Here is a 57671-nt window from a genome sequence, read left to right on the forward strand (position 1 = left end):
ATTCCACCGATAATCACTGGTGTCTTTTTATAAGTCTTACGAATCAGATTACAGTAGACAACCGTTGCATGATCCGGCCGCTTTCCCATGACTCCTCCGGGAGAAAAGGCATCCGTTCTTCGTCTCTTTTTAGATACGGAATAATGGTTGACCATGGAGTCCATGTTCCCACCTGATACCAGAAAACCCAGACGTGGTTCCCCAAGTACGGTAATACTCTTGTCATCTTTCCAGTCCGGCTGTGCAATGATCCCCACAGAATAACCGTGATGCTCCAGCACTCTGCTGATCACTGCATGAGCAAAGGATGGATGATCTACATAAGCGTCTCCTGTTACATATACAAAATCTAGCTGCTTTATCTTTCGCTGTGCCATGTCCTTTGTTGACACCGGCAAAAATCCATTTGTCATTCTTTTCCCCTAACTTTTTTTAAATTCTCTGTTTCTTCCTTCCTCAGTTTCCGGAAGGTTCCTTTCGCAAGGCTGTCATCCAGCTTCAGACTTCCCATGGAGATTCTCTTTAAATACAGTACTTCATGCCCGGTCACATGACACATACGCTTAATCTGATGATAGCGTCCTTCTCTGACTGTGATCTCAACTTCACTGTAATTCTCTGCTTCATTTGTACTTAATATACGAAGCCCTGCAGGCAGTGTCTGCTTCTCATCCCCGATGTCCAGCCCTTTTTCAAATAACGGTATGCATTCCGGTTCCATAATGCCAGACACTTTCGCGAAATAGGTCTTAGGCACATGCTTTTTCGGAGACAACAGCTGATGCGCTAGTTCTCCGTCATCTGTGATCAAAAGCAACCCTTCTGTATCCTTATCCAGCCTTCCCACCGGAAAAAGCCGCTCTTTTCTTGGAGAATCAATCAGATCCATTACTGTCTTCTCTGATCCGTCTCTGGTCGCCGTCAGATATCCTGCCGGTTTATGCAGCAGAATATACTCATGTTTTTCGCTGCTTACCAATTTCCCGTCAACCAGAATCTGATCTGTCTGCGGATCCACTTTTGTTTCACCACCTCTGGGGAAGAGCTCATTCACCTGTACTCTCCCCTGCTTCAACATTTTCTTTACTTCACTTCTGGTTCCCATTCCCGCATTTGCCAGGAATTTGTCTAATCGTTCTGCCATACCTTAAATTCTATCCCCTGTGCTTTATATCCTTCTGCAATAATATCCAGATTCTTATGAAAACGGATCAGCTTTTCCAGATTATCTTTCTCATAGACTTCATAGAATTCATCCTGGATCTTCGCCACATCACGCTTATTCGCCACTGCATACAGATTCTGTATGGTCAGAAGGATCTCTGTCACAATGTTCGCACGGATTTGCATAGAATTCTGCGCATCCATAATCTCATTGCGCACTTCTGACATCTCCCGGTCCAATACCACAATAGCATCTGCTGCATTGCACAGCTTCTCCTTGATATGATCCGGTATATTCTGCTTATACTTATACTGAAGGGAATGTTCTATGGTAGACCAGAAATTCATTCCCATGGTACGGATCTGTATCTCTACCTTCAGTGTCTTCGGTCCATTCAGAGTCTGCACTTGATAATCTACAATCATGTGATAACTGCGGTACCCACTGGTCTTCTCGTTGGTAATGTAATCCTTTTCCTCACGAACTGCCATATCTGCGCGAAATCGGATAATCGATACTACTTTTTCAATATCTTCCACAAACTGGCAAATGATCCGGATGCCTGCAATGTCATCCAGTTCCTGCTCCATCTGTTCCAACTCCAGATTCTTCTTTTTCAGTTTATCCAGAATACTGGATACCGACTTCACACGACCAGAGACTTCCTCAATCGGGCAATACAGCCCCCTTGCTTTATGTTCGTATTTTAAATGCTCGAATTTAGTAATCAGTTCTTTTACAGCCAGATCATAAGGATCCAGGAATTCTCTCCATAACTGTATTTTCATAGTTTAACACCTGCTTTCTGTTCTATTGCAGAGTAAATCAAAATAAAGTATACCACAGTCCTTTTTTCAATTCAAATGCAAAGGCGGGTTTTTATGAAGCATTTTCTGACCGGATTTACTATCTGTTTTCTTTTTCTGTATCTGTTGTTATTTCCACAAAACGGGTTGTACGCCTGCACTCATGCATTGGCGTTATGGTCTGGTTCTGTAGTACCGGCACTGTTCCCGGTTATGATTCTGTCCAGGCTACTGATCTCTACAGATATCCTTTACTTCATTCTGAAACCCATAGCATTTCTGTGCAGAAGCTTTTTTGATTTATCTTTTTATGGATCCTATGCTCTGCTTTTGGGCTATGTATGCGGATATCCCATGGGAGTGAAAACGATTGCCGATCTGGAAGATGATCGTCTCATCTCCCAGGAAGAAGGACACTTTCTTGCCAGATTTATTAATAACGTCAGTCCCAGTTTTCTTGTCGACTATGTCTGTACAGAACTTTTACGGAACTCTGTAGCTGCGTCTGCATGCATGGTGATCATATATGGTGCTTCTCTGACCTATGGCGCTGTCACAGCCATTTTTCGTAAAAATACAGGCAGCAGGCTCTCCTATACAGAGAAAGCTATCGCACAACCTGACCGGAGCCGCAAGAAATCCACTCGTTTTTCTTTCCTGCTGCTTCTGGATCATACTTTGGAAGACAGTATTTTACAGATTTTGAAAATTGGCGGATATATGGTTCTTTTTTCTGTGTTATCTTCAGTTGTATATGCAGTTTCCTTCTTACCTGATGAAGCCAGGGCGACACTGTCAGCTGTTCTGGAGATTTCCTGTGGTGCACAGCAGATTGCTCTACTCTCCTGCCCTGCTTTTCTCAGAGGGATCCTCCTGACCGCTTCCATTTCCTTTGGTGGACTCTGCAGTGCTTTTCAGTCTTCCGCTTTTTTGCAGCGAACAGGTACCTCTCTGCCAGAATATATAAAAGCCAAGGCAATGATTTCACTCATTGCCCTGGCATATTATCTGCTATATTCAAATTCTGTACATCTTTAAAAAACGTTTCTCTTATTCTTCCGCTTCAGCCTCTTCGTCTGCCGCAGCATAATCCTGCGGTTCATAATTGCTAGTATTCTGTGTCTGCGGAGACAGTTCCATTCTGTTCTTGGTAACGATATCATAACATGACTGAATGGAGTTAATGAATGTATTATACTTGGAACTCACTGTGTCTGATGCATGGCTCATGATCTGTTCCAGATTTGCCAGCATATCATCAGTATAGCTGATTGCGCTCATACGAATATTATTGGCATCTTCTGTAGCGGAATCCAGAATCTGCTGTGCCTGCTGACGGCTCTGATCCAGCAGCTGCTGAGACTGGTTTCTTGCTTCGTGCATAACCTCACTCTCTTCTACCATCTGCTGTTGTCTCTCTGTTGCATCGGCAATCAGTGCATCGGCCTTTGTCTGTGCATCGGCAAGAATCGCATCCTTATTGCTGATAATCTTCTGGTATCTCTTAATCTCATCTGGAGTCTTCATACGAAGTTCTCTCAAAAGTTCTTCCAACTCTTCCTTGTTCACTACGATCTTGGTAGATGACAGTGGCTGGAACTTACAACTGTCCACGTATTCTTCGATTTCTTCAATAATCTGCTCAATTCTGCTGCTCATCTTATCTCTCCTTACCAATTATTTCTGCATTTTTCTGTTAATCTCTGATACAACTTCTTCCGGAACGAACTTTGATATATCTCCTCCATATAAAGCCACTTCTTTGACTGTTGATGAACTCAGGTAAGCATACTCAAGACTGGTCGTTAAAAATATCGTGTCAATTTCCGGATCCATAATTCTATTCGTCTGCGCCATCTGCAATTCATACTCAAAATCCGTAATTGCGCGAAGTCCCCTTACCAGGAACTGCGCATGACATTCTTTTACAAAATCGATGGATAATCCATCAAAGGATTCTACTCGTATATTGCTGATATCCTTTGTCACTTTCTTAAGTATATTAACACGTTCTTCTACAGAAAACAACGGATTTTTTTTATTATTCTGCAAGACAGCCACAACCAGCTCATCCACCAGTGCTGCCGAACGCTTCATCACATCCAGATGTCCTAACGTAACCGGATCAAAACTTCCCGGATATACTGCTCTCTTCATACTTTTCTATTCCCTCACTGCATCATCTGAGCTCTTTTTTTCGATGAACACATGTGCATTTGTCTTGTATTTTTTGTATTTTTTAATCTTGTAGCCCATTGATTCCACCCAGGAGAATCCAGTCTCCAGCGAAGCCTCTACAATCAGCACGGTATATGCATCCACAAGATCAGAATTCTGCAGTGCCCGAAGTACCTGCTTCTCCCATTCATGGTTATAGGGTGGATCCATGAAAATGAAATCATAGGCCCCACGTCCTGCCAGACGCCCAAGTGCCTGGAAAACATCTGTCTGTAATACTTCAGCATGCTCCTGCAACTGTGTGAACTGCAGGTTCTCTCTGATACAGGTTGCCGCCTTCGGATTAGACTCCACAAATACTGCTTCCCGCGCCCCCCGGCTTAATGCTTCTATACCAATTGCCCCACTGCCACTGAAAAGATCCAAGAATCTGCATCCCGGAATGTCCGTCTGCAGCATGTTAAACAATGTCTCCTTTATACGGTCTGTCGTTGGCCTGGTATCAAGTCCCTCAATTGTCTTTAAGTTCAGATGTTTTGCCGAACCCGCAATTACTCTCATAACTTTTATCCTTCATTTTCACTGATTACATAACCTGCAAGATTGTATGCATGATCCGATATTCTTTCCAGATTCGTAAGAATATCCAGGAATGCCACACCGCTTACCGGCTTGCAGAGCTGTTTTGCCATACGGTCAATATGCTGATCTCTCAGTTCATCTTCCATATCATCTACACGCTCCTCATATTTACCAACCAGAACGGCCTGGTCAATATTACTTGTCTCAATCGCATGCACTGCACAGGTAAAACTGTCTTTTACCAGACTCATCATCTCAGAGAGTTCTCTTTCTGCTTCCTCAGTAAAGACGATTCGTCGTTCCGGCTCCTCCACGTTCACCAGTTCCGCAATGTTTTCCACATGATCGCCCACACGTTCAATATCACTTACCGAATAAAACAGATTCTTGATCAGTTCATGTTGCTTTTCTGTCAGGGACAGATTCTCAATCTCAACCAGATATTCTGTAATCAATTCTTCCATTTTATTAATTGTCTTCTCAGTGGAAAGTACTTTATCAATCAGTGTCTTATCATAACTCATCACTGCCTGACAGGCATCTTTTAAGTTCTCATTGGTGATCTCACCCATGTGCACTACTTCTTTAATTGCATTTTCCACAGCAAAATCCGGAGATTTTAAGATACGGCGATCCAGATGACGAAGTGTTGCCTTTTCGTCGTTCTCTTCTGCTATGCGATCGGCCTCTGTCTCTCTTACAACCAGACCTGACAGTTTTACCAGTCCCATCGCAAACGGGAACTGTATGATAACATCCACGATCTTAGCGCCTGTATGGAATATGGAAATACCAACGCTGTCAATCGGTGCATGTGCAAATCCCGGCATAATACGGAACAGAATGAATCCTGCTGTTCCCAGCACAATTGCACCAATTACATTGAAGATAAGGTGAATTGCAGCTACCCTCTTGGCATTTCTCTGAGCTCCTATACTGGACAGTACTGCCGGCATACAGGATCCGATGTCTGCCCCCAGACAGATGAATACTGCTGCACTGGTGGTTACTGCTCCACTTGTCGCTGCCAAAGTCTGAAGAACACCGACTGATGCAGAGGAACTCTGCATAATCACTGTAACAATCAGCCCAACTGCAATACCAAGAATAGGATTATTTCCCACTGCCATAAATGCGTTTGTGATAATCGGGGAATCCATATAGCTCTTTGCTGCCGATCCCATATAATCCAAACCGATGAACAGAAGTCCAAGACCGATCAATATCTCAGCAATGGTCTTTTTCTTGGATGACTTGGAAAATACGGTAATAAATACGCCAATTCCAAGAATCAGTGGTGCATACAGTGACGGAGATATTGCCTTGAAGCTGTCTCCTAACTGCCCCAGTGATACAATCCACGCTGTGATACAGGTACCGATATTTGCACCCATGATAACACCAACTGCCTGTGGCAGACTCATAATACCGGCGTTTACAAATCCCAGTACCATAACCGTAGTAGCACCACTACTCTGTATGATCGCCGTCAATCCCGCACCGACCAGAACAGCAACCAAACGGTTATTGGTCAGGATCCCAAGCAGCTCCTGCATCTTGCTTCCGGCAGACTTCTGTATTCCTCCTGACATGGCATGCATTCCATAGAGGAACATTCCCAATCCTCCGATAAACATAAATAAATTCGAGACGTCATTGATCGACATATATTCTCCCCCTGCTATTTGTATTCAACTAAAATATGGTCTCTGGTATTATACAATACTTCTCCAGTCCAGATCTCCATTTGCCAGCCCAAGCAACAGGGATTCTGCAGTCGCAATATTCGTCGCAATCGGTATGTTGTACTTATCACAGCATCTTGTAATGCTGTCGATATCTGCCTGTCTTGGATCCTGAAGCAGTGGATTATAAAAGAAAATAACCATATCCATGTCATTTCTCTCAATCATCTCTGTAAACTGCTTATCTCCACCGACTGCTCCCGGAAGAAACTTATGCACCTTCAGATTCGTCACTTCTTCTATCTTTCTTCCTGTGCCGCCTGTTGCATATAAATCGTGTTTACTGAGTATTCTTTTATAAGCAAGGCAAAAGTTTTCCATCAGGCTTTTTTTGCTGTTGTGTGCAATAAATCCTATTTTCATAATTTCATCCCTTTCCCCATACTAACCCATATTACTTTGTCTATTATATCATAATTTTCTGTAATATCAAATATTTTATAAAATTATCTGTATATTTGTAAATTGTTCCGCTTTTTGAAACAACTCCCAGTTTAAGAAAAGTCATATTTCACATACTATCCTTGCAATCAAAAATTGCAGATCACCATTACAAAGGAGGTAACAAATATGAGTAGTCGTTCATCTAATACCACAGCGGTACCAGAAGCAAAAGGAGCATTAGACCGTTTCAAATATGAAGTGGCAAACGAACTGGGAGTTCCGCTTACCAACGGTTATAACGGAAACCTGACATCCAAACAGAACGGTTCTGTCGGCGGTTATATGGTAAAAAAAATGATCGAAGAACAGGAAAGACAGATGAGCAGCAAGTCCCAGAACAGTATGCAGTAATCACTCTTTACAGGATAAAGGCAGGCGCATAAACGTGCGGCTGCCTTTTCCCATATTTACAGACTCAGATTTTTCAGTTCATTTTTCATATAAAAATCCATCCTTTCCTTCAATTCCCTGTGACATGACTGCTCCAGTTCCGGATCTTCTTTTCTTATTCTACTGACTGCTTTTCCTGCTTTTTTCAATATCTCTGCATCTGAATAAATGTCTCCTATTTTGAATTCCATAGCTCCGCTCTGCCGGACACCAAGCAGTTCTCCCGGACCTCTCAGCTTCAGATCCTCACCGGCAATATAGAATCCGTCATTCGAGCGGTTTAGAATGTCCAGGCGCTTCTGATTGCTTCCATTTTCGCTTCCGTTAATCATGATGCAATAAGACTGGTCTCCGCCTCTTCCTACGCGTCCACGGAGCTGATGCAGTTGTGCCAGGCCAAAACGTTCTGCATTTTCAATCATCATGACCGTTGCATTTGGTACATTTACTCCAACCTCCACTACTGTCGTGGATACCAGCACCTGAATCTGATTTTCCAGAAATCTCTCCATGATTTCATTCTTTTCTTTCGGCTTCATTTTTCCATGAAGAAATTCCACACAAATAGACGGTGAAAGTTCCTGTTTCAGTTTCTCTGTATAAGAAATAACATCCTCTGCCTCTATCATCTCACTTTCTTCCACCATTGGACAGATCACATATGCCTGATGACCTGCTTTTACTTCCCGGCTGATAAAATCATACGCTTTTTTCCGGTAGGAAGTATTCACCACACAGTTTTTGATCGGAATACGGTTGGATGGCAGTTCATCTATGGTGGATATTTCCAGATCTCCATACAGAATTACCGCCAGAGTTCGTGGTATCGGAGTTGCACTCATAACCATGGTATGTGGCATTGTCTCCGATTTTTCCCCCAGTGCTTCCCTCTGCCGAACTCCAAAACGATGCTGTTCATCTGTAATCACCAGTCCAAGCCGGTCAAAGCTTACTTTTTCCTGTATCACTGCATGGGTGCCAATCACAATATCTGCTTCATGCGTGGATATTTTTTCATAAGCAATGCGTTTTTCTTTCGCAGTCATAGCCCCTGTCAGCAACACCGCACATATCTTAAGATTCTGTGTCTCTGCCAGTCTGTGAAACGCCTCATAATGCTGGCGGGCAAGCACTTCCGTCGGAACCATCAGTGCACTCTGCACCTCATTCCTTGCCGCAAGGATCATTGCCAGAAATGCAATAATCGTTTTTCCTGATCCTACATCCCCCTGAATCAGCCGGTTCATTACCCTGCCTCCAGTCATATCATCCAGGATTTCTGCCCACACCTGCTTCTGTGCGCCGGTAAGCTCATATCCCAATCTTTCTATGACATCCGTCAGTTCATCTCGTTTCATCTTAAATGCGCTTTGTTTCTCTTCCGTTCTCTCTTTCCAGATCTTAAGTGCCAGAATGAACAGAAAAAATTCATCAAATACCAGCCTTTCCCTCGCCAGTTTCAGGTGATGTTCATCTCTGGGAAAATGAATCTCTTCCATAGAATAATCATATTCTGCAAGGTGATAGCTCTGCCGTACGCTTTCCGGGAGAAAGTCCCTGGAAAGATCGATCTCTTTCATCGCCTGGTGAATCAGTTTGGTCAGCATATGATTCGTAATTCCTTTGGTCAGCATATAAACCGGTTGAAGCACTTTACGCATTTCTTCATACTGTTCCGGCTGATATACCGCCGGCTGATCCAGAATTAGACTGGTTCCCTTTCGGCTGATTTTCCCATAAAACACATAGTAATTTCCCGGTAAAACTGTATTCTTCAGATAAGGCATACGAAACCATCTTGCCAGAACCTCACCGCTGCCATCTGACAGACATGCTGTCGTAATCTGCATTCGCTTCACATACTGTACTGTCAACGGTCTGACTGCCTGAGCACAGACTGCCACTGTCTCGCCTTCTTTCAGCTTTTCTGTCGACGTACAGTCTTCAAACTTCCGATACGTTCTGGGATAATAAGTCAGAAGATCATCTATTGTATAAATCTCCAGCTTTTCCAGCATTTTTTTTGATTTTTCCCCTACACCCTTTAGTTGCTCTACCGATGCAAATCTGTCCATTCTTCTACTCCTCAAAACAGGGTGGCAGATTTATCTGTCACCCTGTTCTTACCTTCTTATTTTCTAATACAGATTTCTACTCTACAGATACCACATAGTAGTAAATAGGCTGTCCACCTGCATATACTTCCACTTCACAATCCGGATATTTTTCCTGAAGTTCGGTGCCCAGTGCATTAGCATCTTCCTCTGAGATATCCTCTCCATAATACACACTGATCAGTTCAGTTTCTTCATCTGTCATCAGATCAATAGTTTCCTTGGTTATCTCTGCAATATCCTCACCTACAGCCAGGATCGAATCATCTCCGATTCCCATGATATTGCCTTCTTTAATCTCTTTGTCATCAATATGTGTATCACGTACCGCATAAGTAATCTGTCCGGTCTTCACCACAGACAGCGCTTCTTTCATGTTCTCTTCATTTTCCTCTGCTGATGCAGTCGGATCAAAACTGATGATTGCAGCAATACCTTGTGGAACAGTCTTAGTTGGAATAACCACAATCTTCTTGTCTTCGGTCAGTGCCTGTGCCTGATTTGCAGCCAGAATAATATTCTTATTATTCGGGAATATGAAAATGGTATCTGCATTGACCTCTGCGATGGCATTAAGCATGTCTTCGGTACTTGGGTTCATAGTCTGACCGCCTTCAATCAGATAGTCCACACCCAAACCTTTGAAGATCTCTCCGATACCGTCACCAATGCTGACAGAAATGAATCCCACCTCTTTATGAGGCATAACCGGCTTCGCCTGTGCTGCCGCCTGCTTCTCGGCGTCTTTGATCAGCTTTTCACGGTGTTCCTCTCTCATATTGTCAATCTTCATACGGGAAAGCTCACCATAAGTAAGTGCTCTGGTGATCGCAACACCAGGATCATTTGTATGCACATGCACCTTTACAATCTCTTCATCTGCAACTACTACAATAGAATCTCCAATACTTTCAAGAAATGCCTTAAACTTCAGTTCTTCTGCCTGCTGCATTGGCTTCTTAGTCATAATAATAAACTCTGTGCAGTAACCAAACTTGATATCTGCCTCTGTTCTGGTATCTGCCTGCGCAGGTTCTCCGGTACTCTCAGGCTTCTCAATGGTGTAGTCTACTTCCTTGCCAAGATAAGCATCGAAAGCACCCTTTAATACCTGAATCAGTCCCTGTCCACCGGAGTCTACTACACCGGCTTCTTTTAATACAGGAAGCATCTCAGGGGTCTTAGCCAGCACTTCTTCTGCATACTTCAGGGAAGTATCCAGCAGCTCTTCCATCTCAACGTTCTCTGTAAGAGCCAGTTCAGTTGCCTTGTCTGCAAATCCCTTGGCTACGGTCAGAATCGTTCCTTCCTTTGGCTTCATAACTGCCTTATATGCAGTCGCCACAGCCTTCTGGAACGCCTCTGTAATGGTAATCACATCAATCTCGCTGGTATCGCGGATCCCCTTGGTAAATCCTCTCAGAAGCTGAGAAAGGATAACACCTGAATTTCCTCTTGCCCCACGTAAAGATCCTGATGAGATTGCCTTTGCCAGCGTCTCCATGTTCACAGTTTCCAATCCTGCCACTTCTTTTGCCGCTGACATAATGGTCAGCGTCATATTGGTACCTGTATCTCCGTCAGGAACCGGAAATACATTCAGTTCATTAATCCATTCTTTATTTGCCTCAAGATTCTTTGCACCTGCCAGAAACATCTTAGCGCACAGTTCGGCATTTATCGTACTTTTACCCACTTTTAGAGGTCCTCCTTAATCAATCTCTCTTACGCCTTCTACATAAATATTCATCTTATCAATCTCCATACCGGTAAATTCCTGTACGCGGTATTTTACGCTTTCCATCAGGTTCTCGCAAACTGCGGAAATACTTACTCCGTATGAAACAATCACATGAAAATCAAGGGAAATCCGGTTATCTTCCCCTACAGTTACATTGATTCCATGTTTTAAGCTGTCGCGCTTAAGCAATCTTACAAGACCGTCTTTCACACTGAATGCTGCCATACCGACTATTCCGAAACATTCCACTGCCACACTGCCCGCATAGGTTGCTATAACATCTAAATCAATCGAAATTGAACCAAGTTCGTTATTCATACGTCCCTTCATATTCTACCTCCAGATATCATTCTACTTGATACTCATTCCATAGTATAACAAGTTTTTCTGAAAAAGGAAATATCTTTTTTCATTTTCCACTTGCAAAATATATTTATTTCTGTTAGAATACGATTGTTGTCAGTTTGTACACTTTAAGTACGAACTAATAAGATATAAGGAGGTGCTGTCATGGCTAAATGTGCAATTTGTGATAAGGGCGCTCATTTCGGAAACAACGTGAGCCACTCCCATAGAAGATCTAATAAAATGTGGAAATCCAACATCAAATCTGTTCGCGTTAAAGTGAACGGAGCTGCTAAGAAGATGTATGTATGTACTTCTTGCTTAAGATCCGGAAAAGTTGAAAGAGCGTAATAAGAACAGATAAGAGTCGCTGAAAAGCGGCTCTTTTTTAACATACAAACAGATTATATCCAATCAACAGCAGTAAAAAAATCAGGAGTACATTCCAGAACGTATTTGCGATAAGTAATGCGATCAGCATTCCGACCGATATCCAGAATAGGGTATATCCTGCAATACGTTTCATATGTGTACTCCCTTTTTTTCTATCTTATGCAGTTTTTCAAAATCTGTGACTATTCTTCTGTATTATCTGTCTGTACCGCTTCGGCTGCCTTGACAGCATCCGCTGCCGCATTACTGCTTCCGGATGTAAAGCGATTGACAAAATCCGGCACCATATCCAGCACCTTGGTCAATCCATCCTGATTCTTGATATTCACCAGTTTTGTGGTTCCATTCTGAATCACCAGTACAGCACTTGGAGTCATTTTGCATCCCATTCCTCCGCCGCCGTTATTCTTTACTTTATTATTATCCTTCCCCTCCAGCGCTCCTGCTGCTACGCCAAAGGATACATCGATCAGCGGAAGAATGATCGTATCTCCTACTGTGATCGCATCCCCCACAACCGTCTTGGAATGAATGTATCCATCCATCCCCTTAAATAACGACTCTACTTTTGACTGAAAATTATTTTCTGATGCCATGTTCCTTCTCCTTTCTGTCTGTCCATCTCTTTTTACTCTGTGATTGAAACTGCTCAGTACCCTTGCGGGGCAATCGATCCTGAACCGTTACCTGTGATTCTTACACAGTCATTTGTCGAAATGACCGCACTGTCTGTCTGATATTCTTATCCGCAAGCAAAGATAATGCTGCCCTGGCAATGTGGCAGATTCTCACATGTCCTGTTATCTGAAAACGCCCTTCCAGCACCGCCCTTTCAAAATCTCCATTGATCTCCAGGCAGTTTCCTGTGAATGCAGATAATACATACAGTATACCCAGTACCTGACCGGTTGTTGCAGGATCATCCATTCCGATTAGAATCTGGCCTTCCGCTTTTCGTGGTAAAATATGGCGAAGCAGATAGCGTATTTCCCTCAGTACATGCATTTTGGCAGCCTGTGTTACTTCCAGATTCCAGAAATCAAGCCATCTGCCAGCCGTAGTCTTCAGCTTCTCTTTTCTGTCCGACAGCTTCTTTCCTGCCTCTGTAATGCGCTGAAAGCTCTGCCGGATACTTTGCAATATGCCCTGTACCTTTCGTGGAACTTTTTCCAGCTTTTCTGTTATGCTTTTCCATATGATCCCTGTCAGCTTTTTCTCATCCGCCTGTCCGGCATCTTCTCCCGACTGCTCAGGCTGCTCATTCATATCCACACTGTTTTCTGACTGATCTGTCTTTTCCAGTAACACCGGTATTGCCGGCACATACTGATCTTCCTGTGGCTGTTCTGATTCTGTCTCCCGCAGACATTCAGCTTTTATCTCCTGCGGCTGTTCTGTCTTCCGTGGCTGTTCTGATGCTCTTTTCTTCCGTCTTTTCCCGGGTTTCTGCTTTTTAGGATTGCGGTTAAGCAGGGATCTTCCAAATAGGAACAGATCTATTCCCGTCTGCCCCCCGTCATACCCGGCCTGTATGCGGATCATCCCCATCAGCCAAGAGAGACTCCCCTCTGCCTGTATCTTACTGCCCTTCTCTGCAGATACACGATATCTGACCGGAATAAGCAGCACAACTGCAAGCACTGACAATATCAATCCGAGAACAACCAGCAGTAATATTCCAATTATCTTTAAAATCAAAAATAATATGTGCAGCATATGCTTCTTTTACTCTCCCCAGAAGTGGAATCCCCACCTGCGTTTTCTTTTCTTTAACGGATAATGTACCACATATGGCTCGTTCTCATCCAGTCTCTGCCTTAAAAATGTATCTATCCGAAATGTCCCTGTTTTTTCGTAAGATTCCAGTATGATAGAAGACGCCAGTTCCACTGCACTGTCATAGGATCGTGTCATGCCTATAATTACCGGACACAGACGATGCATTACCGGCCACAGAAGCTGGTCTGCTGAAAAAATATCCAGAAGATTCTTCTCATTCGATGCGAGTGTAATCAAATACACTCCCGGTGTCCCGGCTGCATGTTCAATCTTGTGTATCAGTTTTTCCTTTTTTTCTTCCAGCCCATCGTCCATATATAATCTGCTGTACCAGTCCATGGATATCTGACCTTTCTCGTATCTGTTCACTACCTTCACAGATATTGGGTTCTGAACAGTTACCCTTTCTCTTCCTTCTATAGTCAGAAAGACCGATGAAGCTCTCATCAGTCTTTCCCTTTGAAATACTTTTTACTTCCGCCCCATAAATTTGCTTTTTTTAAGTTCAGATACTCTTCATATGCTCTCTCCAGCATTGTTCTCTCATTGGCAAATTTTAAAAGGTGATACGCTTCATGGTACTTATAATACCCTGAATCAATAAAATGTTCCTCGCGTTGTGGTTTACTGTAATAACTCTCTGAGCGCATAAGATACCAGTGGACATCTTTTTCCACTACATCTTCCGGTACATTGAAAGAATACTGGCTCTTTCCGATATATTTTACAATCGTCGCCTTGGCTCCAGTCTCCTCCAGTACTTCACGTAATGCCGTCTCTGTATACACTTCTCCTGGTTCTACGGTACCTTTTGGCAAGACCCATCCTTCATACTTGTTCTTATAACTTTTGAACAATAACAGGATCTTACCCCGAAATATTACCACACCGCCACAGCTCGTTGCCTCAATCATTGCAATTCCTCCTGTCCGCGTTGTGTTTCATAACATGGTATTAGTATACAGCCTTTTACAGAAATCCGCAACTTTTTTCTTTTACTGATAATTCTAGTATGTCTTCACATAATTATAATAAGAATTGAACACTTCTCTTGCAATCGGTACGGCAGCAGAACTTCCGGTTCCGCCATCTTCCGCAATAACGCTTACTACAATATCCGGATCCTCTACATTGGAAAATCCGACAAACCAGGAATGTGTGGAAAAATTATCTTCCGATCCGGTATTTCCATTCACTTCATATTCGGCAGACCCGGTCTTTCCCGCAACGGAATATCCCATTCCGCTTAGCGAACTGGCCGTTCCACCATTTACCACACTCTGCATATACTCATTCAGAATCCGGGCTTCATCAGACTCCATCAGTTTCTTATACTGTATGGCCTTTGTATCACTGACCTTAATGCCATCTGAATTCTCAATATGATCTACAAAATATGGTGTCATCAGTACTCCGTCATTGGCAACTGCCGATACAATCAGTGCCATGTGGAACGGAGATACCAGCGTATCCCCCTGTCCGATTGCCGTCTGCATCGTCTCACCAACAGATGAATTTCCATTCAGCGTGAACTGACTACTGCTGTAAGGCAATACAGTAGGCAGCTTGCCATTAAACATCACAGACTCACACATCTGTGCGAACTTGTCATTATCAAGCTGCAGACCAATATTAGCAAACGAAGTATTACAGGAATGCTGAAAAGATCCTTGCAGATCTTCAAATCCATGTACCTCATAGTCGTAACATTTGATCGTAACATCTCCCTGAGACATACTTCCCTGACAGTCATAAGTATAATTCATATAATCATTTGGGAATTCTCTCAGATACTCCAGTGTTGTCAGAATCTTAAATGTAGATCCCGGAGGATACAACCCCTGTGTTGCCCGGTTCAACAGAGGACTCTGAGAATCATCTGCATTCAGAATCTCCCACTGATTTGCCATATCATTCGGATCAAAGTCCGGCTTAGACACCATTGCCAGCACCTTACCCGTAGAAGGTTCCATCACCACAACTGCGCCCTTGTATGCTCCAAGTGCATTATATGCCGCTTCCTGAAGTCGGCTGTCCAATGTAAGCACCAGACTGTCTCCCCGGAGTTTTTCATTATTTTTTTCACTTCCCACCTGATCCTGTATAGAAGAATTTGAAGTCATCAGATCGTTGTTATAGATGGCTTCCAGACCTGATTTTCCATTTACAGTATAACCCACAATATGTGCAAACACATTACTCCACGGATACACCCTGATCTCATTGCCTTCCTCATCTATATTTGTTCCAGCCAGAACTTCTCCGTCTGACGAATAGATTGTTCCACGGATTACATAGGCTTCCTGAGCGTCTCTCTTGGAATTGTTTGGGTTTCGGTTAACACCATCGATCAGCACTACATTAAAATATACCAGATATCCAACCAATGACAGAAACATTGCCGAAAACAGATATGCCATTCTCACATATGCTTTGTTTCTTACTTTTTTCGGCACATGCTTTTCATAGATCTTTTTCTTCTTTTCTTTGACCTCCGGTTCTTCCCGGAACATCTCCTGTTCCGCGTTTTCATGAGAAGAACCATTTACAAAAGACGGAATGTCAATGGATTTTTCTTCATCTGTACATTCTGTTCTGTTCCATTTGCCATTCTCTTTCTTCTCTGAATCTCTCAATTTGCTCCTCCTCATCTTCCCGAAGAATATAAAGCCCCTGTATAATCGCGAACATCATTACCGTACTGAGCATTGAACTTCCACCGTAGCTTACCAGTGGAAGCGTGACACCTGTCATCGGGATAAACTTCATGGCGCCACCGACTGTCAGGAACACCTGTACGGCGTACATAGTTCCAAGCCCCAGGGCTACCAGTCTGTAAAAGCGATTGGACAGGCGCATTGCAATATTGATAAACATAATATAGCAACTCATGCAGACCAGTATCATGCAGATCGAGAACAAGCCTCCCAGTTCCTCTGTTATGGCAGAAAACATAAAATCCATTTCAACTAGAGGAATACTGTCCGGTGTTCCGTTCATAATTCCCGTTCCCAGCCAGCCACCTGCTGCCATAGAAAACAGAGACTGCGCTACTTGATATCCGTTTCCCGAATAATCTGCAAATGGATTCTGCCAGATCTGTACACGCTGCCGGATATGGGAAAACAAATGATAAGCCCCCACTGCCGCTACAGATCCTGCCGCCACACCAGCCATAGCATAAATCATTTTTCTGGTAGATACATACAACATCACCAGATAGGTGACAAAGTAAATCAGCGCACTACCCAGATCGGTGGAATAAACCAGAATCAGCACATGTAGCGCCGCAACTACCGTTGCAATTACAATATCTTTAAATGACTGAGCATTTCCCAGCATGCCGGCAATACAGAATACAAAAATAATCTTGATAAATTCTGATGGCTGGATACTGATACCGCCAATCACAAATCCCAGTTTGGCTCCATATGTCACCTGTGCTGCAACTGCAACCAGGCCCAGACCTCCAATCCCCACTGCCGCATACAGCCATGTCCACTTGGTAAGCACCCGCACCTTCCGGATGATTGCCGGAATCAAAAGTGCAATTACCGTGGAAATTACTACGACCTTAAACTGCTTGACAGCTTCGTCAAACGACAGCCTGGTAATCATAATAAACCCAATCATAATCAACATACACATATGATTGACTACCAGTTTGGACGCTCTCGGATACAGATTCCGAAAAAACACCAGTGTGGCCGCCAGATAAATAAACTGGGCACCATACAGAAACATCAGATTGGTATCTTCCTGTTTCAGATACATAATCATAAATGCAATAAAATGTATCATAAACATCATCAGATTCTGTCTGACAAAAAGGAAATCTTTATCGTCCTCATCTTTTTTGCTGAATACGATATAACTCTGCATGGTATAAATTGCCATAAGTATAATAATCGCATATCTCGAAAACTGGATAATTAAACTAACCACGTTATCTCCCCTTTATTCTACTCCACGTTTCAAATGTCCCCGTGTAAAATCCGATGATGGACTTTCCACATTTTTATGCTCTGCAAATACTTCTGTATATCTGCACAGCACCTCTCTGGTCTGTCTGGCATCTTCTATGGTAAAACTCAGACGGACAGATTCTGGCGCAATCTGTGAAATGGATCTGCTTTGATCTGCCAGTTCTGTCACCGTACTGTTATAGAGAATATTATAACAGAAACTACAGTCATTTTTTATCGGAAAATATTTGCCCTTGCGATCCTTCAGATGCAGTATCTTACGCTTTTTCCGGCATCCGGTTGTGTTCTTCTGAAAACACTGTGCCGTTACCATCAGCGGTGCATATCCATAAACAATCATTTCTCTTCTGGCTGATGACAGCGGTCTCATTTCCTGGTCCGTCAGTTCGACCGGAAGTGTCATCCAGTCAATCTTTTCCTTTTGCCAGAAGCTGACTGCTTCCCTGTTCCAGATGTACATATTGTGATCCAGTGCTATCTTACCACAATATGATATTTGCTGTAAATATTGGATCTCTTCCAGATTCTTAACCAGTATCCCGTCAAACTGCTCCAGAATGTGTCTGCATTTCTCCATATGCAGAAAATAATTGCGTTTTTCTTCCCGGAAGATCCATGGCATCACGTACCAACTCTCTTTTCCTGACTCCCGGCATCTTTTCACATCTTCTGACGCCTGTCCAAGAAAAGCTTCTTCTGACGGATACAAAAGACTGCTCAGGCAGACTCTTCTGATCTTATTGCATACAAGAATCTCTTCAAGCTGTTCTCTTCGCTCCGCCTGAGCCGTGATGAACAAAGCATCTGTCTGCTTCTGTGTCTCAGGTTTTTCCCTTGTCTGTAGTATCCTGTTCTGACACTTGCGTTCTTTCTGAAGAATGGCTTCTGTCAGTTCTTCTATCGCTTTTCTTCTCAATTCATTCAGTTCCTGCACCGGAAGAAAAATCCCCTCATCCATACGGATCTGAAGTTTTTCCCATTTGAATTCTGTCTGTCCAAGTTTACTGATCTGTTTTCTTACATCTTTTTCTTCCAGTGGCCTTTTCTGTGCACTCTGCACCTCTCCTCCACTTACCGAAACATAAATGTCCCTGTACCGGATCTGAAGCTGTGCGGCACATTTCTTCTGCAATAGTAATTCCCCGTCAATCCCGACTTTATAAGGATTATCCAGATAAGTCTTACGGATCTCGGAAATCAGCTTTTCATTTCTGGTACGGTATAACAGCATTCCATTCTTTTCTCTGCCGTTCCCGGTCTTCATCGAAAATACGGCACCCTTTGCCACATTCTGGGACAGTGTGTACTCTCTTTTTTCTTTTGCGCTTCTCAGTTCCAGAACATCTCTGATATTCAGATCCTCCAGTGCCTTCCACTTTGTCTCCCTGCCGGCAGATATCATCTTTGCCGCTTCTGTTCCCCAGTGATTCGGGCGCTGCATAGACATCATATCTTTTCCATTATGCTGCTGATAATATCCTTGCGAAAATCCCCCTCTGTTATACAGATCCATCAGAAGGCTTCTGTCTTCCGGCCGAACCATGAAGTTTTCTTTTCCATCATTCAGATACTGATCAATGTATTTTCGATACACAGAAGTGATCCCCGCTGTATATTCCGGTTTCTTCATGCGTCCTTCCATCTTAAAGGAATAAATTCCGCTCTCTACCAACTCCGGAATCAGATCCAGAGTACACATATCCTTAGGACTCATCAGATACGGATCCCTTGATAACAAACTGTCTTCTTCATAAAGCTGGTATGGTAGTCTGCACGGTTGGGCACACCTGCCCCGGTTTCCGCTTCTTCCGCCAATCATACTGCTTAAGAGGCATTGCCCTGAATAACAGAAACAAAGTGCTCCATGTACAAAACTTTCAATCTCTACCGGAACCTGTTCATGGATCTTCCGTATCTCCTCCATGGAAAGTTCCCTTGCAGTCACTACTCTGGACGCTCCCCGTTCCTGTAACCACGCTGCACCTCTGACACCTGTTACTGTCATCTGTGTGCTGGCATGGAGATCCATATCCGGAAATGCTTCCCTGACCATCTGGAAAACGCCAAAATCCTGCACGATAACAGCATCCAGCCCTTCTCTGTAAAAAGGCAGTAGATAATCATACAATTCTTCTGTTTCCTTTTGCTTCAACAAGGTATTGACCGTCAAATACAGCTTTCTGCCACGAATATGGGCGTAGTCGATTGCTTTCTTCATCTGCTCTGTGTCCAGATTGTCTGCAAATGCCCTGGCTCCAAACTTCGCGCCGCCTATATATACAGCATCTGCCCCTGCACTGTAAGCTGCCACCATGCTTTCATAGGAGCCTGCGGGTGCCAGTAATTCAACCTTCATTCATGTAATCCTTTCCACTGTTGCAGGAATGCAGTTCCTGCATGATTGACTCCCACCACTGATACTGATTTGTTGCTCGCCACCTACAGAGGTGAGAGTCATTTCACATCTGATATAAAAAAGAAGGCTGCCATAATCCCTTCTCAGAGGATTCTGCAGCCTGTGTTTATTTTTTCTTCAAATCATCCAGCTGGCGCTGCATATCAATCAGACTATGCTTCAGATCAAATATCTCCTTATCTCTGGAAGCGATCCCATCCTCCAACACCTCAGCCTGCTTCTTTGCCTTGAAATAATCATCTGCGATATTAAGCTGAACCAGGATGCTCTTCATGTCATTGGACTGACGCTTGTAACTCTCCAGCTTCTGAATCTCAGTCAGCTTATTGTTCAGATAATAGCCAACCTTCTGAATATATTCTTCACTTTCATAACCACTGATCACAAAAATCTGGCCATTGATAACCACTTCTGTGCGGTTCTTCGCTGACATAGCACTTCCTCCTCATTTGTATAGCATCAGTATAACGGACTTCTACTGGAATTGCAACCCCAGATGATGATAAGCTTTCTCTGTTGCCATTCTTCCTCTCGGCGTCCGGATCAGGAATCCCTTCTTTAACAGATAAGGTTCATATACGTCCTCGATGGTGCCAGAATCTTCCCCGATGGTTGCCGCAAGGGTGTCCAGTCCCACTGGCCCTCCCTGGAATTTCTCTATCATAGTAGTCAGAAGATTCCGGTCCGTTACATCCAGTCCATAGGTATCCACCTCCAGCAGATCCAGGGCGAATCTGGCCGTCTCCTTTGTAATTCTCCCGTCATATTTCACCTGGGCAAAGTCCCGGACTCTTTTCAGAAGGCGGTTCGCCAGTCTCGGCGTTCCTCTGGACCTCTTTGCCAGTTCCAGCGCTCCCTGCGGGTCAATTTCCACATCCAGAATCTTCGCCGAATTGCAGATAATCGTTGTCAGTTCTTCTTCTGTATAGAATTCCAGATGATGAATCACGCCAAAACGGTCACGAAGAGGTGCTGTCAGAAGTCCTGCTCTTGTAGTTGCTCCCACCAGTGTGAACCTGGGCAGATCCAGTCTGATTGAACGAGCCGCCGCGCCTTTTCCAATCATAATGTCAATAGCAAAGTCTTCCATTGCCGGATATAGCACTTCCTCTACCTGCCTGTTTAGGCGATGAATCTCATCTACAAAAAGTACATCACCTTCCTGGAGATTATTCAGGATAGCCGCCATCTCTCCCGGCTTCTCAATCGCCGGTCCAGATGTTACCTTCATATTCACGCCCATCTCATTGGCAATAATTCCTGCCAGTGTTGTTTTTCCAAGACCAGGAGGTCCGTAAAACAGTACATGATCCAGAGAATCTCCCCTCTGCTTTGCCGCTTCAATATAGATCTTCAGATTCTTCTTTGCCTTTTCCTGACCAATGTAGTCTCTGAGCATCTTCGGACGCAGACTCGTCTCAATGTGGGAATCCTCCGGCAAAACCTCTGTTTGAATCACTCTTCTATCCATTCTATTCTCCTAAAATTAAAAAGACATATTCCTGAGTGCCGCCTTCAGAAGATCTTCTGTCGTCATATTCTCTGTCTGCTGTACACTGCGTACTGCCTTCAGCGACTCTCCTGCCGGATATCCCAGGGCTACCAGTGCCTGTACCGCCTCATCCTGTATCTGTCTGTCACCGGCAGTCACTACTGCATCGTTCTCTGTTTCTGCCAGAGAACTGTCAAATGTCTCCTGCAGATCAAATTTATCCTTCAGTTCCAGAATAATCTTCTGTGCAGACTTTGCTCCTATTCCAGGTGCCCTGGAAATAGCTTTGGCATCTCCTGCCAGTACTGCAAAACGGATATCATTCGCTGACAGTACCGACAATATTCCAAGTGCAGCCTTCGGTCCGATTCCGTTCACGCCGAGAAGCAGCTGAAATACATGCAGATCATCTTTTTTCAGGAAGCCATATAACTGCATAGCATCTTCTCTCACCTGAAGATAGGTGTACAGCTTTACTGTCTCTCTGTTTCCCGACAATATACCCGCATCCCGTCCGGTAATAAAGACCCCATAGCCCACTCCATTCACGTCTACGATCGCTTTCGTCTCTTCCAGTTCTTCAATTTTTCCTTTTAAAAAAGCAATCATTTTCTTTTGCTCCTGTTTTTGATATCAAGTCATCTTACCACGACTTTTTACAAATATCAACCATATGTTCGATTATTGTGTATAACAGATCTTCTCGTACTGATAGCTTCCATCTTCCCCTTCCAGGCGGTACCCCTCACCGTTTCCTGTCTGGAAATCATAATAAGACCTTTTCGGTATACCAACTTTTTCCAGAATACTCATGATCGTTCCTCCATGGACAACCAGTGCAGCCGTCTGCCCCTGATATCCATTCACTTTCCAGAACTGCTCCAGTTTTTCAAATGCCTTCACGCTTCTTGTCTGAAATTTCTCTCTGGATTCTCCTCCCGGGAAAGGAAGCATGCCATTGCTGTCAATCCATTTCTGGTAATTTGCATTCCCTGCCAGTTCCAGATAATTTTGATTCTCAAATTCTCCGAAATCACACTCCCGCAGGTTCTCAATAACGTTTTGTTCCATCCCCGGAAAAAGTATCTGCGCCGTCTCAAGACAGCGCAGCATAGGGCTGACATATAGCAGAACGGGTTCTGTATACAAACCCCGTTCTCTGATCTTTTCCAACCGCTCTCTCCCCTCCTGGCAGAGCGGCTCATCTGTTCTGCCAATATATCGTTTCTTCCGATTCCCTGCTGTCATCCCATGCCGTATCAGATAAATCACCATATCTGTTCTCCTTTGATACAGACCGGATTGCCAGCCAGCACACGAATCACATGATCTGATTCCTGTGCAGCCAGACAACAGATCCGTCCTGTCTTTTCTCTCCAGTCCCGTTCAAATCGCTCCAGCGGTACTATACCATATCCAATCTCATTCGATATCAGGATGACTCCCGGATTTTCCGTCTTAAGATGTTCAAAAAAATCTTCCGGACTTTCCTGTTGCTCCATTATTCTGCGGATCAGCATATGAAATTCACTGACTGCCCTGCATGAAAAAACATCTTCAATTTTACAGTTTTCCCCATCCAGAATATCCGTATTCCTCAGTCCGAACAGTTTCTGTGCTGTATTTTTTTTACCCTGATATGCTCCGCCTATAATTAATTCCATTTTCTTACCCTATCAAATGTATTGCTGTCACAGTCACTACTGCCATTACCAGTTCACATACCTGAAGGAAAAATCCTGCCAGGTCTCCGGTGATTCCACCAAACTTGCCATAAGACATCACACGATACCATGTAAATACCATCAGTGCTGAAATAAAACAAATCGTACCAATAACCGGTTCTGTCACGATCATCACTGCTGCACATGCCACAATATAGACAATCATGGTTATTGCTACTGTCTTTTTCTGCGCTGAATCAGAGAATGTTGCCGCAAGTCCGCTTTTTCTGGCTTTCTGAAAGGCTACAATTGCCAGTCCACTTAAGGATCTGGACAGTACATATCCGACTGCCAGGAGACGTACTGCACGCATATCAACTGCATGAAACACTCCATAATCCAGTATAAAATAGCAGCATCCCATCAATATGGCAAATGCCCCCGCATGGGAGTCTTTCAGGATCTCCAGCTTCTCTTCCATCGTCTTATAAGAACTCAGAGCATCACAGGTGTCCAGAAATCCGTCAAAATGAATTCCTCCCGTAATGATCACCGGAATCAGAATCAGTACCGCCGTATGGAAATCTTCATTCCCTGTCAGCAGCATGCCGTATTTTTCCCAAAGTACCATTGCAATACCAAGCACCACTCCAATAACTGGGAAAAAACAGAACACATAGCGCATCCTCTCCTTCGTCCAGTCTATATGAGGCATGGGAATCTTGGAATACATTGCAAATGCAATGATCATATTATATATCAGATTCATAACTCATCCTTTCTGCATGACTGGAATCGTATAAACAACTTCCACTACCTGATCTGCCAGTTCGCTCAGATGCTGATTCACCATTCCGAGACAGCGAATATACTCTCCGGTCCATTCATCGTACTGCAGTCCATCAGAAAACACTTCATTGGTAACTACAACAAGGTGTCTGCACTGTGCTTTCAGTCTTTGAATTCCCTGCACGATCTTTTCCACTGTCTGCTCCATATGTACCATGCCATCTTTGACAAACAGTTCATTTGCTACCAGATTCGACATACATTCAAGCAAGACTGCTCCCGTCTTTTCCAACTGTATTTCCTGCAGATCATATGGGCATTCCACCGTAACAAACTTCTTATCTGCCCTCATTGCCCGATGCCGGTCAACGCGTTTCTGACTCTCAGCATCTCGGTTTTCCATGGTTGCTATATAATAGCGCGGCATCTCTCCAAACTGCAGAATCTGTTTTTCTGCATAAGCAGATTTTCCACTGCCGCTGCCACCAGTCACTACTATCATCATAATGTTACCTACTTCAGCTCCACATACGCTTCAATGTCAATGTCCTCAAATGTGCTCATCTGTTCATAGATTTCAACTGCAAGATCCAGAATCGGGAACAGAGTCACCGCTCCGGTTCCTTCGCCCAGACACATATCGCAGTAAAGCGCCGCTTCTTTTCCCAAAGCTGCCAGGATCTTTTCTGCCGCCGGTTCTTTGGATACATGTGAAGCCATGATATAATCTGCACATTCCGGGCAAATTCGGGTAGCAGTCAGCGCAGCTGTGGTAGAAATGAATCCATCCATGACAATCGGAATATGGTAAATGGCTCCGCCAATAAAGACACCTGCCAGACCTGCAATATCAAACCCTCCCAGTGCAGCCAGTGCATCAACTGCATCCGTAAACGACGGACTGTAATCCTCTATGGCCTTTCGCACCACTGCAATCTTCTTTTCCAGTGCCTTACTGGTAAGGCCTGCTCCACGTCCTGTCATTTTCTCCACATCTTCATTCAGAAAATAGGATGCCAGTGCACTGCTGGTAGTGGTATTGCCGATTCCCATTTCTCCGGTAGCTATAATCTTATAGCTCTTTCCGGCCAGTTCTGCGACCTTCTGAATACCTACTTCCATGGCACGTTCTGCCTCTTCTCTTGTCATGGCTGGTTCTTTTGCCATATTCCTGGTTCCATAGGCAATCTTATGATTCTCCAACTTCGTATCTACCGCAATACCGATATCAATCGGGAAAATCTCAGCGCCGGTCTGCCTGCAGAGAATTGCCGCTGTTGCTTTATCGGAAAGGAAATTCTCGGATACAATTGCCGTTACATTCTGCTCAGACTGGGTAACTCCCTCTGCCACCACACCGTTATCTGCACACATGACAATCAATGCCTTTTTATCAAACTTCACATTGACATCCCCGATGATGCCTGCAGTCTGCACCAGATAATCCTCCATCTTTCCAAGGCTGTGTAATGGTTTTGCAATACTGTCCCATCTCTTCTGACACAGTGCTTCTGCTTTTTTGTCTACTGATGTAATTTTGTATTCTTTATTGTTAATTTTCATATTTTTATCCCCCTGGTCATCTTTTTCATTATAAAAAACTCACAGGCATGTGTCAAGCGTTATCAAAGAGCTGTAAAACGTGCAAAAAAGACCTCTGCTGCCGACTGTAATGTGACGATAACAAAGGTCTTTTTATCTTTTACTTTTTCAGAACACTGATTGCCAGCTTATATTCCTGTGTATAGCGGCTTGCATATAACGGGAAAGATTTTTTGCGGTAATTATAAAGCTTTTTCAAAAATGCTGCATCTGACATGGCACTCTTCGGCTTGATTGCTTTTACTGCATTTACAGCACTGGTCATGCCATGCTGAATGGAATAACTAAACACAGCACCTTTTACTACGTCTGATCTTGATGCAATATCAATTCCTGAAAGCTGAAGTTTTCTCTCTGCATTGTCATAATAATTGATTCTCGCATAAGTATCCTGCAATGCGGAAAAGGTTCTCTTGTTGCGCTTATATACCTGATGCCATGCTTTGTAGAACTTACTGTTACTCCTAAGCTGTGAGCTGCTGAGTTTCAAGAATGGCTTGAATTCCTTGCATACCAGCGGATTTTCTCTGTATGCATAGGTTATAAATGGCTTCAGAGAATAGCGGTAGTCAAACTGATATGCTCCGCAGGCGCATCCATGGTCTCCTCCAGTCTGATTATAAGCAGAAGAACCTGATTCAAATCTCAGGAAAAAAAGCATCTCAGCAGACGGGCTGCTGTCCTCAGGTACAACCGTACACACGCCCTGTGCATCAACCGTGTAGGTTCTGTCATTGTACTCCACTCTTGTATTGGTCTGCAGTTCTCCTGTATCCGGATCAAAGTAGTAGAGCTTTCCTCCGATGGAAAATACTCCGGTTGCCATCTGACCTCTTCTTGGCGAAGACTTAATGAAGTAATACTTCTTTGAATTTATCGTAAGCCAGCCGACTCTCATATAGTCATCAAAATAATACTTATGTTTTTTGATGGTCTTCCATCCGGTCTGCTGCACGCCATTCTTATCAAAATAGACTGTCTTATTATAATAACGTGAGTTTTTACCCTTAAATGTATACAGACCTGTTAATGCAGCTTTTGTTTTACTAAAGAAATAATACCTCTTGCCTTTTATCGTTTTCCAGCCTCTGACATTGGCACCTGCCTTATTAAAATAGTACCATTTATTTTTGATCTGGATGAGACCTGTTGCAAGACTTCCATCCGGCTTGGCATAATACGACTTTTTATTTACTTTGAACCACTTGCCTTTTACTACCTTACCGTTGGTGTCATAATACCGGATCACTCCATTCGCTGATGTCTTAAACCCGGTATAAGCCTTAGCCTGAACCGAAAGACACATCAATAGCAGCAATAAAAATGTTACTGCCAGAATCCCCCTTTTTTTGTTTTTCATCTTTCTTCCTCCCTGCGTAAATAGTAGTTTTCTCCTTTTTAAGAAAAAACTTTGTTACAATTCTATTAAAATTCTGTGATAATTATAAATCCTTTTTTTATAATTGTCAATGTATGTGACATATTATATATCGCAATTTTCTCTGTTTTCTGGTATTTTTATACAAAATCCACATGCTATATGATCAGGCAGATCATTCCGTTTTTATTTTCATCCAGTACTCTGCCTATCACTTTCTGTATCTTCTGACGGCTCTCTTCTCCAAACTGGTTTAGCTTCACTGTCATTTCCTCCTGCAAAAGCTGTTCTACCGTCTTTCCAAATATATTAATTTCCCATATTCCTTCTGATTCCTGCGTTCCACTGTGGATATATGCAATCAGATCCTCCGCCTGGTTCTCGCTTCCTACTATCGGCGCAATCTCCGTATCAATCTCTGCTTTAATCAGGTGAATCGTCGGACTTGCAGCTTTCATTTTTACGCCATAACGGTTTCCACTGTGAGTCATTACCGGCTCTTCCCAGCGTACATCCTCTCTTCCCGGAAGAATTACTCCATAGCCGGTTTCTCTGACGGACTTCATAGCTTCCCCAACTGCTTCATATTCCCTTTTCCGTCCGCAAAGTTCCCTGATCAGTGAGATCAGCTGATATTCCCCATCAATCGTAATTCCAGATAATTCTGATAACATGGCATAATAGTACTCTTCTTTTACCGCAATCTGAACTCTCAGAATTCCTTCTTCCTGTGTATCTTCTATAAACACATTTTTTACGAAGGGCAGGGCTTTCATTTTTTCTACAAAATTGTTCTGCCACTCTTCTTTCTCTCCATCTTTTAACTGCTCTTTCAAAATATGAATAAACTGCTGTTTCATATCATGATCCTGCGGTAATGTTTCCAGCCACTTCGGAATAAAACACGCAATCTTGCGCATGAAATAACCCCCTTTCGATACTATTCCAGTATATTCGAAAGGGGGGAAATCTATGATTTCTTTTTCCTGTGCTTTTTCAGTGGTTCTTTTTTCAGATAGACATTTCTGGTATACCAGAAACAGGCATCTTCTCCCTGCTCATCCAGGATCTGAAGGAGATGTTCGATCTCTTTCATAGTCTGAGGATGCATCATATAATGATCCTTCCCTTTCAGGAAATAATTCAGCGGATCATGACGGGTATATTTGTCCTTATTGTATACCTTAGATGCTGCTATACGGTCAGCCAGCATCTCTGCCACATACCTTCTCGGCATTCGCATGCCGCCCATGGCATGATCCTTATCATCAATCTGATAATCAATCCAGTACTCAAAATGGTGTTTATTTCTTCCCTTATGATGAAGCCATGCAGCAGAATATCCCTTCTCCTCCCGCTCGGCATTGTTGGGACTTCGGTCACCCTGATAATATTTTGCTCCCACCAGAAACTCTGAAGGCATGTATTTGGACATATCATGCAACAATCCCTGCCGATAAAGTCCCAGTTTAAAACAATGTTCCATCACCAGTTTTTTATGTTCTGTAATCGTTCTAAAATGTCCTGCCGGATCCCACATCTCTGTTATCACTCCTCTTCGCCTGTTAATACTACAATTGTTCTTCCCGGCACAACTACCGTTTTTTCTTTCTGTCCTATCTGCTCTTTCTTATCCTGAATACTGTCTTTTAAATTCGTATCAATCTGCTTATACCAGTTCATCTTTTCCGGAAGTTTTGGCAGTGCCAGTTCCTGCGCCTGAGGATGCAGATTATACATCACATACAGAAAATGTTTTTCCTGAACATAACTTCCGCAGTACAACATTCCCAGACTCCTTTGTGCATATCCAAAATCTGCATACCAAGCCTTATTTCCGTGATAGGACAAATCCGGATACCCACACGCCTTCTGATCCATAAAACTGTATTCTTCTTTCCGGTGCAGCAGCATCTCTGATTTGCGGATAGCAATCAAGGCTTTTACATAATGAACAAACTTCAGATTGCGCTTATACCCATCCCAGTCTACCCAGGATACCGGATTGTCCAGACAATAAGGATTATTATTCCCTTTCTGCGTATTTCCAAACTCATCACCAGCCAGAAGCATCGGTGTTCCCTGTGAAAACAGGAGCAGAAGCATCGCATTCTTCTTCATCCGAGTACGCAGTGTCATAATATCCCGTTTTCTCGTTTCTCCCTCTATTCCACAATTCCAGCTGTAGTTATAGTTACATCCATCCAGATTCATTTCACCATTTTCTTCGTTATGTTTCTGATCATATGATACCAGATCCTGAAGAGTGAATCCGTCATGCCCGGTAATATAATTTATAACTGCACAGGTGGATGGATTCCTTCTGGTTCGAAACGCCATCTGTTCCAGTGTGCCTTCGTCCCCTTTCAGAATCCTTCTCATATCATTCAAAAATCCATCATTCATCTCTGCCAGATTCCGTCCATTCTGTACAGACAGATCTCCGTAATAATAAGATATCAGTTTTACCTCAGAAAACAGTGGATCCATGCTCAAATGATGTGCCAGATCTGTGTCGCCCATAATTCGAAAACCATCCACCTGATACTCTTCCATCCAGTATCTTAATACCTCAATCTGCTCCCGCAGAGGTACTTCCTGGGGAAAATACATTTCCATAATAATCTCCATCTGCTGTTTATGAAATGCCTTCACCATATTTTTAAGTTCCAGAACCGGATCATCTGTTGCTGCAAACCTTCTCTTTGGAGCAAAATAGAAGCCTTTTTTGTATCCCCAATAATTTTTCTGTTGTGGTCTTCTCTTTGCCGGCTTTCCTGTCTGCATTTTTTCCGGTTCTTTCTCTTCTTCCAGAAATTCATAAACCGGCATCAGAATTATCTGATTGACTCCCAGTTTTTTCAGATATGGGATCTTCTCCTGCAATCCAAGAAACGTTCCCCGATGCGCAACACCTGATTTTTCATTCATTGTGTAATTCCTCACATGAAGATGGTACATGATTCCCTCCTCATATGGAATATGAGGACGTCTGCTCTTTTTCCATGAATATGGCGCAAAATTCATTTCACACAAAATATTTCCAGTGCAATCCTGCCATATTCCTCTGGCATATTCATCTGGAACTATTTTATCATCTATCTTGTAATTGTAGCGATACTGCGTCCAATCCAGATTCAGCACTTTCACCGAACGAACGCTTCCCTGCTGTTGTGGAAATGGAATTTCCGTTACAGAATCTTGCTTCGCTTTCTCATACAGAAGCAGGGAAACCTGCTGTTCCGAACCTGCCGCTACACTGAAGCGAATTCCATCCGTTTCTCTTCTTACTCCCGGTTCATAAAAACCTTCTGTTTTTTCATCTGTTTTTAAACTGTTACTCATGCTGTATTTCTTATTCCCTTTCTGTAAGAATCTGCTCTGTGTGGAATATTTTTATTTTATCTATATCAGTATATCATATACCATTTCAAAATCCCATAAAACTTTTCGAATTGTCTGAAAATCTGTTGCATTCTTTTGTTGCATTTATATCCCTTTTCTGATAAAGTGGATCTAAAGTGCGGATGTATTAATCCGCCAAATAAGAAGAAATGAGGTATGAACATGAGTGATCAGAATTTTGATGCAGGATGCAATGGCAACTGCTCTTCATGCGGCAGCGACTGCGAACCAGGACAGGCAACCGTTACTCTTACTTTAGATAACGATGAGGTTCTGGAATGTGCCATCCTTACCATTTTCCCGGTTGGCGGCAACCAGTATATTGCTCTGCTTCCACTGAATGAAGACGGTGAAAATGAAGACGGTGAAGTCTTCCTGTATCGTTATAAAGACGAAAACGGCAATCCTTCTCTGGAAAATATCGAAGATGATGATGAATACGATCTTGCTGCAGAAGGCTTTGATAACTGGCTGGATACACAGGAATTCAATACCATGGATCTGGATGATATCGTGGAATAATTACGGGAGTTCATTGCACAAAGCAATTCGTTTAATTATATATCAATCATCAAGTCCCATTAAAAACGGAGAATCCTTCAGGGGTTTTCCGTTTTTTTCCTTTATGGAACAGATACAGAGCTTTTCTGATGCACGCGTCATTCCTACATAAAACATCCGGCGTTCCTCTTCCACATCTGACTGCAGCACAGCTTTCTTATAAGGTATAATTCCTTCATTTACATCCAGAATGAACACATATGGATATTCCAGTCCTTTGGCACTGTGTAACGTAGAAAATGTTACCTGATTATCTGCTTTTTGTTCTTTTTGATTCTGTTCTTTCAGCATCTTCCCATATTCTTCAATATGTGCAAACCACTCTTGAACTGTTTTGAAACCTTTGGCACTCTCCTGTAACTGATCCAGAAATTCCAGCAGATCTTCTGCCTGAATCTTTCGGTAATCTGCATATTCCTGAAGATAACCTTCATATCCGATCCCATGACGGATATAATTGATTGCTGTATATGGATCCATACGTCTAAGCACTGCCAGATCTGATTCCAATTGGTCTATCTTCTTTATCATCCAGTATTTGTCTTCATAATATCGACGTACTTTTTCAAAATCTACTGTGCATTCATCCAGACATTCCCGTCCAATATACCGCTTCGGGCGATTCGCAATCTGTAAAATCACAGAACGGTCACGATCTCCCTCTGCCGCTTTCATATACGCAATGATATTTCTGGCAATCCAGTGCTCATAAATATTGGGTATGACATCACGCATATAAAACGGCACATTATATTCCATAAAACGCTGGGAAATTACCCGTGCGTCCATATTATTGCGATAAAGAACCGCCACTTGATCGTACCGTCCTCCATGACTGACATATTCTCTGATCTTTTTCATAATAAAGAGACTTTCCTGATTCTGATTCGGAAATTTCAGGAATTCAATTGGTTCCCCTTCTCCTTTCACCTCCCGGATCTCTTTATCGTAACGTGTCACATTCCTTCCAATGACTTTTGCCGCTGCTTTTACGACATTGCCAGGACACCGGAAATTATAATCCAGTATAATCTTGTGTACATCCGGATAAACTTTGGGAAATTGAAGCATAATCTCCGGCTTAGCTCCACGGAATCGGTAAATAGACTGATCATCATCCCCCACGATGAACAGATTGTCTTCCGGCTTCGCAAGGAGCCGTATGATCTCATACTGCAATTTATTAATATCCTGGAACTCATCTATCAGGATATACCGGTACCGCTTCTGCCATCCGGCACAGATATCCGCCCTCTGAGTCAGAAGTTCCCATGTGCATACCAGAAGGTCATCGTAATCCAGAAGGTTTTTCTCTGTCATTTTCTTCTGATATTCCTGATAAATACGACGAAAGACCTCATCCGAAACCGATGAAGAATAATAATGTTCCAGTGGAATCTGTTCAGATTTTACAGTACTGATCTCCTGTGTCAGGCTTTTCAGCAAATCAGCTTCATCTTCCACATCCAGATCTATTTTAGAGATAATCTCTTTTAAAAATCCATAGCAGACCTCTTCCCCCGCAATATTAGCTCCTGTCAGACCATAGGCATACTTCAGTATCTCAAAAAACACGGAATGAAAGGTGCCAAAACGTACCATTGTTCGCTGCTCTTTTCGCATCGCGAGAAACCGTTTTTTCATCTCTTCCGCTGCTGCCCTGGTAAATGTCACCACAAGAATATTTCCCGGATGGATACCATAGTGTTCAATCAGGTAATTGGTCCGGTGTGTGATGACGGTTGTTTTACCAGAACCAGGGCCTGCCAAAACCATGGCAGGCCCCTGAAAATGTGTAATTGCTTCTTTTTGTGCTTGTGTAAAAGCCATAATTATGCATTCTCCAGTTTTACAATCGCATCCTGTAAACGCTTCAGACTCTCTTCTTTGCCCAGTACTTCCATAATCTCTGTTGCACCGGCAGGAGTCATCTGCTTTCCGGAAACAGCAGTACGGATCGGCCACATTACATAACCATTCTTGTACTCATGTTCCTTTGCGAAACCTACCAGCAGTTCATAGAGAGCATCGTTGCTGTAATCTTCCTGTGCTTCCAGAACTGGTACAATCTCCTTTAATACTGCCAGAGAAGTCTCTGCATTGGTCTTCATCTTCTTGTGTGTATACATAGCCACATCATATTCAGGAACTTCCTCAAAGAAGTCGATCAAAGGCATAATATCCGGAAAGATCTCGATACGTGTTTTTACCATAGCTGCGATCTTCTTAAAGTCCAGATCTCTTGTGACTGCTTTCTTCATATATGGAAGAGCCATCTCATAGAACCTGTCATCATCCATAGCCTTCATATATTCACCATTCATCCATTTCAGCTTGTTGATATCAAATACAGCCGGTGACTTGCTCATATGATGATAGTCAAATACTTCCACCAGTTCTTCCAGAGAATAGATCTCTCTGTTTTCAGGCGGACACCATCCAAGAAGTGCCACGTAATTAATAATCGCTTCAGACAAAAATCCCTGCTCCAGAAGATCTTCATAAGAAGAATGACCACTTCTCTTACTCAGCTTCTTGTGGTTCTCGTCAGTGATCAGCGGACAGTGTACATATACCGGCACTTTCCATCCAAATGCATTATAGAGTCTGTTATACTTAGGTGAAGAAGAGAGATATTCATTTCCTCTTACCACATGGCTGATCTCCATAAGATGGTCATCTACAACATTGGCAAAGTTGTAGGTTGGAAATCCATCAGACTTGATCAGAATCATATCATCCAGTTCTGCATTCGGTACTTCGATCGTTCCATAAATATCATCCTCAAACTTGGTCGTACCTTCCTGCGGAACATTCTGCCGGATGACATATGGTACACCTGCTGCCAGTTTAGCTTCTACCTCTTCTTTGCTTAAGTGCAGACAGTGCTTGTCATATACGGATATCTCTTTTCCTGCAACTACCTGCTTCAGAGATTCCAGTCTCGCTTTATCACAGAAGCAGTAGTATGCCTCTCCTTTTTCAATCAACAGCTTTGCATACTTCAGGTAGATTCCCTGCGCCTGACGCTCGCTCTGTACATATGGTCCATACCCCTTGTCGATATCCGGGCCTTCATCATGCTTCAGTCCTGCATCCTCCAGAGTACGGTAAATGATCTCCAGCGCGCCTTCTACAAATCTTTCCTGGTCTGTATCTTCAATACGCAGAAGGAAATCTCCTCCCTCGTGCTTTGCAATCAGATATGCATATAATGCTGTTCTTAAGTTACCGACATGCATTCTCCCTGTCGGGCTTGGTGCAAATCTTGTTCTTACTTTACTCATCTTGCTCTCCTCGATTCATTTCAAACATTCATGGTATCCGTTATCTCTTCGTAGGTACCATTCGCTCTTTTTATTCTATACGAATTCCGTCAAATAGTCTAGGACAAATTATTTCAAATTTACCCTTGCAATTATAATCCTTTTTGAGTATAATAACATACGTGTCAGAGTTCATCTGATATAAGCTTCTGTAGCTCAGCTGGTAGAGCGCCGCATTCGTAATGCGTAGGTCGCCGGTTCGAATCCGGCCAGGAGCTTTTTTATTGCCTTTTTCTTTTCATATCTTACTATATTCAACATAATTGGGAGACTCCACTTGGAGTCTCCCAATTACTTATTTATACAGAATAATAGGAAATCCTGCATCAATATAATCATAGATAGTTGCTGCTACCTGTGGCGGCAGATTGACGCATCCGTGACTGCCGTCTGTCTGATAAATGCTGCCGCCGAATGCACTTCTCCAGCTGGCATCATGCAGTCCCTGCCCATATACAAATGGCATCCAGTACTGTACATCTACCTCATATCCGTAAATATCACTGCTTAAGGTCGCCGGATGTTCCGTATAAGCAATCGGATAAGATCCTTCATAAGTGGACCAGTCTTCCTGTTCTCCGGTCTTCTTGTTAATACCAACCGGCTGACCGGTTACTACATCAGAATCCAGAATCTGCTGACCTTCATAGTAGAGCCACAGATGTTGACCTGTCAGATCCACTTCCACATATCCGTTTACCAGGTCATCATCTCCATCTCGTCCATTCCCCGCCGTGGTATACACCGGTTCTCGGCTTACCGGCTGTCCACCTTCCAGATCTTTCACCAGTTGTTCATATTCTCCGTCCTCGTCAATCCAGTAACCATATTCATTGTTCTCAATCACCACCTGATTGCCATTCGAAGTGGTAAAATTCCGCGGTACATACTGAGTATTGTACTTTGCACTAAGTCCTGAAATATAGTCTCTCATGGCACTTTCATCCAATGTAATATTCTCATTATCTACTTTCACCCAGGATTGAATCGTTGCTGAATCCAGTACATCGGTCACCGATCCAAACTCATAGGTTACTTCTGCATTCTCATAACTTTCCAATTTACCGTTAAGTTCAGAAAGATGTGCCTTCAAGTCTGTCTGGTCCTCTGTTACTGCCGCTGTTTTGTATACATTTTCATCTACAGTTACCACTATTTTGGACTTCAGAAGATCTTCGCCGAAACTGGTATTCAGCTGTTCCTGTGTCTGATTTTGCAGCTTTACATCATCTATTTCCGTTCCCAGAACAGATGGTACTATCTCATACCGCCTGGTATCTTCATTATATGTTATGTAAGCATCCGTAGATGAGACACGTGCCTGATCCGTGATAAGATTCTCTCCGGCAAACGCTTTCTTCATCTGTCCATCATTCCACTGTACCTGATATGGAACAGTATAGTTCTTTTCTTCCTCAAATAAGATTTTACACGGTTCTCGATTGTCCTTCAGACGCTGCAATTCATTCTTCAGTGCCTCCTGATCCAACGAATAACCAGCATCTTTTAAGGAAACGCTGTATCCCTTTTTCCCATTTTCATCAAATTCTACTGTGGTATCTTGGAATTTTTCTTCCAGTTTTGTTGCTGCATCTTCTACTGTCAGCCAGGATACATTCACTCCATATACCGAAATCTTACATCCCATGGTCTTGTCATCCATAATCCGGTCATAAGTACAATAACCGCCGACACCTGCTGCAGCCGCCAATATCACTGCGCCAATCCCAATGGCTATTCTCTTTCCTGCTTTTCCGGCCCTTTTTTTCTCCGGCACATATTCTCTTCTGTCTCTGTTTCTTCTTCCTCTTGATCTTTCAGCCATAATGTTCTTTGTTGTCCCCCTTGTAACTTGCGCACAAAGCAGTAATATTTCTGCCTCAATCCAGATACTGCATTTTTCTTTAACCAGATTTAACTCTGCTGTTCCCCAAGAAAGAGCACTCTGCACACAGTTAGTTTATCATCTTCTACTGTAAAATGTATATCTACATCTGCAAATGCAATTTTATAAATCTGGTCTGCATGATTGTGATATGGTGGTCTGGGATCCTGCCGCAGCATCTCAATGGCACCATCCCGCTTAGATTCATCCAGCATTTGCAGCCATTTCTCCGGAAAGTCCACTTCCAATACATGATCCTTTACTTTTGCTCCAAACCCGCTTCTGGCATTCGGATAAGCGTCTGCATAAGCCAGATAAGGCTTGATATCATAAATCGGTGATCCATCCATCATATCAATTCCAGATACCGTCAACACCGGTCCCTCGGGTGTATCCAGCCGTATATCTTCAATTCTGACACAAGTCAATCCCACCGGATTCGGTCTGAATGGCGACCTTGTGGCAAATACACCCTTATGAATCTTTCCACCCAGACGAGGTGGTTTTACTGTCGGTACCCATTTGGTTCTTTTCACCTCTGAAAAGCCCCACAACAGCCATAGGTGAGAGTACTCTTCTATTCCTTTAAATGCTGCTGCTTTACGGTACTCCGGCTCCATAATAATCTTGCCTGTCAGGGATTCTGCAAAATTCCCCTGCCTTGGCAGCCCAAACTTAGTAGGAAAATCTGTTCGAATTCTCCCGATAATCTGTAATTCCTGTTTCATTTTTACCTACTTCATAAATCGGTCAATTGCCTTATTTAACTCTTCAATTGCTTCCATATCCCCAGTCTCCACTGCATCCACCAGACAATGCTGGATATGATCCTGCAGAATTACCTTTCCGGTATTGTTAATGGCCGATTTGACTGCGGATAGCTGAATCAGCACTTCACTGCAGTCTCTTCCGCTCTCAATCATCTTCTTGATGGATTCCAGATGACCAATTGCCCTGGAAAGGCGATTCAGCACTGCTTTGATCTGCTGCGGATCATGGGTATGTGTATGAGAATGATGGCTATGTTCGATAACTGTCCCATCTTCCAGGATATGCTCGTGCGCTCCCTGTTCCTTTATGTGTTCTTCTGACATGCCCGTTACCTTTCTGTTTTTCCGAATAATTACTATGATTCTTTTATAGAATGAATAAACAAGCCACTTCTCAGCTTTGGCTCAAACCAGGTAGATTTAGGCGGCATCAGTCTGCCTGCATCTGCCACAGCAAAAAGTTCTTCCATGGATGTGGGGAACATGGCAAATGCAACTCCACCGCACTGATCTGCCTGCCGCTCTAATTCCTCCAGTCCACGAATTCCTCCCACAAAAGAAATCCGTTTGTCAGTCTTGGGATCCTGTATTCCAAGAACCGGATCCAGTATATACTGCTGCAGGCCGGATACATCCAGTCCCAAAACCGGATCCTTGGAACAGTATGCTTCACGAATGCGCAGTTCATACCAGTTACCTTCCAGATACATGCCCAGCATACCTTTTTGCGATGGATGTATCTGCTGTCCTTCCGGCATCTTTCTGATCTGATAGACTTCTTTTATTTTTTCCAGAAATACTTCTTTTGTAAAGCCATTCAGATCAGATACCACCCTGTTATAGTCCATGATACAGAGTTCATTTTCTGCAAACAGGACAGACAGAAAATGATCTGATTCACTGCTCGCTCTGTATTCTCCATGCTCGGCCCGTTCCTTTCGACGTTTTAAAGATACTTTCACTGCAGATGCAGCACGATGATGTCCATCAGCGATATAGATCCGGGAAATCTTCTGAAATGCCTTCTGTATTTTGTCGATCTCAGTCTTATCATTGATTGTCCACCCTCGATGACGAATGCCATCCGGGGAAGTAAAGTCAAAAATCGTCTCTGACTCTTTTGCCTTTTTCAGAGTCTCTCCAACAACCGGGTCATAGCGGTATGCCAGAAATATAGGACCTGTCTGAGCATCGCAGACATCTACATGACGAATGCGGTCAAGTTCTTTCTCTTCTCTGGTATTTTCATGCTTCTTGATCACTCCGTTCAGGTAATCATCCACATCTGCGCATGCTACCAGTCCGGTCTGCACCCTTCCATTCATAGTAAGCTCATAGACATAATACGCTTCCTGTGTATCCTGGATTAATTCTTTTTGTTCTACCAGTTCCCACAAAGTATCATGCGCTCTCTGGTATACAATGTCAGAATACATATCTGTGGATTCTTCAAACTGTGTTTCTGCTCTGTCTATTCTAAGAAAACTTCGAGGCTCCCGCTGCACTTCTAATCTTGCTTCTTTTTCATCATAAACATCATAAGGCAATGCCGCAAAATGCTCTGTCAGAGAGTATTTCGGTCTGACTGCCCGAAATGCATAAATATTTGCCATTTCTTTTTCCTCTGTTTGCTGTAACTTTCTGTATCTGTTTTCATCTTTTGCAGATACAGCTTTTCCATTTATCATAGCACAGAAGTGTACGAAAAAAAAGAGTTCCGGGAATTTTCCCAAAACTCTTTTCCTGTTCTACAGAATACGGATTTTCAAAACACCCTGTATATTTTTTAGTTTATCGACTACTTCATCCGTTACCTGTGTGTCCAGATCAAATAATGAATATGCGTACTCACCTTTACTCTGATTTGCCATATTCGCAATATTCATATCTGCCTCACCAAGCACCGATGCAAACTGACCGATCATGTTTTTAATATTCTTATGATTAATCGCTATACGGCATACTCCTTTGCATTTTCCCATATCACAGGTCGGATAGTTTACAGAATGATTAATGTTACCATTCTCCAGATAATCCATCACTTCTTTCACTGCCATCACTGCACAGTTATCTTCGGATTCACTGGTAGAAGCACCAAGATGCGGTGTCACAATACAATTTTTCACACTGGCGGTAGTCGGATTTGGGAAATCACTCATATATCGTCTGATCTTACCTGACTGCACTGCCTTTACCACTGCTTCTTCATCTACCAGAAGATCTCTCGCATAATTCAGAAGAATGACTCCATCCTTCATCTGAGTAATGGCATCTTCATTAATCATCTTTTTTGTGCTGTCCAGAAGCGGCACATGAATGGTGATATAATCGCATTCACGGTAAATGTCATTCACGTCTGTAATATGCGTAATCTGTCTGGATAGGTTCCATGCTGAATCTACTGATATATATGGATCATAACCATATACTTCCATACCAAGGTGTACAGCGGTGTTCGCCACCAAAATACCAATTGCTCCAAGGCCAATAATACCAAGCTTCTTACCCTTGATCTCACTTCCTGCAAAATTTTTCTTTTCCTTTTCTGCCAGCTTTGCAATACCTTCATTACCACTTTCTGATCTTACCCAGTTAATGCCATCTACCAGATCTCTGGATGACATCAGAAGCCCTGCTATCACTGCCTCTTTTACTCCGTTGGCATTGGCTCCCGGTGTATTGAATACCACAATTCCCTGTTCTGCACAGCGCTCCAGTGGAATGTTGTTTACTCCGGCACCTGCTCTGGCAATAGCCGCCAGCTTATCGGAAAATTCCATATCGTGAAGTGCGGCACTGCGTACCAGTAATGCATCCGCTTCTTCTTTCTGTTCTGTCTTTACATATTTGTCTGTAAACTTCTGCAATCCAACTTCTGAAATTGCATTCATGCAGCTATACTGATACATCTTACTTATTCTCCTCTTCAAACTTCTTCATAAATGCCACCAGAGCTTCCACCCCTTCGATTGGCATTGCATTATAAATACTGGCCCTCATACCGCCTACGGTACGATGTCCTTTCAGGTTCTCAAAACCTGCTGCCTGTGATTCTTTTACAAATTTGGCATCCAGTTCTTTGTTGCCTGTTACAAATGGTACATTCATCAGAGAACGGTCTTTTTTCTCTACTGTTCCACGAAACATCTCACTTTGATCAAGGAAATCATACAAAATTGCGGCTTTTTTCTCATTGCGTTCTTTCATAGCTTCCAGACCGCCCATCTTTTTGAGCCATTTAAATACCTTACCGCATACATAAATGCAGAAGCAATTCGGAGTATTGTACATGGATCCGGCATCTGCATGCGTCTTGTAGGTCAGCATGGTAGGTGTTCCAGGAAGTACATCCTCTGTAATCAGGTCTTCTCTGATAATTGCGATAACCATACCAGCCGGTCCAATATTTTTCTGGACTCCGCCATATACGATTCCGTATTTTGTCACATCAATTGGTTCTGACAGAAAGCAGGAGGATACATCAGATACCAGAAGCTTGCCTTTTGTATTCGGAAGCTCTTTATACTTTGTTCCATAAATCGTGTTATTCTCGCAGATATATACATAATCGGCATCTTCACTGATTGGCAGATCAGAACAATCCGGAATATAGGAAAATGTCTTATCCTCTGAAGATGCGATCTTATTTGCCTTTCCGTATTTCTGTGCTTCCTGCCATGCTTTTTTTGCCCACTGTCCTGTTACAATATAATCTGCCACTCTGTTTTTCATCAGGTTCATCGGAATCATCGCAAACTGCTGAGATGCTCCGCCCTGAAGAAACAGTACCTTATAGTTGTCAGGAATATGCATCAGATCACGTAAATCTTTCTCAGTTTCCTGAATAATATCGTCGAACATCTTAGATCGATGGCTCATCTCCATAACTGACATACCGCAGCCTCTGTAATCCATCATTTCTTCTGCTACTTCTTTCAGTACTTCTTCCGGTAATACTGCCGGACCGGCTGAGAAATTGTAAACTCTGCTCATAATTTTTCCTCCTCATGTTTCTGACAGAAACTTTTTATGCTACTCACTTTACTCTTTCGTTAAGAATTTGTCAACCTTTATTTGCCAGGAAGCGCGCATCATGTAACACATGATACGCGCTTCAGTAGTCTTTCTATTTCTTCAGATCATCCTGATCAAAAACTTCTTCTATGGCAGCCCCTGCCGGTACCATTGGAAATACCTTGTCGTCTCTGTCTATCTGACAGTCAATCACAACCGGTCTGCCCAGCGCAATTGCCTTTTCCAACGTTTCTTTTAAATCGCTCTTCTTTGTCACACGCATGCCAACAGCCCCCAGTGCCTCTGCCAGTTTTACAAAGTCCACTGAATCATTTAAAATTGTAGCTGAATAACGTTCTCCGTAAAACAAAGTCTGCCATTGTCTTACCATTCCCAGAACATGGTTATTAATGACTACTTCGATTACCGGAATGTTATATCTTGCTGCTGTTGCAACTTCATTCATATTCATGCGGAAACAGCCATCTCCTGCGATGTTGATAACCGTCTTTTCCGGTCTTCCCACCTTGGCACCGATTGCTGCGCCCAGTCCATATCCCATGGTTCCAAGCCCGCCGGATGTCAGTAACTGATGTGGTTCCTTATACTTATAGTACTGAGCTGCCCACATCTGATGCTGTCCTACATCGGTTACTACAATTGCATCACCCTTGGTTACTTTGTAGATCTCTTCCATCACAGCAGGGCCATTCAATGCTTCCTGATCGTATTTCAGTGGATATTCCTCTTTCAGTTCCCGAATGCGTTCCATCCACTGTTTATGGGTATTCTTTTCAACCATAGAATTGAGTTTCTTCAGGACCTCTCTTGCATCGCCCTCTACACTGCAGTCTACCACGATATTTTTATTAATCTCAGCAGGATCAATATCGATATGAAGAACCTTTGCATTCTTGGCAAACTTGGACGCATTGCCAACAACACGGTCACTGAAACGGGCACCTACTGCAATCAGAAGATCACATTCTGTAATTCCAAGATTGGTTGCTTTTGTTCCATGCATACCCGCCATACCGGTATACTTTTCATCCGTTCCATCAAAAGCGCCCTTTCCCATCAGTGTATCACCGACTGGTGCCTCAATCTTTTCTACCAGCTCTTTTAATTCTTTCTGCGCATCAGAAATCACTGCCCCGCCGCCTACAAGTACAAACGGTTTCTTTGATTCATTGATCAGTTTTGCTGCCTTTTCCAGATCTTCTGTTCTGACATAATCTGTTTTTCTCTCGATTTTTTCCGGAACTACTGCTTCATATTCTGTTACAGCTGCGGTCACATCCTTCGGAATATCCACCAGAACCGGACCCGGACGTCCTTCTTTTGCAATACGGAATGCATTACGGATAGTATCAGCCAGCACTTCTACGTTCTTTACGATATAATTATGCTTAGTGATCGGCATAGTCACACCACTGATGTCAATTTCCTGAAAACTGTCTTTTCCAAGAAGCGGAACCCCTACATTGGCTGTGATAGCTACTATAGGAACCGAATCCATGTAAGCGGTTGCAATACCTGTTACCAGATTCGTTGCCCCAGGACCGGATGTTGCAAGACATACGCCCACTTTACCGGTGGCACGTGCATATCCATCTGCTGCATGAGATGCTCCCTGCTCATGAGAAGTTAAGATGTGCGTGATCTCCTTGCTGTGTTTGTAAAGTTCATCATAAATATTTAAGATTGCTCCTCCCGGATAACCGAAGATAGTATCTACTCCCTGTTCCTTCAGACATTCTACGACGATCTGTGATCCATTTAACTTCATAAGTATCCCTCCTGACTAAAACTCAAGAATTGCTCCGCGGTTACCAGATGTTACCATCTTTGCATAACGTGCCAGATATCCTGTTGTCACCTTTGGTTCCCTTGGCTGCCATTTTGCTTTTCGTGCAGCCAGTTCTTCATCTGATATTACAAAATCCAGTTTATTTTCCGGAATATTAATCTTAATAATATCCCCTTCTTCTACCAGGGCAATCGGTCCTCCCACTGCCGCTTCCGGTGATACATGACCTATCGATGCTCCCCTGGATGCACCACTGAAACGTCCATCTGTGATTAATGCTACAGAAGATCCCAGTCCCATGCCGGCAATAGCTGACGTAGGATTCAGCATTTCACGCATACCAGGACCTCCTTTTGGTCCTTCATAACGGATAACAACGACATCTCCCGGTATGATCTTTCCTCCCTTAATTGCCTCAATGGCATCTTCTTCACAGTCAAAAACTCTTGCCGGTCCTTCATGAACCAGCATCTCAGGAACCACTGCAGAGCGCTTTACAACACCGGAATCCGGTGCCAGATTTCCCTTCAGTACAGCAATTCCTCCCGTCTGACTGTATGGATTGTCAATTGGACGGATCACTTCCGGATTCAGATTCTCGCATCCGGCAATGTTCTCTGCTACAGTCTTGCCGGTAACAGTCATCAAATCGGTATAAAGGAGACTCTTTTTATTCAATTCGTTCATAACAGCATAGACACCGCCAGCCGCATTCAGATCTTCAATATAAGTCGGGCCTGCCGGTGCCAGATGACACAGGTTCGGTGTTTTCGCACTGATTTCATTAGCAATGTCCATGTTCAGCTCTACGCCTGCTTCATGAGCAATTGCCGGAAGGTGCAGCATACTGTTAGTAGAACATCCAAGCGCCATATCTACTGTCAGAGCATTCATAAATGCCTTTTCTGTCATAATATCTCTTGGCCGGATGTTTTTCTTTACCAGTTCCACAATCTGCATACCGGCGTGCTTTGCAAGCTTAATTCTCTCAGAATATACGGATGGAATCGTTCCATTACCTTTCAGCCCCATTCCCAGAACTTCTGTCAGGCAGTTCATACTGTTTGCTGTATACATACCAGAACAGGAACCGCTGGTCGGGCAGGTATTGCATTCAAATTCATAAACATCTTTTTCTGTCATGGTTCCTGCTGCATAGGAGCCTACTGCTTCAAACATGCTGGAAAGGCTTCTTTTCTGTCCTTTTACATGGCCTGCCAGCATCGGACCACCGCTGACAAAAATAGTTGGGATATTCAGTCTGGCTGCCGCCATCAGAAGTCCCGGTACATTCTTGTCACAGTTTGGGATGCAGACCAGTGCATCAAACTGATGTGCCATTGCCATACATTCTGTGGAATCTGCAATCAGATCTCTGGTTACCAGAGAATATTTCATACCAACATGGCCCATGGCAATACCGTCGCAGACTGCGATAGCCGGGAATTCTCTCGGCACTCCTCCTGCCAGGGCTACGCCCATCTTTACTGCTTCTGTAATCTTATCCAGGTTCATATGTCCCGGCACAATCTCATTATAGGAATTAACAATACCGATTAATGGCTTGTCCATTTCTTCCTGTGTCAGTCCCAGTGCGTTAAACAGGGATCTGTGTGGGGCCTGCTGCATCCCCTTTTTTACTGCGTCACTTCTCATGATCATTCCGCCTTTCTGTTTCATTCATTGATTCTCCAGGACTGTTTCCTATATCACATATTCATCAGCCCCGTTGACTCTGTACACTCTCTATATTTTCTATACTCTCTCTGCAATCAGTCTGCCCATTTCTTTGCAGCCGACCTTCGTACATCCCTCCGACATAATGTCTCCGGTCCGGTATCCGTCTTTTAATACCTGGGATACAGCATTCTCAATGGCATCTGCCGCCTCATCCAGATTCAATGAAAAACGAAGCATCATAGCTGCTGATAAAATGGTTGCAATTGGATTGGCAATATCTTTTCCTGCAATATCCGGTGCAGAACCATGGCTTGGTTCATACAAACCGAAACTGGTCTCATTCAGACTGGCTGATGACAACATACCGATAGATCCGGTCACCATGCTGGCTTCGTCGGATAAAATATCTCCAAACATGTTTTCCGTCAGAATTACATCAAACTGCTTTGGATCCCGCACCAGCTGCATAGCGCAGTTATCTACCAGCATATGTTCCAGTGTCACTTCCGGATAGTCTTTTGCCACTTCTTCCACTACGCTTCTCCATAATCTGGAGGAATCCAGCACGTTTGCCTTATCTACGCTGGTAACTTTCTTCCTTCTCTTCATGGCAATGTCAAATCCACGTTTTGCAATTCTGCGAATCTCATTTTCATCGTAAGTCAGGGTATCAATTGCTTTCTTTACCCCGTTCTCTTCTACGGTCTTTCTTTCTCCAAAATACAGACCGCCGGTCAGTTCTCTCATAATCATCATATCGAATCCGTCGCCGATGATCTCATCACGAAGTGGGCAGGCGTCTTTTAATTCTTTATAAAGATATGCCGGTCTTAAATTAGCGAAAAGGTTCAGCGATTTGCGAAGCTTTAACAGCCCTGCTTCCGGTCTCCTGGATGGTTCCAATTTGTACCACGGAGATGTCTTCGCATCTCCTCCAATAGAGCCCATCAGTACGGCATCATTCTTCTTCGCAGTCTCGATGGTCTCATCTGTAAGCGGTATTCCATGCACATCAATGGATGCGCCACCCATTAACAGCTTAGTATAGTTCAGCGTGAACCCAAACTTCTTTCCCGCAGTATCCAGAACCTGAACTGCCTGTTCCACAATCTCCGGTCCGATTCCGTCTCCCGGAATCAATGCAACATTGTAACTCATAAATATACACTCCTCCTAATGAACATACCCACTCTTATAAATATGTTCTATTATAAAACAAAGGACACAGCACTGATGCTCTGTCCTCCGCGTTTTTACTGCTTATTATTATTCAGCATCTGCTTTCTCTACTTCTGAGATAGCAGCTTTTTTCATTGGGATTCTGCAATTCTTGTTGCTGCCAAACTCAACTATTACGTCTTCCTCTGTAATGTCAATGACAACACCGTAAAAACCGCTTGTTGTTACTACGCTGTCTCCGACTTCCAGTTCTGAAAGCATCGCATTGAGGCGTTTCTGTTCCTTCTTCTGTGGTCTGATTGCGAAAAAGTACATTGCACCGCCAATGACGACTACGTAAACCAGCAGGAGTAACATTCCTCCGCCGGAAGATGCTTCTGTTAATAAATTCATGTGATTTTCCTCCGTTTTATTTTGCTAAAATTTGTATCTGTTCAGTACTTTCACAGATACTAAAATTCTCCGTACTGTTAATAATACACAAAAATGACATTATCATCAAGTAGTTTCTTCAAATCCGGCAAGTTTTTTTGCTTTGTACTCCTTAAACTGGCCTTTTTCAATAGCATCACGAATCTCTTCCATCATATGATTGTAGAAATAGAGATTGTGCAATACACAGAGACGCATACCAAGCATTTCTTTTGCTTTTAACAGATGACGGATATAAGCTCGGCTATAATGTCTGCAGGCCGGGCACTGACATCCTTCTTCGATCGGCTGATCATCCAGCTCGTATTTGGCATTAAACAGATTCAGTTTGCCATGGTTCGTATATACATGACCGTGACGACCATTTCTGCTTGGATATACACAATCAAAGAAATCAATACCTCTCTCCACGCCTTCCAGAATATTGGCCGGTGTACCGACTCCCATCAAGTAGGTTGGCTTGTTCTGTGGCAGGTACGGTACTACTTCATCCAGAATATGATACATCTCTTCATGACTTTCTCCCACTGCCAGTCCGCCTACTGCATAACCATCCAGATCCAGTTCGGCGATCTGCTGTGCATGTTCGATACGAATATCTTCATAAATAGCACCCTGATTGATGCCAAACAGCATCTGATGCTGGTTAATGGTATCTGGCAGGTTATTCAGACGAGCCATCTCTGTCTTACACCGCTTCAGCCATCTGGTGGTGCGTTCTACTGATTTTCTTACATAATCACGTTCAGCTACACTGGACGGGCATTCATCAAATGCCATAGCAATCGTAGATGCCAGATTGGACTGGATCTGCATACTCTCTTCCGGTCCCATAAAAATTTTTCTTCCATCTACATGGGAGTTAAAATATACCCCCTCTTCTTTGATCTTACGCAGTCCTGCCAGAGAAAAAACCTGAAATCCACCCGAATCTGTCAGAATCGGCTTATCCCAGTTCATGAATTTGTGCAATCCGCCAAGCTGCTTTACTACTTTATCTCCCGGTCTGACATGCAGATGGTAGGTATTAGATAACTCTACCTGAGTGCCGATCTCCTGCAAGTCTGTAGTGGCTACCGCACCCTTGATAGCTGCTGCCGTACCTACATTCATAAATACCGGAGTCTGAATCGTGCCGTGTACTGTCTCAAGCCGGGCACGCTTTGCTTTTCCTTCTGTTGCTAAAATCTGGTACATAGATCCTCCTGTTTTGCGACTTATAATCGTAATATCATGTTACTGTTCACAGCCACCGTTTCGCAAGGTGTTTTCTGTGAGCGATGGTCACAAAAAGCCTGAGACATACAGCACAAAATCCTGTTTTTACATGATTTCTATGCATTGCGAAGCGTGTTGCCGGTCACGGAGTGAACAGTAACTATCGTACCACGTTTATAAAAATTTTACAATATCTACAACTTGATCTTCCAGATAATTTGTCGTATACTGTCTCAGATAAACGTTTCTAAAATACATTTAATAGGTAACTTGTTTTATGGAGGTTTATTTTTAATGAACAATGTAACAACACATAGATTAGGTATTGACATCGGTTCTACTACCGTTAAGATTGCGATCCTGGATGAACAGGATCATCTTCTTTTTGCAGACTATGAACGTCATTATGCCAATATTCAGGAAACACTGGCAAGTCTCCTGCAGAAGGCGGAGGCACAGCTTGGTACCCTTCAGGTTGCTCCGGTAATCACCGGTTCCGGCGGTCTGGCCCTTGCCAAGAATATGGAAGTTCCTTTTGTACAGGAAGTTATTGCTGTATCCTCTTCCATATCCCATTACATACCTCAGACAGATGTGGCTATTGAGCTGGGCGGTGAGGATGCCAAGATCATCTATTTTGACAACGGCAATATTGAACAGCGTATGAACGGTATCTGCGCAGGTGGTACCGGTTCTTTTATCGATCAGATGGCCTCTCTCCTGCAGACAGACGCCACCGGTCTGAATGAGTATGCGAAGAATTATCAGTCCTTATATTCCATTGCAGCCAGATGTGGTGTATTTGCCAAAAGTGATATTCAGCCGCTGATCAACGAAGGAGCTACCAAAGAGGATCTGTCTGCTTCCATTTTCCAGGCAGTGGTGAATCAGACCATCAGTGGTCTTGCCTGTGGTAAACCAATCCGTGGACATGTGGCATTCCTCGGCGGTCCACTCCACTTTTTATCCGAGTTAAAGGCATCCTTTATCCGTACTCTGAAGCTGGATGACGAGCATGCCATTACCCCGCAGAACTCTCATCTGTTCGCAGCCATTGGTTCTGCCCTGAACAGTCATCTGAAAGCTGTCACTACTACAGATGCTCTGATTACCAAACTTTCTAAAAAGATTAAGCTAGAGTTCGAAGTAGCCCGTCTGGAGCCATTGTTTGCTTCTCAGAAAGATTATGATGCTTTCCATGAACGTCAAAGTCAGTACAATGTCATGACAGATGATCTGAGTACTTATGAAGGCAACTGTTTCCTGGGTATTGATGCCGGTTCTACTACCACCAAAGCAGCACTGGTAGGAGAAGACGGTTCTCTTCTGTATTCTTTTTACAGTAACAATAACGGAAGTCCGTTAAAGACAACCATCCGTGCAATTCAGGAGATCTATTCTCTTATGCCGTCGAAGGCAAAGATCGTTCGTTCCTGTTCTACCGGATATGGAGAAGCACTGATTAAGGCTGCCCTGATGCTGGATGAGGGCGAGGTAGAAACAGTCTCCCATTATACTGCCGCCGCATTCTTTGATCCTGAAGTAGACTGTATCCTGGACATCGGTGGTCAGGATATGAAGTGTATCAAGATCAAGAATCAGACCGTAGACAGTGTGCAGTTAAACGAAGCTTGTTCCTCCGGATGTGGTTCTTTCATTGAAACCTTTGCAAAATCCCTGAATTACAGTGTCAGTGACTTTGCAAAAGAAGCATTGTTCGCTCAACACCCGATTGATCTGGGTACCCGCTGTACCGTATTTATGAATTCCAAGGTAAAGCAGGCACAAAAAGAAGGGGCTTCCGTTGCAGATATCTCTGCCGGTCTGGCTTATTCTGTTATTAAAAATGCCTTATATAAAGTAATCAAAGTATCTGATGCTTCTTCTCTCGGAAAACACATCGTGGTACAGGGTGGTACATTCTATAACGATGCTGTTCTTCGCAGCTTTGAGCGTATTGCAGGATGCGAAGCCATCCGTCCGGATATTGCCGGTATCATGGGTGCTTTCGGCGCAGCTCTTATTGCAAGAAACCGTTACCATGGTGAGAAAACTACTATGCTGACAATCGATCAGATCAATGCCCTGACTTTTACCACCAAGATGGCCAAATGTAAGGGTTGTACGAACCAATGTCGTCTGACCATCAACCGTTTCTCCGGAGGACGCCAGTTTGTCAGTGGCAACCGCTGCGAACGTGGTCTTGGAAAAGAAAAGAAAAATACGGACATTCCAAACTTATTTGAATTTAAAAATCAGCTGCTCTTCTCCTATGAGCCGCTGTCTGAGGAACAGGCTTTCCGCGGCACTGTCGGTATTCCGAGAGTCCTAAATATGTACGAAAATTATCCTTTCTGGTTCAAGTTTTTCACTAAACTTGGTTACCGTGTGGTACTCTCCCCGGCATCTACCAGAAAGATTTATGAACTGGGTATTGAATCCATTCCAAGTGAGTCCGAATGCTATCCGGCCAAACTGGCACATGGCCATATAGAATGGCTGATCCAACAGGGAGTGCATTTTATTTTCTATCCGGCCATTCCATATGAACGAAATGAGTTCCCGGATTCCAATAACCATTATAACTGTCCGATCGTTACCTCTTATTCTGAAAATATCAAGAATAATGTGGAAGAACTGCGCAGTGAACATATTGATTTTCGCAATCCGTTCATGGCTTTCACCAGTGTGGACACCGTAACTTCTCAGCTGATTAAAGCATTTCCTGAGATCCCGGCTTCCGAGATCAAAGAGGCTGCACAGCTTGGATGGGAGGAACTGACAAAGACACGTGAGACTATGTATCGAAAAGGTGAAGAAACCATTGCCTGGCTGAAGGCACACGGTAAGCATGGCATTGTTCTCGCCGGTCGTCCTTATCATATTGACAATGAGATTAACCATGGTATTCCGGAACTAATCACCTCCTATGGTATTGCCGTTCTGACTGAAGACTCTGTTTCTCATCTGCATCAGCCGGAACGACCTCTGATTGTCAGTGACCAGTGGATGTATCACAGCCGTCTGTATGCCGCTGCAAACTATGTAAAAACAGTGGATTTCCTGGACCTGATTCAGTTGAACTCTTTTGGATGTGGTCTGGATGCCGTCACTACTGATCAGGTAAATGATATTCTGTCCGGTTCCGGCAAGATCTATACCTGCCTGAAGATCGATGAGGTCAACAACCTGGGAGCTGCCCGTATCCGTGTACGTTCTCTGATTGCTGCAATCCGTGCTAAAAAGGAACAGAATGAACAGCGTAAGATTATTCCATCCAGCATTGAAAAAGCGGTCTTTACACCAGAGATGCGTAAGGAATATACTATCCTTTGTCCGCAGATGTCTCCGATCCATTTTGATCTGCTGGTTCCTGCATTTAAGACCTGTGGATATAACATTGAAGTGCTTCATAACGATGGACGTGAAGCCGTTGATATGGGACTGAAATATGTCAACAACGATGCCTGCTATCCATCTTTGATGGTGGTCGGTCAGATTATGGATGCGGTATTGTCCGGCAAATATGATCTGTCCAAAACTGCTATTCTTATGACTCAGACAGGTGGTGGATGCCGTGCTACCAACTACATTGGCTTTATCCGCCGCGCGCTGGAAAAAGCAGGACATCCTGACATTCCGGTAATTTCCCTGAATGTCAGCGGACTGGAAAAACAGCCTGGTTTTCAGATCACGCTTTCTCTGCTGACGAAAGGTATGTATGGTGTGGTATTTGGTGATATCTTCATGCGCTGTCTGTACCGCATGCGTCCGTACGAGGCAGTGCCTGGTTCTGCCAATGCCATGCATGAGAAATGGAAGAAGAAATGTATTGAATTTCTGTGTCTGAAAAATCCGACTTATTTCGGATTTACTAAACTCTGCCGCGAGATCATTGCAGATTTTGACAATCTGCCAATTCTGGATATCCAGAAGCCGCGCGTCGGTATCGTTGGTGAGATTCTGGTTAAGTTCATGCCGGCTGCCAACAACTATCTGGTAGAACTTCTGGAATCCGAAGGTGCAGAAGCTGTGGTACCGGATCTGCTGGATTTCCTGTTCTACTGCTTCTACAACTCCAACTTTAAGGCAAAAGAACTTGGTATGAGCAAGCGTACTGCTTTCCTGTGTAATTCAGGAATCAAGTTCCTGGAATTTATCCGTGGTACCTCCAGAAAAGAGTTTGCAAAGAGCAAGCACTTCTCTACTCCGGCAGATATCAGGGAACTGGCTGAATATGCCAAACCGATTGTTTCTCTTGGCAACCAGACCGGTGAAGGATGGTTCCTGACCGGAGAAATGATGGAACTAATTCATGAAGGTGTGAATAATATCGTCTGCACACAGCCATTTGGCTGCCTTCCAAACCATGTGGTAGGAAAAGGTGTTATTAAAGAAATCCGCCGGCAGTATCCACTGGCTAATATCGTAGCTATCGACTACGACCCGGGTGCCAGTGAAGTTAACCAGTTGAACCGTATCAAGCTGATGCTGAGTACGGCACAAAGAAATCTGAAGAAATAAAGAATCTCAAGGCAGTGATTCCATGTAGATATGGAGTTGCTGCCTTACGTGCCATGCCAGATGCCAGATAAAAACAAGGACGAGAGTTTCATGGCATTTCTAATCCACAAACCTCTCGTCCTTACTTTATTATTTCTTTTATTCCTGCACTGCTTCTGTAGTGTTTTCTGTCTGTGTCTCTTCAGCTGATGTGTCCAGAATCCCCCGCAGCTCTTCAATCATTTCTTCGTCTTTCAGTCGAAATTTCACTTCCACACGGCGGGATGCTTCTGCATCTTCGTTGCCGTTGGCATCTAAGATCAGGTTACTGCTGGAATGACCATTTACAGTCAGATTCTGCCGAAGAAGTGTCTGGTTATCTTCTGACAGGAAGTTCTGGGATAATTCCAGAAGATACTCTGCCACTGCCAGCGAACGTCTCTGGGACAGTTCCAGATTGTATTCATATCCTCCTGAACTGTCTGTATAACCATCTATGATGATCTCTGCCAGATAAGAGTAATACTGTGGATCCAGTAACACATTGCAGTAGATTGGCAATACCTGTGCCAGTACCTCTTTTCCGGCATCGGACAATTCTGTCTCGTCATAATCAAACAGAACACTGGAATCCATAACCAAAGCGCCATTATTGGCATCAATCTCTACCGTCATACTGTTGCTGGCAAATTCTTTTTTCAATGCTTCAATTACGTCTGCTTTCACGCCAATAATATTGTCGATCCGCTTCTGCTGCGTTGCCAGTTGTGTGGTCTTCTCATCCAGAGCACTTTGCTGATCCGCCAGAGTCACACTCTGGGCTGCCAGCTTCTTTTGCTGATCCGCAAGCTGAGCTGCCAGATCATCCAACTGCTGCTTCTGGGCTGCCAGGAGTTCATCCTGGCTGGCCAACTGATCCTGCTGATCAGATAACTGGTTTTGCTGATCTTCTACCACTCCCTGCTGCTCCATGATCTGTTTCGTATACTCATCCTGCAGCACCAGTTTTTCCTGCTGCTCTTTGATGCTCTTCTCATAATTGATCTGAGACTGAAACAGAGTCACGCACATAATCAGTACAAACAGCAGAAGAATTCCTGCCATCATATCGGAATAAGAACGCCAGACATTATGACCTGTATTCTCTTTTTCTCTTCTCCTACGCATCTCTTCCTCCTGTCAGCATTAATTAAAGAAGATTCCCTTTCCCTTTTTTCCGCTGCGGCTGCTTTCCTTCATATACTGAACCATGGTCTCAAGAAGTTCTTCCTGTCTGTTTCCCTGTTCTTCCAGCGTCTTCTGAATCTGCAAGAGCATATCTCGATTACTGTTATTCACTGCCATATTGCGGATATTCGTCCGGTGCGTCTCGTCTGGAGATGTAACGATATTGTACAGCAGGTTCTGTACCTGTTCCATTGTCTGTGCCGTCAGTTTCTGATACTGAACAAACTCCTGCATACGATCATTATAACTCTGTACAACCTTTTCATTCGCTTCATACAGATTACTATTATGCTGGCTCGCTGCTGCAAATCCTTCTACACTGACACTTGCCGCACTGACATACTTCTGCATTGCCTGGTTACATGCCACCCAGAATTTTGCTGAACTCTGTTCTGCATCCTGAAGGTAGGTCATAATCTGGCGGTAATTGTGATCCAGAACTTCTCCATACTTCTGGTTATTATCGATGGTCTGCTGCGCAGAAGTAAGGTATTCTTTCTGCATAGCGCCCATTTCTCTCACCAGACTCTGCATCTGATCCCGTTCTTCCGAAAAAGCATTGTGAAGATCTGTCTCTGTTGCCTTATATAGTTCTTTGGTGGCTTCCGTCATCTCTTTCTGAGCCTGCGTCATGCTTTCCAGTGCCTGATTAAAATCATCAAACTGTAACTGAAAATTCTCGCGCATGTTAGACAGGAAATCATTCAGAAGACCTTTCATCATCTCTTCCTGTCCCTTTGACATAGTCTCTGTCAGAATATCCATGGACTGGTTCATCTTTCGGAAAGAAGGGGTGATAACTTTTTCAAAACTGTTCGCCAGATGTTCCGAAAACTGATCTGTCATCTTCTGAATTGCCTTGGTCTGCTCTTCCTGATAATTCACCATAATATTCCGGGTCTCTGCTTCAGCAGAAGGAATTACCAGATTATGAAAATAATCCATGAATTCTGACATACTGTCTGTCAGTGATGCGTAGGCTGATTTTAATGCATAGCTGAATACCAGTGACAGAGACAGTCCGTAGATAGACGTCAGGAAAGCGACCTTAATACCGTCTACCAGAGAAGATACTGAACTTGTCATTGCCTCATAATTGGAAGGTTCAAAACCCTTCAACCCCACCACAAGACCAATGAATGTTCCGAGAATCCCCAGACTAGTCAGAATATCCGGTATAATATCCAGCATCTTTTTGCTGATCAGACTTTCCATTACATCTTCATTGATATAGTCTTCAATGTCTGCCAGCCCGCTCTGGCTTTTCTTTACAAACGTGCGGAATTCCTTATAACGGTGATCCAACGGTGACATTCCAAAAAGTTCTTCAGGAAGTGTTCCCTCTTCTCCTGTTGCCACATCAAGCGTCTCAAATGTACGCTCTATCTCATCTGTTGCCCTCTGAAATGCCCGTTCGTATCTTCCCATTTTCCCGAAACCGGAAAACATACCGAACAGGTAAATAAGAATCATAATACCCAGAAAAATGAAATTGTAAATCATTGTCCCGGATACTCCACCACTTACAAACCAGGTGAAGCCGATACTGATTCCAACTACCAGAACAAACAGGATCTTATCTGTTACTTTATGTCCCATTCTCTCTCCTCCTCCTAGATGTTTTCAATCTGCCAGTCAATTTCCTTTATACCATGTTCCTTCAGGAACTTATTGGTACGGCTGAATGGTCTGCTCCCAAAAAATCCCCGATATGCGGATAACGGACTGGGATGGGGTGACTCTATGATCAGATGATTCGGGTTTGTAAGCATAGACTTCTTCATCTGTGCCGGCCTTCCCCATAAAATAAATACCATTGGCCGATCCTGTTCATTCAAAATTCTGATTGCCGCATCCGTGAATTCTTCCCAGCCTATTCCCCTGTGAGAATTCGCCTGATGTGCACGAACAGTCAGAACAGTATTTAACAGAAGCACTCCCTGCTTTGCCCATTTTGTCAGATATCCATTATTTGGTATCTCACATCCGCAGTCATCCTGCAATTCTTTATAGATATTTACCAGTGACGGTGGTATCTCCACATCCGGTTTCACAGAAAAACACAGACCATGCGCCTGTCCTTCTCCGTGATATGGATCCTGCCCCAGAATCACCACTTTCACCTCATGCAGCGGAGTCAGTGCAAACGCATTGAATATATCATCTGCAGGTGGAAAAATCTGATGTGTCCTGTACTCTTCGTTCACTGTCTGATATAACTTTCGATAATATAGCTTGGAGAATTCTGGCTTCAGCGGCTCCAGCCAATCATTTGTAATTGCTGCCATTTCCTTTTCCTCACAATCTCACTGAAAGACCTTTTTCTCTCAGATATTCCTTCACTTCTCTGATCTCCAGTTCTTTATAATGGAACAGTGATGCTGCAAGTGCCGCATCTGCTTTTCCATCTGTCAGCGCTTCATAAAAATGCTCCATGGTTCCGGCTCCACCTGACGCAATCACCGGAACCGAAACAGCTTCTGCAATAGCTCTGGTTAATTCAATATCATATCCCGCTTTGGTTCCATCACAGTCCATGCTGGTAAGAAGGATCTCTCCTGCACCCATCCTGCAGACCTTTTCTGCCCATTCCACAGCATCGATACCCACATCAATCCTGCCGCCATTTTTATAAATATTCCATCCGCTGCCGTCCGCACGCTTCTTGGCATCGATGGCAACTACTACACACTGACTTCCGAACTTGTCAGCTGCTTCGCTGATCAACTCTGGACGATTAATGGCAGAAGAATTGATGGATATCTTATCTGCGCCTTCCCGCAATAATACCTTAAAGTCTTCTACAGTCCGGATTCCTCCACCCACAGTAAATGGAATGAAGACATTTTCTGCCACTCTGCGCACCATATCCACTACAGTATCTCGTGCATCCGAAGATGCCGTAATATCCAGAAATACTACTTCATCTGCGCCGGCCTTATCATAGGCTGCAGCAATCTCCACCGGATCTCCTGCATCCCGCAGATTTACAAAATTAACCCCTTTTACCACCCGTCCATTATGTACATCCAGACATGGAATGATCCTTTTTGTAAACATCTTATTTTTCCTCCATCTCTGCAAAATTCTTCAAAATCTGTAAACCTGTTTCACTACTCTTTTCCGGGTGGAACTGACAGGCAAACAGATTATTTTTCTCTACTGATGCATGGATATGTACGCCATACTCTGTAGAAGCCTTAACAATCTCAGGGGCTTTTGCCTCAAGGTAATAAGAATGTACAAAATACACATAACTGTTCTCCGGAATATTACGAAACAGTCTTCCGTTATGTTCCAGATGCAGGGAATTCCATCCGATATGTGGCACTTTCAGTCCCTCTCCTTCCGGAATTCTTCTGATCTTTCCTTCTAAAACTCCAAGTCCTTTCACTCCAGGACTCTCTTCACTCTCTTCAAACAGAAGCTGCAGTCCCAGACAAATTCCAAGAAGTGGCTTCCCGCTATCTGCAATCTCACGAATTAACGTATCCAGATGATACTCCTGTAACTTCTTCATGGCATCACCAAAAGCACCTACTCCCGGAAGAATTACCTTATCCGCCTTACGGATCTGCTCCGGATCGCGAGTCACGATCGTCTCTTTTCCAAGATACTGTAATGCCTTTTCCACGCTGCGAAGGTTTCCTGCATCATAGTCGATAATTCCAATCATAATTATTTTTCTCCTCTAAACAGGTGTTTTTTCGGTAAAATCAACGATTATTCGTATCATTTAACGCCTGTTTCATTACTTTTTATTGCATCTAATTACATTTTATTTAGCAAACTAATTAGTATATTTTTAGTACGTTATTTTTCGTACTAATTAGCAGATAGCGCTGGCTACCGCATTGATTTCTGCCAACTGCTGGGCACTAAGCATTGCCACGCTCATCATAACGCACTGGTTCGATATCGCCTTTCAGATAACGCTTTTCCACAACATCTTTAAAACATTTATATACTCCGTCAGTCATTGGAATATTTCTAACACTATTTTGTGTTTTGGTTTTCACAACCACATGGGTATGATCGATGCATTGTAACTGCTTTTCAACCCTTATAGAGTGATTTTCGAAATCAATATTATCCAGTGTCAGCCCACACAATTCCGATGCTCTCATGCCTGTCCAGAATAAGATGTAGATCATATTATAACAGTGTGCACTGTGAGCATCTTTTGAACAAAAGTCAAGAAATCTGTTCATATCCTCAACCGAAATAGCCTCCATAACTTTGCTGTCACTTCTGTCCGTTGTAATTCTGCGGAATGGATTTTTTACAATATAATCATAATCGACAGCATATTCAAAAGATCTCTTAATTAAACTGATCTGGCTTTGTATGGAAGATCCCCGATATTTTTTCTTCATATCGGCAAGCCATTCTTCGCAATGCTCCGGTTTGATCTTTCCAATCTCCATATAACCCAGTCGGTACTGCTTCAGGCAGTTAATGGTAACATTGTATCCTACTTTCGTTGCATGGGCGAGTTCTTTTCTGTTGTAAAGACTGTTCAGATAACGGTCGATAACCTCAAGTAACGTTAGTTTTGATCCATCAATATCGAGATTATTTACTAGTTTGGCGTTTACCTCTGCTTCCTTTTCCCGCAGGCTTTGTCCTGCCCGTTTTCCTTTTGGAACCTG

The 57671-nt window shown here is 43.4% G+C and carries 55 protein-coding genes and 1 tRNA gene (2 of these 56 cut by a window edge); 6 read left to right on the forward strand and 50 right to left on the reverse strand.

All coding sequences use genetic code 11. The features are described 5' to 3' along the window. The 3 genes in view from H8716_RS11950 to H8716_RS11960 are tightly spaced (each overlapping or abutting the next) and all read right to left on the reverse strand, a layout consistent with a single transcriptional unit that may run on beyond the window. A protein-coding gene (locus H8716_RS11950) for a YgiQ family radical SAM protein (RefSeq protein WP_249309075.1) crosses the window boundary here: on the reverse strand, window positions 1-413 show its beginning. It extends 1558 nt beyond the left edge of the window; 413 of the gene's 1971 nt are visible here — the first part of the coding sequence; the start codon lies at window positions 411-413; its stop codon lies beyond the left edge, outside the window. Beyond that, window positions 410-1144 (reverse strand): pseudouridine synthase, encoded by a 735-nt coding sequence (locus H8716_RS11955; RefSeq protein WP_249309076.1) that lies wholly within the window; start codon window positions 1142-1144, stop codon window positions 410-412. The genes H8716_RS11950 and H8716_RS11955 overlap by 4 nt, the downstream gene beginning before the upstream one ends. Further along, window positions 1129-1953 carry a GTP pyrophosphokinase gene (locus H8716_RS11960; protein WP_249309077.1) on the reverse strand — a complete coding sequence of 275 codons (825 nt, stop codon included), beginning with the start codon at window positions 1951-1953 and terminating at the stop codon, window positions 1129-1131. Before H8716_RS11960 ends, H8716_RS11955 begins: the two co-directional genes overlap by 16 nt. Window positions 1954-2046: 93 nt before the next feature. Here H8716_RS11960 and H8716_RS11965 point away from each other — a divergent pair, with 93 nt between their 5' ends. After that, window positions 2047-3009: a hypothetical protein gene (locus H8716_RS11965; RefSeq protein ID WP_249309078.1), complete on the forward strand. Its 963-nt coding sequence runs from the start codon at window positions 2047-2049 to the stop codon at window positions 3007-3009. 12 nt (window positions 3010-3021) lie between these two features. Here the strand turns inward: H8716_RS11965 and H8716_RS11970 are convergent, their stop codons facing one another. Genes H8716_RS11970 through H8716_RS11990 form a run of 5 tightly spaced genes read right to left on the reverse strand, consistent with a single transcriptional unit; the run spans window position 3022 to window position 6839 of the window. After that, window positions 3022-3630: an ATPase gene (locus tag H8716_RS11970; RefSeq protein WP_249309079.1), complete on the reverse strand. Its 609-nt coding sequence runs from the start codon at window positions 3628-3630 to the stop codon at window positions 3022-3024. An 18-nt stretch (window positions 3631-3648) separates the two neighbouring features. Further along, entirely contained in the window at window positions 3649-4128 is a 480-nt protein-coding gene (gene coaD / locus H8716_RS11975) for a pantetheine-phosphate adenylyltransferase (RefSeq protein ID WP_249309080.1), read from the reverse strand. 6 nt (window positions 4129-4134) lie between these two features. Beyond that, window positions 4135-4710 carry a 16S rRNA (guanine(966)-N(2))-methyltransferase RsmD gene (gene rsmD, locus H8716_RS11980; protein WP_249309081.1) on the reverse strand — a complete coding sequence of 192 codons (576 nt, stop codon included), beginning with the start codon at window positions 4708-4710 and terminating at the stop codon, window positions 4135-4137. A 5-nt stretch (window positions 4711-4715) separates the two neighbouring features. After that, complete coding sequence (locus H8716_RS11985; protein ID WP_249309083.1) at window positions 4716-6398, reverse strand: Na/Pi cotransporter family protein; 1683 nt, start codon at window positions 6396-6398, stop codon at window positions 4716-4718. Window positions 6399-6446: 48 nt separating this feature from the next. After that, window positions 6447-6839, reverse strand: coding sequence for a methylglyoxal synthase (locus H8716_RS11990; protein WP_249309085.1), 393 nt, complete (start codon window positions 6837-6839; stop codon window positions 6447-6449). A gap of 207 nt (window positions 6840-7046) precedes the next feature. Here H8716_RS11990 and H8716_RS11995 point away from each other — a divergent pair, with 207 nt between their 5' ends. Continuing rightward, window positions 7047-7271 carry an alpha/beta-type small acid-soluble spore protein gene (locus H8716_RS11995; protein WP_249309086.1) on the forward strand — a complete coding sequence of 75 codons (225 nt, stop codon included), beginning with the start codon at window positions 7047-7049 and terminating at the stop codon, window positions 7269-7271. A 56-nt stretch (window positions 7272-7327) separates the two neighbouring features. Here the strand turns inward: H8716_RS11995 and recG are convergent, their stop codons facing one another. The 3 genes from recG to H8716_RS12010 all read right to left on the reverse strand — a co-directional run bounded on the left by recG (window position 7328) and on the right by H8716_RS12010 (window position 11495). Next, window positions 7328-9385, reverse strand: a complete 2058-nt coding sequence (gene recG / locus H8716_RS12000; RefSeq protein WP_249309088.1) for an ATP-dependent DNA helicase RecG — start codon at window positions 9383-9385, stop codon at window positions 7328-7330. 76 nt (window positions 9386-9461) lie between these two features. Then, the gene (locus H8716_RS12005; RefSeq protein ID WP_249309090.1) at window positions 9462-11120 is read right to left on the reverse strand and encodes a DAK2 domain-containing protein; all 1659 of its coding nucleotides are present in this window, start codon (window positions 11118-11120) and stop codon (window positions 9462-9464) included. A gap of 15 nt (window positions 11121-11135) precedes the next feature. Next, entirely contained in the window at window positions 11136-11495 is a 360-nt protein-coding gene (locus tag H8716_RS12010) for an Asp23/Gls24 family envelope stress response protein (protein ID WP_249309092.1), read from the reverse strand. 180 nt (window positions 11496-11675) lie between these two features. Between H8716_RS12010 and rpmB the strand changes: the two genes are divergently transcribed. Next, the gene (rpmB, locus tag H8716_RS12015) at window positions 11676-11861 is read left to right on the forward strand and encodes a 50S ribosomal protein L28 (RefSeq protein ID WP_117449582.1); all 186 of its coding nucleotides are present in this window, start codon (window positions 11676-11678) and stop codon (window positions 11859-11861) included. A 37-nt stretch (window positions 11862-11898) separates the two neighbouring features. Here the strand turns inward: rpmB and H8716_RS12020 are convergent, their stop codons facing one another. The 20 genes from H8716_RS12020 to H8716_RS12115 all read right to left on the reverse strand — a co-directional run bounded on the left by H8716_RS12020 (window position 11899) and on the right by H8716_RS12115 (window position 30354). Continuing rightward, complete coding sequence (locus H8716_RS12020) at window positions 11899-12036, reverse strand: hypothetical protein (RefSeq protein WP_249309094.1); 138 nt, start codon at window positions 12034-12036, stop codon at window positions 11899-11901. A gap of 49 nt (window positions 12037-12085) precedes the next feature. Further along, window positions 12086-12499, reverse strand: a complete 414-nt coding sequence (locus H8716_RS12025; protein WP_249309096.1) for a GerW family sporulation protein — start codon at window positions 12497-12499, stop codon at window positions 12086-12088. Window positions 12500-12599: 100 nt separating this feature from the next. After that, window positions 12600-13619 (reverse strand): DUF2953 domain-containing protein, encoded by a 1020-nt coding sequence (locus tag H8716_RS12030; RefSeq protein WP_249309098.1) that lies wholly within the window; start codon window positions 13617-13619, stop codon window positions 12600-12602. 9 nt (window positions 13620-13628) lie between these two features. After that, window positions 13629-14129 carry a hypothetical protein gene (locus H8716_RS12035; RefSeq protein WP_249309100.1) on the reverse strand — a complete coding sequence of 167 codons (501 nt, stop codon included), beginning with the start codon at window positions 14127-14129 and terminating at the stop codon, window positions 13629-13631. Beyond that, window positions 14129-14596: an NUDIX hydrolase gene (locus tag H8716_RS12040; RefSeq protein ID WP_249309101.1), complete on the reverse strand. Its 468-nt coding sequence runs from the start codon at window positions 14594-14596 to the stop codon at window positions 14129-14131. The genes H8716_RS12035 and H8716_RS12040 overlap by 1 nt, the downstream gene beginning before the upstream one ends. A gap of 93 nt (window positions 14597-14689) precedes the next feature. Continuing rightward, window positions 14690-16102: a peptidoglycan D,D-transpeptidase FtsI family protein gene (locus tag H8716_RS12045; protein ID WP_249309167.1), complete on the reverse strand. Its 1413-nt coding sequence runs from the start codon at window positions 16100-16102 to the stop codon at window positions 14690-14692. Between the two features lie 157 nt (window positions 16103-16259). Next, window positions 16260-17627 (reverse strand): FtsW/RodA/SpoVE family cell cycle protein, encoded by a 1368-nt coding sequence (locus H8716_RS12050; RefSeq protein WP_249309102.1) that lies wholly within the window; start codon window positions 17625-17627, stop codon window positions 16260-16262. A 12-nt stretch (window positions 17628-17639) separates the two neighbouring features. After that, entirely contained in the window at window positions 17640-20024 is a 2385-nt protein-coding gene (locus H8716_RS12055) for a U32 family peptidase (RefSeq protein WP_249309104.1), read from the reverse strand. A 166-nt stretch (window positions 20025-20190) separates the two neighbouring features. Beyond that, a complete protein-coding gene (locus tag H8716_RS12060) occupies window positions 20191-20517 on the reverse strand; it encodes a cell division protein ZapA (protein WP_249309106.1) in 327 nt (108 codons plus the stop codon). A gap of 42 nt (window positions 20518-20559) precedes the next feature. Then, entirely contained in the window at window positions 20560-21555 is a 996-nt protein-coding gene (gene ruvB, locus H8716_RS12065; RefSeq protein WP_249309108.1) for a Holliday junction branch migration DNA helicase RuvB, read from the reverse strand. A gap of 15 nt (window positions 21556-21570) precedes the next feature. After that, entirely contained in the window at window positions 21571-22185 is a 615-nt protein-coding gene (gene ruvA, locus H8716_RS12070) for a Holliday junction branch migration protein RuvA (RefSeq protein WP_249309109.1), read from the reverse strand. A 72-nt stretch (window positions 22186-22257) separates the two neighbouring features. Then, the gene (locus H8716_RS12075) at window positions 22258-22851 is read right to left on the reverse strand and encodes a histidine phosphatase family protein (RefSeq protein WP_249309110.1); all 594 of its coding nucleotides are present in this window, start codon (window positions 22849-22851) and stop codon (window positions 22258-22260) included. Beyond that, entirely contained in the window at window positions 22845-23240 is a 396-nt protein-coding gene (locus H8716_RS12080; protein ID WP_249309111.1) for a bifunctional adenosylcobinamide kinase/adenosylcobinamide-phosphate guanylyltransferase, read from the reverse strand. The genes H8716_RS12075 and H8716_RS12080 overlap by 7 nt, the downstream gene beginning before the upstream one ends. A gap of 4 nt (window positions 23241-23244) precedes the next feature. Further along, window positions 23245-24009: an adenosylcobinamide-GDP ribazoletransferase gene (locus H8716_RS12085; protein WP_249309112.1), complete on the reverse strand. Its 765-nt coding sequence runs from the start codon at window positions 24007-24009 to the stop codon at window positions 23245-23247. Window positions 24010-24012: 3 nt separating this feature from the next. Continuing rightward, window positions 24013-24534 (reverse strand): bifunctional adenosylcobinamide kinase/adenosylcobinamide-phosphate guanylyltransferase, encoded by a 522-nt coding sequence (locus tag H8716_RS12090; protein ID WP_249309113.1) that lies wholly within the window; start codon window positions 24532-24534, stop codon window positions 24013-24015. An 8-nt stretch (window positions 24535-24542) separates the two neighbouring features. Next, window positions 24543-25592: a nicotinate-nucleotide--dimethylbenzimidazole phosphoribosyltransferase gene (gene cobT / locus H8716_RS12095; RefSeq protein WP_249309114.1), complete on the reverse strand. Its 1050-nt coding sequence runs from the start codon at window positions 25590-25592 to the stop codon at window positions 24543-24545. A 139-nt stretch (window positions 25593-25731) separates the two neighbouring features. Then, the gene (locus H8716_RS12100) at window positions 25732-26991 is read right to left on the reverse strand and encodes an N-acetylmuramoyl-L-alanine amidase family protein (RefSeq protein ID WP_249309115.1); all 1260 of its coding nucleotides are present in this window, start codon (window positions 26989-26991) and stop codon (window positions 25732-25734) included. Between the two features lie 176 nt (window positions 26992-27167). After that, window positions 27168-27929: a stage IV sporulation protein A gene (locus tag H8716_RS12105; protein WP_249309117.1), complete on the reverse strand. Its 762-nt coding sequence runs from the start codon at window positions 27927-27929 to the stop codon at window positions 27168-27170. Window positions 27930-27979: 50 nt separating this feature from the next. Further along, window positions 27980-28549 carry a DUF5662 family protein gene (locus tag H8716_RS12110; protein WP_283243121.1) on the reverse strand — a complete coding sequence of 190 codons (570 nt, stop codon included), beginning with the start codon at window positions 28547-28549 and terminating at the stop codon, window positions 27980-27982. A gap of 8 nt (window positions 28550-28557) precedes the next feature. Further along, the gene (locus H8716_RS12115; protein ID WP_249309119.1) at window positions 28558-30354 is read right to left on the reverse strand and encodes an alpha-amylase family glycosyl hydrolase; all 1797 of its coding nucleotides are present in this window, start codon (window positions 30352-30354) and stop codon (window positions 28558-28560) included. Window positions 30355-30576: 222 nt separating this feature from the next. Here H8716_RS12115 and H8716_RS12120 point away from each other — a divergent pair, with 222 nt between their 5' ends. Beyond that, complete coding sequence (locus tag H8716_RS12120; protein WP_249309121.1) at window positions 30577-30936, forward strand: DUF1292 domain-containing protein; 360 nt, start codon at window positions 30577-30579, stop codon at window positions 30934-30936. Window positions 30937-30978: 42 nt separating this feature from the next. Here H8716_RS12120 and H8716_RS12125 read toward each other — a convergent pair whose 3' ends face one another. Next, window positions 30979-32805 (reverse strand): ATP-dependent helicase, encoded by a 1827-nt coding sequence (locus tag H8716_RS12125; RefSeq protein WP_249309123.1) that lies wholly within the window; start codon window positions 32803-32805, stop codon window positions 30979-30981. Between the two features lie 2 nt (window positions 32806-32807). After that, window positions 32808-34262, reverse strand: a complete 1455-nt coding sequence (gene gltX, locus H8716_RS12130) for a glutamate--tRNA ligase (protein ID WP_249309125.1) — start codon at window positions 34260-34262, stop codon at window positions 32808-32810. Window positions 34263-34446: 184 nt separating this feature from the next. Here gltX and H8716_RS12135 point away from each other — a divergent pair. Beyond that, window positions 34447-34519: transfer RNA gene (locus H8716_RS12135), tRNA-Thr, on the forward strand. Window positions 34520-34596: 77 nt separating this feature from the next. Here H8716_RS12135 and H8716_RS12140 read toward each other — a convergent pair. The 11 genes from H8716_RS12140 to tgt all read right to left on the reverse strand — a co-directional run bounded on the left by H8716_RS12140 (window position 34597) and on the right by tgt (window position 47268). After that, window positions 34597-36126 (reverse strand): L,D-transpeptidase family protein, encoded by a 1530-nt coding sequence (locus H8716_RS12140; RefSeq protein ID WP_249309127.1) that lies wholly within the window; start codon window positions 36124-36126, stop codon window positions 34597-34599. A gap of 89 nt (window positions 36127-36215) precedes the next feature. After that, complete coding sequence (gene tsaA / locus H8716_RS12145) at window positions 36216-36914, reverse strand: tRNA (N6-threonylcarbamoyladenosine(37)-N6)-methyltransferase TrmO (protein WP_249309130.1); 699 nt, start codon at window positions 36912-36914, stop codon at window positions 36216-36218. A gap of 6 nt (window positions 36915-36920) precedes the next feature. Next, entirely contained in the window at window positions 36921-37280 is a 360-nt protein-coding gene (locus tag H8716_RS12150) for a metal-sensing transcriptional repressor (RefSeq protein ID WP_249309133.1), read from the reverse strand. A 32-nt stretch (window positions 37281-37312) separates the two neighbouring features. Then, window positions 37313-38569, reverse strand: coding sequence for a DUF1015 domain-containing protein (locus tag H8716_RS12155; protein WP_249309134.1), 1257 nt, complete (start codon window positions 38567-38569; stop codon window positions 37313-37315). A gap of 135 nt (window positions 38570-38704) precedes the next feature. Continuing rightward, window positions 38705-39865, reverse strand: a complete 1161-nt coding sequence (locus H8716_RS12160) for a phosphoglycerate dehydrogenase (RefSeq protein WP_249309136.1) — start codon at window positions 39863-39865, stop codon at window positions 38705-38707. 1 nt (window position 39866) lies between these two features. Further along, a complete protein-coding gene (gene serC, locus H8716_RS12165; RefSeq protein ID WP_249309137.1) occupies window positions 39867-40949 on the reverse strand; it encodes a 3-phosphoserine/phosphohydroxythreonine transaminase in 1083 nt (360 codons plus the stop codon). Between the two features lie 133 nt (window positions 40950-41082). Continuing rightward, on the reverse strand, window positions 41083-42759 hold the full coding sequence (gene ilvB / locus H8716_RS12170) for a biosynthetic-type acetolactate synthase large subunit (protein WP_249309139.1): 1677 nt from the start codon (window positions 42757-42759) through the stop codon (window positions 41083-41085). A 15-nt stretch (window positions 42760-42774) separates the two neighbouring features. Next, complete coding sequence (ilvD, locus tag H8716_RS12175; protein ID WP_249309171.1) at window positions 42775-44436, reverse strand: dihydroxy-acid dehydratase; 1662 nt, start codon at window positions 44434-44436, stop codon at window positions 42775-42777. A gap of 99 nt (window positions 44437-44535) precedes the next feature. Then, window positions 44536-45618, reverse strand: a complete 1083-nt coding sequence (gene leuB, locus H8716_RS12180) for a 3-isopropylmalate dehydrogenase (protein ID WP_249309141.1) — start codon at window positions 45616-45618, stop codon at window positions 44536-44538. 108 nt (window positions 45619-45726) lie between these two features. Then, window positions 45727-46032 carry a preprotein translocase subunit YajC gene (yajC, locus tag H8716_RS12185; RefSeq protein ID WP_249309143.1) on the reverse strand — a complete coding sequence of 102 codons (306 nt, stop codon included), beginning with the start codon at window positions 46030-46032 and terminating at the stop codon, window positions 45727-45729. A gap of 105 nt (window positions 46033-46137) precedes the next feature. After that, entirely contained in the window at window positions 46138-47268 is a 1131-nt protein-coding gene (tgt, locus tag H8716_RS12190; protein ID WP_249309145.1) for a tRNA guanosine(34) transglycosylase Tgt, read from the reverse strand. A gap of 315 nt (window positions 47269-47583) precedes the next feature. On the opposite strand from tgt, the gene H8716_RS12195 reads away from it, so the two are divergent. Next, a complete protein-coding gene (locus H8716_RS12195) occupies window positions 47584-51813 on the forward strand; it encodes a 2-hydroxyacyl-CoA dehydratase (RefSeq protein ID WP_249309148.1) in 4230 nt (1409 codons plus the stop codon). Between the two features lie 138 nt (window positions 51814-51951). On the opposite strand, the gene H8716_RS12200 is transcribed toward H8716_RS12195, so the two are convergent. From H8716_RS12200 to H8716_RS12225, 6 genes are all read right to left on the reverse strand, one after another. Beyond that, on the reverse strand, window positions 51952-52959 hold the full coding sequence (locus tag H8716_RS12200) for an OmpA family protein (protein WP_249309149.1): 1008 nt from the start codon (window positions 52957-52959) through the stop codon (window positions 51952-51954). Between the two features lie 18 nt (window positions 52960-52977). After that, the gene (locus tag H8716_RS12205; RefSeq protein ID WP_249309151.1) at window positions 52978-54618 is read right to left on the reverse strand and encodes a MotA/TolQ/ExbB proton channel family protein; all 1641 of its coding nucleotides are present in this window, start codon (window positions 54616-54618) and stop codon (window positions 52978-52980) included. Window positions 54619-54632: 14 nt separating this feature from the next. Further along, the gene (locus H8716_RS12210; RefSeq protein WP_249309153.1) at window positions 54633-55307 is read right to left on the reverse strand and encodes a uracil-DNA glycosylase; all 675 of its coding nucleotides are present in this window, start codon (window positions 55305-55307) and stop codon (window positions 54633-54635) included. Between the two features lie 10 nt (window positions 55308-55317). After that, window positions 55318-56079, reverse strand: coding sequence for an imidazole glycerol phosphate synthase subunit HisF (hisF, locus tag H8716_RS12215; RefSeq protein WP_249309155.1), 762 nt, complete (start codon window positions 56077-56079; stop codon window positions 55318-55320). 1 nt (window position 56080) lies between these two features. Then, window positions 56081-56695 (reverse strand): imidazole glycerol phosphate synthase subunit HisH, encoded by a 615-nt coding sequence (gene hisH, locus H8716_RS12220; RefSeq protein ID WP_249309157.1) that lies wholly within the window; start codon window positions 56693-56695, stop codon window positions 56081-56083. 202 nt (window positions 56696-56897) lie between these two features. Then, on the reverse strand, window positions 56898-57671 hold the 3' portion of the coding sequence (locus tag H8716_RS12225; protein WP_249309159.1) for an integrase DNA-binding domain-containing protein. The gene runs 159 nt beyond the window's last position; 774 of the gene's 933 nt are visible here — the last part of the coding sequence; its start codon lies beyond the right edge, outside the window — the gene reads right to left on this strand; it ends in the stop codon at window positions 56898-56900.

It is taken from the genome of Jingyaoa shaoxingensis (genome assembly GCF_014385005.1).
GTDB lineage: Bacteria > Bacillota > Clostridia > Lachnospirales > Lachnospiraceae > Marvinbryantia > Marvinbryantia shaoxingensis.

Coding starts and splice junctions, on each gene's coding strand:
- H8716_RS11955 (WP_249309076.1), bottom strand. CDS start 1,144: ATGGCAGAACGATTAGACAAATTCCTGGCAAATGCGGGAATGGGAACC.
- H8716_RS11960 (WP_249309077.1), bottom strand. CDS start 1,953: ATGAAAATACAGTTATGGAGAGAATTCCTGGATCCTTATGATCTGGCT.
- H8716_RS11965 (WP_249309078.1), top strand. CDS start 2,047: ATGAAGCATTTTCTGACCGGATTTACTATCTGTTTTCTTTTTCTGTAT.
- H8716_RS11970 (WP_249309079.1), bottom strand. CDS start 3,630: ATGAGCAGCAGAATTGAGCAGATTATTGAAGAAATCGAAGAATACGTG.
- coaD (WP_249309080.1), bottom strand. CDS start 4,128: ATGAAGAGAGCAGTATATCCGGGAAGTTTTGATCCGGTTACGTTAGGA.
- rsmD (WP_249309081.1), bottom strand. CDS start 4,710: ATGAGAGTAATTGCGGGTTCGGCAAAACATCTGAACTTAAAGACAATT.
- H8716_RS11985 (WP_249309083.1), bottom strand. CDS start 6,398: ATGTCGATCAATGACGTCTCGAATTTATTTATGTTTATCGGAGGATTG.
- H8716_RS11990 (WP_249309085.1), bottom strand. CDS start 6,839: ATGAAAATAGGATTTATTGCACACAACAGCAAAAAAAGCCTGATGGAA.
- H8716_RS11995 (WP_249309086.1), top strand. CDS start 7,047: ATGAGTAGTCGTTCATCTAATACCACAGCGGTACCAGAAGCAAAAGGA.
- recG (WP_249309088.1), bottom strand. CDS start 9,385: ATGGACAGATTTGCATCGGTAGAGCAACTAAAGGGTGTAGGGGAAAAA.
- H8716_RS12010 (WP_249309092.1), bottom strand. CDS start 11,495: ATGAAGGGACGTATGAATAACGAACTTGGTTCAATTTCGATTGATTTA.
- rpmB (WP_117449582.1), top strand. CDS start 11,676: ATGGCTAAATGTGCAATTTGTGATAAGGGCGCTCATTTCGGAAACAAC.
- H8716_RS12020 (WP_249309094.1), bottom strand. CDS start 12,036: ATGAAACGTATTGCAGGATATACCCTATTCTGGATATCGGTCGGAATG.
- H8716_RS12025 (WP_249309096.1), bottom strand. CDS start 12,499: ATGGCATCAGAAAATAATTTTCAGTCAAAAGTAGAGTCGTTATTTAAG.
- H8716_RS12030 (WP_249309098.1), bottom strand. CDS start 13,619: ATGCTGCACATATTATTTTTGATTTTAAAGATAATTGGAATATTACTG.
- H8716_RS12035 (WP_249309100.1), bottom strand. CDS start 14,129: ATGAGAGCTTCATCGGTCTTTCTGACTATAGAAGGAAGAGAAAGGGTA.
- H8716_RS12040 (WP_249309101.1), bottom strand. CDS start 14,596: ATGATTGAGGCAACGAGCTGTGGCGGTGTGGTAATATTTCGGGGTAAG.
- H8716_RS12045 (WP_249309167.1), bottom strand. CDS start 16,102: ATGGCATATCTGTTTTCGGCAATGTTTCTGTCATTGGTTGGATATCTG.
- H8716_RS12055 (WP_249309104.1), bottom strand. CDS start 20,024: ATGAAGGTTGAATTACTGGCACCCGCAGGCTCCTATGAAAGCATGGTG.
- H8716_RS12060 (WP_249309106.1), bottom strand. CDS start 20,517: ATGTCAGCGAAGAACCGCACAGAAGTGGTTATCAATGGCCAGATTTTT.
- ruvB (WP_249309108.1), bottom strand. CDS start 21,555: ATGGATAGAAGAGTGATTCAAACAGAGGTTTTGCCGGAGGATTCCCAC.
- ruvA (WP_249309109.1), bottom strand. CDS start 22,185: ATGATTGCTTTTTTAAAAGGAAAAATTGAAGAACTGGAAGAGACGAAA.
- H8716_RS12075 (WP_249309110.1), bottom strand. CDS start 22,851: ATGGTGATTTATCTGATACGGCATGGGATGACAGCAGGGAATCGGAAG.
- H8716_RS12080 (WP_249309111.1), bottom strand. CDS start 23,240: ATGGAATTAATTATAGGCGGAGCATATCAGGGTAAAAAAAATACAGCA.
- H8716_RS12085 (WP_249309112.1), bottom strand. CDS start 24,009: ATGAATCTGATATATAATATGATCATTGCATTTGCAATGTATTCCAAG.
- H8716_RS12090 (WP_249309113.1), bottom strand. CDS start 24,534: ATGATGATAGTAGTGACTGGTGGCAGCGGCAGTGGAAAATCTGCTTAT.
- cobT (WP_249309114.1), bottom strand. CDS start 25,592: ATGAAAATTAACAATAAAGAATACAAAATTACATCAGTAGACAAAAAA.
- H8716_RS12100 (WP_249309115.1), bottom strand. CDS start 26,991: ATGAAAAACAAAAAAAGGGGGATTCTGGCAGTAACATTTTTATTGCTG.
- H8716_RS12105 (WP_249309117.1), bottom strand. CDS start 27,929: ATGCGCAAGATTGCGTGTTTTATTCCGAAGTGGCTGGAAACATTACCG.
- H8716_RS12110 (WP_283243121.1), bottom strand. CDS start 28,549: ATGTGGGATCCGGCAGGACATTTTAGAACGATTACAGAACATAAAAAA.
- H8716_RS12115 (WP_249309119.1), bottom strand. CDS start 30,354: ATGAGTAACAGTTTAAAAACAGATGAAAAAACAGAAGGTTTTTATGAA.
- H8716_RS12120 (WP_249309121.1), top strand. CDS start 30,577: ATGAGTGATCAGAATTTTGATGCAGGATGCAATGGCAACTGCTCTTCA.
- H8716_RS12125 (WP_249309123.1), bottom strand. CDS start 32,805: ATGGCTTTTACACAAGCACAAAAAGAAGCAATTACACATTTTCAGGGG.
- gltX (WP_249309125.1), bottom strand. CDS start 34,262: ATGAGTAAAGTAAGAACAAGATTTGCACCAAGCCCGACAGGGAGAATG.
- H8716_RS12140 (WP_249309127.1), bottom strand. CDS start 36,126: ATGGCTGAAAGATCAAGAGGAAGAAGAAACAGAGACAGAAGAGAATAT.
- tsaA (WP_249309130.1), bottom strand. CDS start 36,914: ATGAAACAGGAATTACAGATTATCGGGAGAATTCGAACAGATTTTCCT.
- H8716_RS12150 (WP_249309133.1), bottom strand. CDS start 37,280: ATGTCAGAAGAACACATAAAGGAACAGGGAGCGCACGAGCATATCCTG.
- H8716_RS12155 (WP_249309134.1), bottom strand. CDS start 38,569: ATGGCAAATATTTATGCATTTCGGGCAGTCAGACCGAAATACTCTCTG.
- H8716_RS12160 (WP_249309136.1), bottom strand. CDS start 39,865: ATGTATCAGTATAGCTGCATGAATGCAATTTCAGAAGTTGGATTGCAG.
- serC (WP_249309137.1), bottom strand. CDS start 40,949: ATGAGCAGAGTTTACAATTTCTCAGCCGGTCCGGCAGTATTACCGGAA.
- ilvB (WP_249309139.1), bottom strand. CDS start 42,759: ATGAAGTTAAATGGATCACAGATCGTCGTAGAATGTCTGAAGGAACAG.
- ilvD (WP_249309171.1), bottom strand. CDS start 44,436: ATGAGAAGTGACGCAGTAAAAAAGGGGATGCAGCAGGCCCCACACAGA.
- leuB (WP_249309141.1), bottom strand. CDS start 45,618: ATGAGTTACAATGTTGCATTGATTCCGGGAGACGGAATCGGACCGGAG.
- yajC (WP_249309143.1), bottom strand. CDS start 46,032: ATGAATTTATTAACAGAAGCATCTTCCGGCGGAGGAATGTTACTCCTG.
- tgt (WP_249309145.1), bottom strand. CDS start 47,268: ATGTACCAGATTTTAGCAACAGAAGGAAAAGCAAAGCGTGCCCGGCTT.
- H8716_RS12195 (WP_249309148.1), top strand. CDS start 47,584: ATGAACAATGTAACAACACATAGATTAGGTATTGACATCGGTTCTACT.
- H8716_RS12200 (WP_249309149.1), bottom strand. CDS start 52,959: ATGCGTAGGAGAAGAGAAAAAGAGAATACAGGTCATAATGTCTGGCGT.
- H8716_RS12205 (WP_249309151.1), bottom strand. CDS start 54,618: ATGGGACATAAAGTAACAGATAAGATCCTGTTTGTTCTGGTAGTTGGA.
- H8716_RS12210 (WP_249309153.1), bottom strand. CDS start 55,307: ATGGCAGCAATTACAAATGATTGGCTGGAGCCGCTGAAGCCAGAATTC.
- hisF (WP_249309155.1), bottom strand. CDS start 56,079: ATGTTTACAAAAAGGATCATTCCATGTCTGGATGTACATAATGGACGG.
- hisH (WP_249309157.1), bottom strand. CDS start 56,695: ATGATTGGAATTATCGACTATGATGCAGGAAACCTTCGCAGCGTGGAA.